At 58.2% G+C, this 56,769-nt stretch carries 52 protein-coding genes and 3 tRNA genes; 19 read left to right on the top strand and 36 right to left on the bottom strand.

The genetic code is table 11. The annotated features are described in order from the left end of the window. Positions 1–109 precede the first annotated feature (109 nt). From F3J36_RS17185 to ppa, 3 genes are all read left to right on the top strand, one after another. Complete coding sequence (locus F3J36_RS17185; protein ID WP_166720099.1) at positions 110–523, top strand: lysozyme inhibitor LprI family protein; 414 nt, start codon at positions 110–112, stop codon at positions 521–523. Positions 524–590: 67 nt separating this feature from the next. Then, positions 591–1,040 (top strand): DUF441 domain-containing protein, encoded by a 450-nt coding sequence (locus tag F3J36_RS17180; protein WP_021509736.1) that lies wholly within the window; start codon positions 591–593, stop codon positions 1,038–1,040. Positions 1,041–1,140: 100 nt separating this feature from the next. Then, positions 1,141–1,671, top strand: coding sequence for an inorganic diphosphatase (ppa, locus tag F3J36_RS17175; RefSeq protein WP_021509737.1), 531 nt, complete (start codon positions 1,141–1,143; stop codon positions 1,669–1,671). 80 nt (positions 1,672–1,751) lie between these two features. Here the strand turns inward: ppa and F3J36_RS17170 are convergent, their stop codons facing one another. From F3J36_RS17170 to F3J36_RS17160, 3 genes are read right to left on the bottom strand one after another with little or no spacing between them, the layout of a single operon-like run. Beyond that, positions 1,752–2,105: a gamma-glutamylcyclotransferase gene (locus tag F3J36_RS17170; protein WP_031280151.1), complete on the bottom strand. Its 354-nt coding sequence runs from the start codon at positions 2,103–2,105 to the stop codon at positions 1,752–1,754. Positions 2,106–2,107: 2 nt separating this feature from the next. Then, a complete protein-coding gene (locus tag F3J36_RS17165; protein ID WP_166720098.1) occupies positions 2,108–5,878 on the bottom strand; it encodes a translocation/assembly module TamB domain-containing protein in 3,771 nt (1,256 codons plus the stop codon). After that, entirely contained in the window at positions 5,875–7,614 is a 1,740-nt protein-coding gene (locus F3J36_RS17160) for an autotransporter assembly complex family protein (RefSeq protein WP_031280152.1), read from the bottom strand. Before F3J36_RS17160 ends, F3J36_RS17165 begins: the two co-directional genes overlap by 4 nt. 454 nt (positions 7,615–8,068) lie before the next feature. Here F3J36_RS17160 and F3J36_RS17155 point away from each other — a divergent pair, with 454 nt between their 5' ends. After that, entirely contained in the window at positions 8,069–9,412 is a 1,344-nt protein-coding gene (locus F3J36_RS17155) for a hemolysin family protein (RefSeq protein WP_021509741.1), read from the top strand. A gap of 56 nt (positions 9,413–9,468) precedes the next feature. On the opposite strand, the gene F3J36_RS17150 is transcribed toward F3J36_RS17155, so the two are convergent. Beyond that, positions 9,469–9,675 (bottom strand): DUF1107 domain-containing protein, encoded by a 207-nt coding sequence (locus F3J36_RS17150; protein WP_031280153.1) that lies wholly within the window; start codon positions 9,673–9,675, stop codon positions 9,469–9,471. Between the two features lie 313 nt (positions 9,676–9,988). Here F3J36_RS17150 and F3J36_RS17145 point away from each other — a divergent pair, with 313 nt between their 5' ends. After that, a complete protein-coding gene (locus tag F3J36_RS17145) occupies positions 9,989–10,546 on the top strand; it encodes a YtfJ family protein (RefSeq protein ID WP_058759862.1) in 558 nt (185 codons plus the stop codon). A 31-nt stretch (positions 10,547–10,577) separates the two neighbouring features. Here F3J36_RS17145 and cysQ read toward each other — a convergent pair whose 3' ends face one another. After that, a complete protein-coding gene (gene cysQ / locus F3J36_RS17140; protein WP_166720097.1) occupies positions 10,578–11,324 on the bottom strand; it encodes a 3'(2'),5'-bisphosphate nucleotidase CysQ in 747 nt (248 codons plus the stop codon). A gap of 280 nt (positions 11,325–11,604) precedes the next feature. Between cysQ and F3J36_RS17135 the strand changes: the two genes are divergently transcribed. Beyond that, positions 11,605–13,563 (top strand): bifunctional 2',3'-cyclic-nucleotide 2'-phosphodiesterase/3'-nucleotidase, encoded by a 1,959-nt coding sequence (locus F3J36_RS17135; protein WP_166720096.1) that lies wholly within the window; start codon positions 11,605–11,607, stop codon positions 13,561–13,563. Positions 13,564–13,598: 35 nt separating this feature from the next. Here the strand turns inward: F3J36_RS17135 and fklB are convergent, their stop codons facing one another. Beyond that, positions 13,599–14,219, bottom strand: coding sequence for an FKBP-type peptidyl-prolyl cis-trans isomerase (gene fklB / locus F3J36_RS17130; protein ID WP_021509746.1), 621 nt, complete (start codon positions 14,217–14,219; stop codon positions 13,599–13,601). A 184-nt stretch (positions 14,220–14,403) separates the two neighbouring features. On the opposite strand from fklB, the gene F3J36_RS17125 reads away from it, so the two are divergent. Further along, entirely contained in the window at positions 14,404–15,063 is a 660-nt protein-coding gene (locus F3J36_RS17125) for an OapA family protein (RefSeq protein ID WP_166720095.1), read from the top strand. Positions 15,064–15,118: 55 nt separating this feature from the next. On the opposite strand, the gene rplI is transcribed toward F3J36_RS17125, so the two are convergent. Genes rplI through rpsF form a run of 4 tightly spaced genes read right to left on the bottom strand, consistent with a single transcriptional unit; the run spans position 15,119 to position 16,559 of the window. Then, positions 15,119–15,568 carry a 50S ribosomal protein L9 gene (gene rplI / locus F3J36_RS17120; RefSeq protein WP_059012334.1) on the bottom strand — a complete coding sequence of 150 codons (450 nt, stop codon included), beginning with the start codon at positions 15,566–15,568 and terminating at the stop codon, positions 15,119–15,121. 39 nt (positions 15,569–15,607) lie between these two features. Then, positions 15,608–15,835, bottom strand: coding sequence for a 30S ribosomal protein S18 (rpsR, locus tag F3J36_RS17115; protein WP_000135199.1), 228 nt, complete (start codon positions 15,833–15,835; stop codon positions 15,608–15,610). Positions 15,836–15,839: 4 nt separating this feature from the next. Further along, positions 15,840–16,157 carry a primosomal replication protein N gene (gene priB, locus F3J36_RS17110; protein ID WP_031280155.1) on the bottom strand — a complete coding sequence of 106 codons (318 nt, stop codon included), beginning with the start codon at positions 16,155–16,157 and terminating at the stop codon, positions 15,840–15,842. A 6-nt stretch (positions 16,158–16,163) separates the two neighbouring features. Further along, entirely contained in the window at positions 16,164–16,559 is a 396-nt protein-coding gene (gene rpsF / locus F3J36_RS17105; protein ID WP_021509750.1) for a 30S ribosomal protein S6, read from the bottom strand. A gap of 386 nt (positions 16,560–16,945) precedes the next feature. Here rpsF and F3J36_RS17100 point away from each other — a divergent pair, with 386 nt between their 5' ends. Continuing rightward, the gene (locus F3J36_RS17100) at positions 16,946–17,152 is read left to right on the top strand and encodes a hypothetical protein (protein WP_021509751.1); all 207 of its coding nucleotides are present in this window, start codon (positions 16,946–16,948) and stop codon (positions 17,150–17,152) included. Positions 17,153–17,203: 51 nt separating this feature from the next. Here F3J36_RS17100 and yjfP read toward each other — a convergent pair whose 3' ends face one another. Then, positions 17,204–17,953 carry an esterase gene (yjfP, locus tag F3J36_RS17095; protein WP_166720094.1) on the bottom strand — a complete coding sequence of 250 codons (750 nt, stop codon included), beginning with the start codon at positions 17,951–17,953 and terminating at the stop codon, positions 17,204–17,206. A 159-nt stretch (positions 17,954–18,112) separates the two neighbouring features. On the opposite strand from yjfP, the gene F3J36_RS17090 reads away from it, so the two are divergent. After that, positions 18,113–20,044, top strand: coding sequence for a methyl-accepting chemotaxis protein (locus F3J36_RS17090; RefSeq protein WP_166720093.1), 1,932 nt, complete (start codon positions 18,113–18,115; stop codon positions 20,042–20,044). A gap of 55 nt (positions 20,045–20,099) precedes the next feature. Continuing rightward, positions 20,100–20,426: a biofilm peroxide resistance protein BsmA gene (gene bsmA, locus F3J36_RS17085; RefSeq protein WP_166720092.1), complete on the top strand. Its 327-nt coding sequence runs from the start codon at positions 20,100–20,102 to the stop codon at positions 20,424–20,426. Here the strand turns inward: bsmA and F3J36_RS17080 are convergent. The 15 genes from F3J36_RS17080 to nnr all read right to left on the bottom strand — a co-directional run bounded on the left by F3J36_RS17080 (position 20,400) and on the right by nnr (position 38,420). After that, entirely contained in the window at positions 20,400–22,028 is a 1,629-nt protein-coding gene (locus F3J36_RS17080) for an isovaleryl-CoA dehydrogenase (protein ID WP_166720091.1), read from the bottom strand. The genes bsmA and F3J36_RS17080 overlap by 27 nt on opposite strands. A gap of 95 nt (positions 22,029–22,123) precedes the next feature. Next, positions 22,124–22,858: a 23S rRNA (guanosine(2251)-2'-O)-methyltransferase RlmB gene (gene rlmB, locus F3J36_RS17075; protein ID WP_021509756.1), complete on the bottom strand. Its 735-nt coding sequence runs from the start codon at positions 22,856–22,858 to the stop codon at positions 22,124–22,126. 138 nt (positions 22,859–22,996) lie between these two features. Continuing rightward, positions 22,997–25,435, bottom strand: a complete 2,439-nt coding sequence (gene rnr / locus F3J36_RS17070; RefSeq protein ID WP_058771339.1) for a ribonuclease R — start codon at positions 25,433–25,435, stop codon at positions 22,997–22,999. A 16-nt stretch (positions 25,436–25,451) separates the two neighbouring features. After that, positions 25,452–25,895 (bottom strand): nitric oxide-sensing transcriptional repressor NsrR, encoded by a 444-nt coding sequence (gene nsrR / locus F3J36_RS17065; protein ID WP_021509758.1) that lies wholly within the window; start codon positions 25,893–25,895, stop codon positions 25,452–25,454. A 195-nt stretch (positions 25,896–26,090) separates the two neighbouring features. Further along, positions 26,091–27,389, bottom strand: a complete 1,299-nt coding sequence (locus F3J36_RS17060; RefSeq protein ID WP_058759868.1) for an adenylosuccinate synthase — start codon at positions 27,387–27,389, stop codon at positions 26,091–26,093. A 175-nt stretch (positions 27,390–27,564) separates the two neighbouring features. Further along, positions 27,565–27,765 carry a DUF2065 family protein gene (locus tag F3J36_RS17055; RefSeq protein ID WP_031280157.1) on the bottom strand — a complete coding sequence of 67 codons (201 nt, stop codon included), beginning with the start codon at positions 27,763–27,765 and terminating at the stop codon, positions 27,565–27,567. A gap of 57 nt (positions 27,766–27,822) precedes the next feature. After that, complete coding sequence (hflC, locus tag F3J36_RS17050; RefSeq protein WP_021509761.1) at positions 27,823–28,827, bottom strand: protease modulator HflC; 1,005 nt, start codon at positions 28,825–28,827, stop codon at positions 27,823–27,825. 3 nt (positions 28,828–28,830) lie between these two features. After that, the gene (hflK, locus tag F3J36_RS17045; RefSeq protein ID WP_021509762.1) at positions 28,831–30,066 is read right to left on the bottom strand and encodes an FtsH protease activity modulator HflK; all 1,236 of its coding nucleotides are present in this window, start codon (positions 30,064–30,066) and stop codon (positions 28,831–28,833) included. Between the two features lie 79 nt (positions 30,067–30,145). After that, positions 30,146–31,426 (bottom strand): ribosome rescue GTPase HflX, encoded by a 1,281-nt coding sequence (gene hflX, locus F3J36_RS17040; protein WP_021509763.1) that lies wholly within the window; start codon positions 31,424–31,426, stop codon positions 30,146–30,148. Between the two features lie 80 nt (positions 31,427–31,506). After that, positions 31,507–31,821, bottom strand: coding sequence for an RNA chaperone Hfq (hfq, locus tag F3J36_RS17035; protein ID WP_010618006.1), 315 nt, complete (start codon positions 31,819–31,821; stop codon positions 31,507–31,509). A 110-nt stretch (positions 31,822–31,931) separates the two neighbouring features. After that, the gene (gene miaA, locus F3J36_RS17030; RefSeq protein WP_031280158.1) at positions 31,932–32,873 is read right to left on the bottom strand and encodes a tRNA (adenosine(37)-N6)-dimethylallyltransferase MiaA; all 942 of its coding nucleotides are present in this window, start codon (positions 32,871–32,873) and stop codon (positions 31,932–31,934) included. Beyond that, a complete protein-coding gene (gene mutL, locus F3J36_RS17025; RefSeq protein ID WP_166720090.1) occupies positions 32,866–34,725 on the bottom strand; it encodes a DNA mismatch repair endonuclease MutL in 1,860 nt (619 codons plus the stop codon). The genes miaA and mutL overlap by 8 nt, the downstream gene beginning before the upstream one ends. A gap of 42 nt (positions 34,726–34,767) precedes the next feature. Further along, complete coding sequence (gene amiB / locus F3J36_RS17020) at positions 34,768–36,426, bottom strand: N-acetylmuramoyl-L-alanine amidase AmiB (RefSeq protein WP_166720089.1); 1,659 nt, start codon at positions 36,424–36,426, stop codon at positions 34,768–34,770. Beyond that, the gene (gene tsaE / locus F3J36_RS17015) at positions 36,423–36,899 is read right to left on the bottom strand and encodes a tRNA (adenosine(37)-N6)-threonylcarbamoyltransferase complex ATPase subunit type 1 TsaE (RefSeq protein WP_058775731.1); all 477 of its coding nucleotides are present in this window, start codon (positions 36,897–36,899) and stop codon (positions 36,423–36,425) included. The genes amiB and tsaE overlap by 4 nt, the downstream gene beginning before the upstream one ends. A gap of 3 nt (positions 36,900–36,902) precedes the next feature. Beyond that, the gene (gene nnr, locus F3J36_RS17010) at positions 36,903–38,420 is read right to left on the bottom strand and encodes a bifunctional ADP-dependent NAD(P)H-hydrate dehydratase/NAD(P)H-hydrate epimerase (protein WP_166720088.1); all 1,518 of its coding nucleotides are present in this window, start codon (positions 38,418–38,420) and stop codon (positions 36,903–36,905) included. Here nnr and queG point away from each other — a divergent pair. Continuing rightward, positions 38,419–39,558, top strand: coding sequence for a tRNA epoxyqueuosine(34) reductase QueG (gene queG, locus F3J36_RS17005; RefSeq protein ID WP_166720087.1), 1,140 nt, complete (start codon positions 38,419–38,421; stop codon positions 39,556–39,558). The two genes, nnr and queG, sit on opposite strands and share 2 nt — an antisense overlap. Before the next feature lie 431 nt (positions 39,559–39,989). Here queG and F3J36_RS17000 read toward each other — a convergent pair. The 4 genes from F3J36_RS17000 to orn form a co-directional block, all read right to left on the bottom strand. Then, positions 39,990–40,065, bottom strand: a tRNA-Gly gene (locus F3J36_RS17000). Between the two features lie 199 nt (positions 40,066–40,264). Beyond that, a tRNA-Gly gene (locus tag F3J36_RS16995) sits at positions 40,265–40,340 on the bottom strand. 91 nt (positions 40,341–40,431) lie between these two features. Continuing rightward, positions 40,432–40,507: transfer RNA gene (locus tag F3J36_RS16990), tRNA-Gly, on the bottom strand. A gap of 236 nt (positions 40,508–40,743) precedes the next feature. Further along, entirely contained in the window at positions 40,744–41,292 is a 549-nt protein-coding gene (gene orn / locus F3J36_RS16985) for an oligoribonuclease (protein ID WP_021508132.1), read from the bottom strand. A 102-nt stretch (positions 41,293–41,394) separates the two neighbouring features. Here orn and rsgA point away from each other — a divergent pair, with 102 nt between their 5' ends. The 3 genes from rsgA (at position 41,395) to mscM (ending at position 46,787) form a co-directional block, all read left to right on the top strand. After that, positions 41,395–42,444: a small ribosomal subunit biogenesis GTPase RsgA gene (gene rsgA / locus F3J36_RS16980; protein ID WP_031279822.1), complete on the top strand. Its 1,050-nt coding sequence runs from the start codon at positions 41,395–41,397 to the stop codon at positions 42,442–42,444. A gap of 93 nt (positions 42,445–42,537) precedes the next feature. Further along, on the top strand, positions 42,538–43,434 hold the full coding sequence (gene asd, locus F3J36_RS16975; protein ID WP_021508134.1) for an archaetidylserine decarboxylase: 897 nt from the start codon (positions 42,538–42,540) through the stop codon (positions 43,432–43,434). 17 nt (positions 43,435–43,451) lie between these two features. Continuing rightward, a complete protein-coding gene (gene mscM / locus F3J36_RS16970) occupies positions 43,452–46,787 on the top strand; it encodes a miniconductance mechanosensitive channel MscM (RefSeq protein ID WP_166720086.1) in 3,336 nt (1,111 codons plus the stop codon). Between the two features lie 46 nt (positions 46,788–46,833). Here mscM and mdh read toward each other — a convergent pair whose 3' ends face one another. Further along, the gene (mdh, locus tag F3J36_RS16965) at positions 46,834–47,769 is read right to left on the bottom strand and encodes a malate dehydrogenase (RefSeq protein ID WP_021508136.1); all 936 of its coding nucleotides are present in this window, start codon (positions 47,767–47,769) and stop codon (positions 46,834–46,836) included. Positions 47,770–48,189: 420 nt separating this feature from the next. On the opposite strand from mdh, the gene argR reads away from it, so the two are divergent. From argR to yhcN (F3J36_RS16945), 4 genes are all read left to right on the top strand, one after another. Then, a complete protein-coding gene (gene argR / locus F3J36_RS16960; protein ID WP_021508137.1) occupies positions 48,190–48,660 on the top strand; it encodes a transcriptional regulator ArgR in 471 nt (156 codons plus the stop codon). 492 nt (positions 48,661–49,152) lie between these two features. Further along, on the top strand, positions 49,153–49,416 hold the full coding sequence (gene yhcN, locus F3J36_RS16955; protein WP_021508138.1) for a peroxide/acid stress response protein YhcN: 264 nt from the start codon (positions 49,153–49,155) through the stop codon (positions 49,414–49,416). A 90-nt stretch (positions 49,417–49,506) separates the two neighbouring features. Beyond that, positions 49,507–49,773 carry a YdgH/BhsA/McbA-like domain containing protein gene (locus tag F3J36_RS16950; protein ID WP_021508139.1) on the top strand — a complete coding sequence of 89 codons (267 nt, stop codon included), beginning with the start codon at positions 49,507–49,509 and terminating at the stop codon, positions 49,771–49,773. 103 nt (positions 49,774–49,876) lie between these two features. After that, the gene (yhcN, locus tag F3J36_RS16945) at positions 49,877–50,143 is read left to right on the top strand and encodes a peroxide/acid stress response protein YhcN (RefSeq protein ID WP_021508140.1); all 267 of its coding nucleotides are present in this window, start codon (positions 49,877–49,879) and stop codon (positions 50,141–50,143) included. Between the two features lie 59 nt (positions 50,144–50,202). Here yhcN (F3J36_RS16945) and F3J36_RS16940 read toward each other — a convergent pair whose 3' ends face one another. The 5 genes from F3J36_RS16940 to aaeX all read right to left on the bottom strand — a co-directional run bounded on the left by F3J36_RS16940 (position 50,203) and on the right by aaeX (position 55,159). Next, positions 50,203–50,472 carry a hypothetical protein gene (locus tag F3J36_RS16940; protein WP_166720085.1) on the bottom strand — a complete coding sequence of 90 codons (270 nt, stop codon included), beginning with the start codon at positions 50,470–50,472 and terminating at the stop codon, positions 50,203–50,205. A gap of 15 nt (positions 50,473–50,487) precedes the next feature. Continuing rightward, positions 50,488–51,942, bottom strand: a complete 1,455-nt coding sequence (locus F3J36_RS16935; protein WP_166720084.1) for an NAD-dependent succinate-semialdehyde dehydrogenase — start codon at positions 51,940–51,942, stop codon at positions 50,488–50,490. A 111-nt stretch (positions 51,943–52,053) separates the two neighbouring features. After that, positions 52,054–54,006 (bottom strand): p-hydroxybenzoic acid efflux pump subunit AaeB, encoded by a 1,953-nt coding sequence (gene aaeB / locus F3J36_RS16930; RefSeq protein ID WP_088516102.1) that lies wholly within the window; start codon positions 54,004–54,006, stop codon positions 52,054–52,056. 11 nt (positions 54,007–54,017) lie between these two features. Continuing rightward, positions 54,018–54,947, bottom strand: coding sequence for a p-hydroxybenzoic acid efflux pump subunit AaeA (gene aaeA / locus F3J36_RS16925; protein ID WP_058759877.1), 930 nt, complete (start codon positions 54,945–54,947; stop codon positions 54,018–54,020). An 8-nt stretch (positions 54,948–54,955) separates the two neighbouring features. Beyond that, on the bottom strand, positions 54,956–55,159 hold the full coding sequence (gene aaeX / locus F3J36_RS16920) for a p-hydroxybenzoic acid efflux pump operon protein AaeX (RefSeq protein ID WP_021508145.1): 204 nt from the start codon (positions 55,157–55,159) through the stop codon (positions 54,956–54,958). A gap of 258 nt (positions 55,160–55,417) precedes the next feature. Between aaeX and aaeR the strand changes: the two genes are divergently transcribed. Further along, a complete protein-coding gene (gene aaeR, locus F3J36_RS16915; protein WP_058771467.1) occupies positions 55,418–56,335 on the top strand; it encodes an HTH-type transcriptional activator AaeR in 918 nt (305 codons plus the stop codon). Positions 56,336–56,769: the final 434 nt, after the last annotated feature.

The following is a 56,769-nucleotide window of genomic DNA, read 5'->3' as shown; positions in this document are numbered from 1 at the left end:
CGGCAGTGACCGGGGGAAACTTTATCCTTCATTGATGGTCAACCTGATTACGATCATCTACGCTTCAGATTTCCTGAAGTTCGTAGCGCTAAAAGCAAGGAATGTAACGATGAAAAAATGGCTTCCGCTCGCCTGTCTGTTCGCGTCCAGCGTGGCAATGGCACAGCAAAACCCTATCGATCAGCAGCTCAATCAATGCCTGAATAAAGAGTCCAGCACCGCCGGCATGTCGCAGTGCTACAGCACGGCCAATAAGGCGTGGGACAAAGAGATGAATGCGCAATATAGCCAGCTGATGAAGAAATTAAACGGTGAGCCCAAAGACAAACTGCGCAATGCGCAGCGCGCCTGGCTGGCCTACCGTGATAGCTGGACCGATGCCAGCCGCAGCTATTTCCTCAGCAGTCAGGGCTCCATGGCGGCGCTGTCAGTGGGCGCGCAGGGCGTCAGTCTGGTGCGCAACCAGGCACTGATGCTGCAATCAATCAATAAAGGCAGTTGCGCCAATCCCGATGATTGTTGATAAATGGGGGCGTTAAACACGCTTAGCGCTGGCCACGGTCAGCGCGCCCATTATTCACGGAGAAACCATGGCTGCCTACGCCTCGACCCTCATTCTTATCTGCCTCGCCATCCTGAGCTACTTCGTCCACAACAGCGCCGTCACCATTTCGATTCTCATCCTGCTGGTGATTAAGCTCACGCCGCTGGCACAGTTCTTTCCCTACGTCGAAAAGCAGGGCATCCAGATTGGTATCATCATTCTCACCGTGGCCGTCATGGCACCGCTGGCAAGCGGCACGCTGCCGGCCTCGTCGCTGCTGAAATCCTTTGCTAACTGGCAATCAATCGTGGCGATTATCGTTGGCGTATTTGTTGCCTGGCTCGGCGGTCGCGGCGTCAGTTTAATGAGCGTGCAGCCGTCGGTGATTGGCGGGTTGCTGATTGGCACGGTGATTGGTGTGGCGTTCTTTCGCGGCGTGCCGGTCGGGCCGCTAATCGCGGCAGGGATTGTGTCGCTGTTTGTCACCACGAAGTAGCCTGCTGGACCATTCCGAAACGCCAAAAAGGGGGCATACTTTCAGAGTCAGTTGGCTATAATAGCCGTCACTCAACTTACGACTAATGAAGGAAAGCCAGATGAGTTTGAACCAGGTGCCTGCAGGTAAAGATCTGCCAGAAGATATCTATGTCGTCATCGAGATCCCGGCCAACGCCGATCCGATCAAATATGAAGTGGACAAAGAGTCTGGCGCCCTGTTTGTAGACCGTTTCATGTCTACCGCCATGTTCTATCCGTGCAACTACGGTTACATCAACCACACGCTGTCTCTGGATGGTGACCCGGTTGACGTACTGGTGCCAACCCCGTATCCGCTGCAGCCAGGTTCAGTGATCCGCTGCCGTCCGGTGGGCGTGCTGAAGATGACCGACGAATCAGGTGAAGATGCCAAACTGGTAGCGGTTCCGCACACCAAGCTGAGCAAAGAGTACGATCATATTAAAGATGTGAACGACCTGCCAGAACTGCTGAAAGCGCAGATCACCCACTTCTTCGAGCACTACAAAGATCTGGAAAAAGGCAAATGGGTGAAGGTTGACGGCTGGGACAACGCGGAAGCGGCTAAAGCTGAAATCATCTCCTCTTTCGAGCGCGCACAGAAGAAGTAAGTTTTCTGTCAGCGCTGTCGCATCGCTATGTATGGCGATCGGCAGATAAAAAAACACCGCCCACTGGGCGGTGTTTTTATTTACGCTTCTGCGGCGTCATCGCGCCGTAACCAGTCGCCACTCGCGATGCGGGTGCGACCGGCAATCGAACGCTGATACACGTACAGCCAGGCGCTGCCGTAGGGCGTCTGGATCAGCTGGCGCTTATACTCGCCGTTCTTGCTGCGCAAGGCATCCAGCTCGCCGAGGGTGCTGGCGTCGATGCGATACACTTCGCAGTACACCGTGCCATCCCCCTCAACCACGCCCGGATAGTGACCGAGATTGTAGAGCGCAAACCCTTCAATCTGATGGTCGCCGAGCCATTGCGCATTGGTCATCCAATGACTATTTCCCTGTTTGCGCCGTAAACTGCCGTAGACAATTATTCGCATTGCTAAAACTCAAACTGATAGAGCAAATCCAGTGCCTGATCGAGACCCGACACGGCTTCCAAATAGAGTTTGGGCATCAGGCGATAACGCAAAGTGAGCGTCGCCAGTGAATCAAATATGCCAACACCGTATTTTACCTGCAGACCCGGCAGCACATAACCACTCACCTGCACCTGCTGGCTGTCGCCGACACCGGTGGTATCAAGCGCAAGGTTACTGACGCCGAAGGTCTCGCCGATTTTACCCATAACCTGACCACTTTGTGCAACCCCCAGTCCAACCAGCGCCGAGGTTAAGGCGTTGCTGTCGCCATCGCTGCTGAGTCCCTGACCGCGTAACAGGTAAGACAGCGCCTCCTGCTGCGACATTGCCGGGTCGGAGAAGACCTCCACCTTCGGCTCGTCGGCCAGCCCGGTGACGCGCAGACCGGCTGTCACATCATCCTCGGTGGCTTCCGGGTTACGAATTGCCTCCAGGTTGACGTACGGCTGATCCGGCGGACCGGCGAACTGCAGCTCGCCTTTACGCACAATCAGATCCTGACCATACGCGTGGAAACGGCCGGAAGGAATATTGATTTGTCCGTTTAAGCCCAGGCCGGTTTTATCCTGCACCAGTTTGAGATCGCCGTTGAGGCGCGCTTTCAGGCCAAAGGCCGAGAGGCGCACATCGTTGCCGACGTGGATCACCAGATTGCTGTTGATCGGGATCGCGGCGGTTTTAGGCTGAATCGGCTTGAGGTTCTCATCCAGCATCACCTCATCCGACGACACGCCGGTAGCGCTCTCCGGCACTTCCTGCACCGTGATGCGCGCCCACGGAATATCAACCTTGCCGTCAAGGTTGAACGCCGCCGGTGTGGCTTCAAACGCCAGGTCCGGCGAAACGTCCATTCGTACCATCGGCGGAACGGTAACACGAATACGGCTGCCCTGCGCAGTAACGCGCGCGCGCCAGTTATCCAGCTGGCTCCAGTCCGCGTTGCCGCCCAGATTGAGATTACCCTGCTGCGTCTGGATCAGGCCGTTGAGCGTGGAACTCATGCCGTTAAACACCAGGTTGAGATTGGCCGAGGTGAGATCAACCGGCATAAAGCTGCCGTCCACATCAACATCGCTCAGCCCCAGCTGACCAAAGATCTGCGGCTGCTGCAGCGTGCCGCCGAGACGCAGATTGCTGTTGAGGTTGCCTTTGATCTTCTCGCCCTGCATCAGCGCCGGGTTGAGCATCGCCAGTGAAATGTTGCTGATGCCGATGTTGCCTGACAGCTGGCGGCGATTCTCCGGATCGGCGATTTGCACGTTGCCGCTCAGCTGACCGTTATTCACGATGTGAATCAGCCAGTCGAGCTGCGCGCGTCCATTACGCAGCGCCGCATTCAGGTTGAGCGTGTCGAAGGCGATCGGCAGGTTATTCCCCTGCACATCCTGCACCACTTTTACGCCGTTTCCTTTAAGCGACACCGTGCCGGTCGGCAGCGCGCCGTCGGCGGTCCAGTTAACGCGCGCATCACCGCTGAACACGCCGTTCAGCTGGGTGGCACCGGTGAGGAACGGCTTGATCATCGCCAGATCAAAGCGGTTCAGCACCACGTGCGCATGGCCGCTGGCTCCGGCCTCGATCGGCTCCGGCACGCACAGCTGCGCGTTGGGGTTTTGCCAGCAGTGCGGCCCGATGGTGGCGCTCTGTTTGCTGTTCAGGTAGTCAATCGTCATCGCGCGCGTCAGGCGCCATTCGCCCACCGGCGTGTCAAAACGCGTATTGTTGAGATTGCCCTGCCAGCGCTGCGTCTGGCGGTCAAAGCTGCCGTTGAGCGCCAGCTGGCCGGAGACCGGCTCGCCCTGCACGTTGAGTTTCAGCTGGTGCTGCTTCTCGTTACCGTCGGCGTTGAGCGTCAGCAGGCTGATCTTAAGCGCGTCCTGCTGTAGCTGCTCCACGCGCAGCTGCAGTTTACCGGCGACCTGATCGCTGGATTTCACATCGCTCTGCAGCGTGACGCGGCGGATCTGCAGCTGCTGCCAGCGCAGGCCGCTGGCGGTAAGATCGGCCAGCAGCTGGGGCGCCTGCAGCGTACCGCGCGCCTTGATGGTGCCTTTAGCTACGCCGCCGAGGCCCGGCAGCGCGTTATCCAGATGCGGCGCATCGACACTGGCATCGAGATTTAGCGCGTCGCCCAGTTCGCCCTTCACGTCGAGATGGTTGCGCCCCAGCGCGATGTCAATGCCGGGGATTTTCCACTGATTGTAACTGTTGCCGGTCAGCGAGCCTTCGGCGCTCACCGCGTTCTGTTTCACATTGCCCTTCAGCGCCAGCTGCGGCACGCTAAGCTGCCAGCTACCGCCGTACAGGCTACCTCGCGTGGTGATTTTACCGTCGAGCTTTGCCGGCCAGTCAGGATACTGTTTAGCGGTATTGATGCCCGCCAGCGTCAGCTCGCTGCGCCAGCTGATGGCTTTGCTCCAGTCCACCAGCGCGCTAAGGTCAATGTTGCCCTGCAGCGCCGCCACGCGCAGTTTATCCAGGCTGAACTGCTGCACGTTGCCTTTACCGTCCAGCGTAATGGTGGCCGGCGGCACCGCTTCGCCCTTCACTGCGGTGCGCAGCGACATCACGTAGTCGGTGGCTTTGCCGCTGAACTGGTAGTCGAGATTATCCGCCTGATACTGCACCGGACCGGTCAGCGGCCAGCGCAGCTGCGGGCTGGTGAGTTTGAGCGACAGCGGCAGACCGGCGACCGCCGGCTGCGCGGCGGCGTCCAGCTGGGCACGCACCGGCCCCGAGAGGTTCAGGCCCAGCTTCAGCTCGTCACGCATCGCCCCGGCGAGGTTCAGTTTGATCTTCTCGCCTTTAATCGGATCGAGATTCAGCGAGCCGTTGAGCACAAAATTGACCGGCCAGTTATCCGCCAGCCGGGCATCGCCGCTGGCGTTGATCTGCCCCTGCGGCGAGTCGACGTCAAAGGTCTCCAGCTGCACATGCCGGTCGGTAGTTTTGGCCTTCAGCAGCAGACGCGTAATCGCCACGTCCGTATCGCCAGTGATGCGCAACTGCTCACCTAACAGCTGCTGCACGTCGATGTCGAGCGGCAGCTGGAAATCCGGCAGTGCCGGCAGCAGCGGCTCGGCAAACATCGCCTGTAGCGTTTCGCCCAGCGGTTTCTCATCCGGCTGCGGCTGCTGCACTTTAGGCTGCACCACCTGTTCGTCCGCCACTTTCGCCGCCTTCGGCAGCGCGATCAGCAGGCTCTGGATATGGGTGGGATTGAGCGTCAGCGCGCGATCCTGCCACTGCAGGCCACTGGTGAAGTCGAGCAGCGAAATGGCGGTGTCATCGACTTTGACGTTGATGTTATGCAGGCTGACCCGGCTCAGGGTAATCGGGTATGGCGTGCTGAGATTGCTGCTGCCGCTCTCCTCTTCCGGCGGCGGCGCACTGGCGGGCGTCATTTTTTTGCTGTCGACCACCACGCTGACGTCCTGCAGCGCGATATCGTTCACGCACACCGAGGAGTGCAGCAGGCAGTTGAGGTTGAGCGCCAGATGGAAGCGCCCGGCATCCACGCTGACGCCCGGCATCTGGTACTTCACGCCGCTCAGCGTCAGATCGCGCCAGCCGCCTTCCACCTTGTTAATCGACAGGCCCGGCACCCAGCGATCGGCACCTTTAAACAACAGATGCAATCCGGGCGTGGTGCCCACCAGAAACGCCACGCTGGCCAACAGCACCAGCAGGAAAATACCGATACCGATCAGGACCTTTTTCCACAGCTTCATAGTTCAGGCCCCAGTCCTACATAAAATTGCAATCCATGCTCCTTGTCGTCACCAATCGGGCGCGCGATATCAAACTTGATCGGCCCTACCGGAGAAGACCAGCGCACGCCGAAGCCTGCACCGGTTTTAACGTTACTCTGCTTGATGTCGTTGACCGCTTCGCCGGAGTCGACGAATACCGCGCCCCACCATTTGCCGGAGACGTTGTACTGATACTCGAGCGAGCCGGTGGCCAGCTTTGAGGCACCGGTGAGTTTGCCTTCGTCATCGCGCGGCGAGATATCTTTGTATTTGTAGCCGCGAATGCTGCGGTCACCGCCGGCGAAGAAGCGCAGATCGGGCGGCACTTTTTCAAAGTCGTTGGTTTCAATCCAGCCAAGGTTACCGCGCGCCACAAAGCGATGCTTCTCGCCCAGCGTGCGAATCCATACGTTCTGCGCCTGCAGGATCAGGAAGTCGACGTCCGAGCCCCAGGTGGTGTCCGACACGTCTACCGAGTAGCGCTGTGAATCGCCCCAGGTCGGCATCAGGCCGCCGCGCGAACGGGTGCGGTTCAGGCTGACGCCCGGATAGAGCAGCATGGTGGTATTGGTGACGCTGCCCTGAGTAAAGTGGTCGAGGCTCCAGCGCAGGTTAACCGCGCGCTGCCAGCCGGAGCTGCTGTCCCAGTTACGCGACATCGCCAGCGTGGTGGTGTCCGATTTGGTGTCGTTGAGATCGGTGCGTTTCAGGCCGCCGGAGAAGGTGTAGTACTGCTCCAGCGGACTTTTCAGCAGCGGCACTTTATAGCTGAGATCAAGCTGCTGCTCCGGCGCGGAGATATAGGCGCTGGAGGTCAGGCTGTGGCCGCTGTCGTTGATCCACGGCTTTTTCCACGTGCCTTTCAGCCGCGGTCCGACGTCCGTCGAGTAACCGACACCGGCTTCGATGGTGTTCTCCACGCGCGGCGACACGGCGGCGCTGAGCGGCAGCACTTTGGTCTGGCGCCCTTTATCGAACTCGGGTGCCACGACGACAGAATTAAACCAGCCGGTGGCGGAGAGGCGACGATTGAGTTCGGCCAAATCGCGTGAGCTATAGGGATCGCCCTTTTTGAACGGCACCAGATTGCGCAGATAGGCTTCATTGATTTGCGAGCCCTCAAAGCTGACATCGCCGAAGCGATAGCGCGGGCCGCTGTCGTAGTCGATATCCCAGAACGCTAAGCGCCGTTCTACCGAGACACCAAGCTGGCTCTGCTTAAAGTCACCGTCGAAGTAACCATTACGCAGCGCCAGGCTGGAGAAGCCGTTTTTGAATTTATCGTAGTCGCCGTGATTGAGCTGGCTGCCGACTTTCGGCCGGCCCTGCTTCACCCACGCCTGATAATCAGGATCGTCTTTTGCGGCACCTTCCACCACAATGGTGCTGCCGCCAATCTTCACCGGCTCACCGGCGGTGACGCGGGCAATCAGCACTGGACGGCCACCCTGCGGCGGTGCCGGGCGTGATTCAAAGTCGATCTGCGGCTCGTAATAGCCGAGCGCGCGCAGGCCTTCTTTGATCGCGGCAGCCACGCGCGCCTGGAAACGGCCGTCGTTCGACACCTCGTCACTGCCGATAGTGGACAAGCGCGCCCTGACGTTTTTCTGTAACTCCCCGGTCAGGCCTTCCAGCTGCAGTCGCACTTTGGCTGCCTCAACAGCAGGTGCGGCAAGCAGCAGGCTGGCCAAGCAATAAGCATGAAATCGCGGCACGCGTACTCCTGTTAATAATGCCTGCCCCTATTCCGCAGGGGCGTTAACTCTGGTGGAAAGGGTATCACCACACCTTGCATACCCATCAGCATAGCCGCTCTTTTTTGCGAGCGGCTGCGTAAAAACGGCCGCTAAGCCAAATCGACTGCTATTGTCGGTAAATGTGCGTACCGATACAACAACGAAGCCGCGCTTCTGCGCACCGCCAGCCGCCACTCGGATTAATCCGAGTCGGCCAATCACGCCGCTGGCGGCAGCAATAGCGCTGCTGCTATAATCAGCGACCAGCAGGCCTCGCCTGCACGCATTTCTGCCCCGACGTTAACGTGACTTTGTCGAACTGGCGCAGACATTTTTGGCACGGATAGCCCTGTTTGACGGGTAAGTACCGGATGTACGCCTCTTCGCGCTGCCCAGGCCAAAAATGACAAGTGATTAACCCAACGGATCTTTTATGCTTGATAGCCTGCTTGTCATTCTTTTACTGATCGTAATCAGTTCATTTTTTTCTCTGTCGGAGATCTCGCTGGCGGCTGCCCGCAAGATCAAACTGAAACTGCTGGCCGATGAAGGCAACATCAACGCGCAGCGCGTGCTGAAGATGCAGGAACAGCCTGGCATGTTCTTCACCGTGGTACAGATTGGCCTCAACGCCGTCGCGATTCTCGGCGGTATCGTCGGCGATGCGGCGTTTTCGCCCGCCTTCAGCAGCCTGTTCAACCGCTTTATGGAGCCGGAACTGGCGGATCAGCTCAGCTTTATCTGCTCCTTCACCATCGTCACCAGCCTGTTCATTCTGTTTGCCGACCTGACGCCAAAACGCGTCGGCATGATCGCGCCGGAAGCCATCGCGCTGCGCATCATCAATCCGATGCGCTTCTGCCTGCTGGTTTTCCGCCCGCTGGTATGGCTGTTCAATGGCCTGGCCAACGTGTTCTTTCGCATCTTTAAGCTGCCGATGGTGCGTAAAGATGACATCACCTCGGATGACATTTACGCGGTGGTAGAAGCGGGCGCGCTGGCCGGCGTGCTGCGCAAGCAGGAGCACGAGCTGATCGAGAACGTGTTTGAACTGGAATCACGCACCGTGCCTTCGTCCATGACCTCGCGTGAAAATATCGTGTGGTTCGATCTGCACGAAGACGAAACCAGCCTGAAAACCAAAATCGCGCAACACCCGCATTCGAAGTTTCTGGTGTGCGACGGCGATATCGACCATATCGTTGGTTACGTTGATTCCAAAGAGCTGCTGCTGCGCGTGCTGGGCAACCAGAGCATGACGCTCAACAGCGGCGTGCAGATTCGTTCGGCGCTGATTGTGCCGGATACGCTGACGCTGTCAGAGGCGCTGGAGAGCTTTAAAACCGCCGGCGAAGACTTCGCGGTGATCATGAACGAATATGCGCTGGTGGTCGGGATTATCACGCTTAACGACGTGATGACCACGCTGATGGGCGATCTGGTCGGTCAGGGGCTGGAAGAGCAGATTGTGGCGCGCGACGAGAATTCCTGGCTGGTGGAAGGCGGTACGCCGATTGATGACGTCATGCGCGTGCTGGATATCGACGAGTTCCCGCAGTCCGGCAACTACGAGACCATCGGCGGCTTCATGATGTATATGCTGCGTAAGATCCCCAAACGCACCGATTTCGTCAAATTCTCCGGCTACAAATTTGAGGTGGTGGATATCGACAGCTACCGCATCGACCAGCTGCTGGTGACGCGCATTGACGATCGCCCGCCGGTGCTGAATGTGTCGAAGAGTACGCTGGATGAGTCTGAAGGGCCTGCCGCGTAGCAGTGATTGTGCGGTTACAGAAAGATTCAGGGCGCCAGCGGCGCCCTTTCTTTTGCTTAGTTGTACTCGGCTTGCAGCCGCAGCACCTGGCGGTTGATTTCTGACATCACGCTAAGGTGCTGTTTATCCTTGACGCGCGGCAACATGACTTTGCCTTTGTCGAACTCAAACGCGCCAACATCCTTGATGTACAACCTTCCTTTAAATAGCGTCTTTACATATTTCGCAATTTGCAGCGGATTATAGCGCTGGAAGATCTTCATGCTGTTTAACTCCTGAACAGATGTAATACGCTTCGCCGTTGCCAAATTCGGTACGAGCCCTTGAAGCGCAAATGAGGCATAACTATAGAACATGATTCCTTGCCGATGTTCCGAAAAAATGGATTTTTTACTGAATTGACACATCATTACAGAGAACTCTGTCATGACGATCACAAAATCCAGTATAAACCTTCATTGGTTAAGGAATTGTGGCATGGGTTACAAAGCTGCTATCTCATCGCGACAGGCGCATCATCCACGCCTAATATTGCAAAAACATGAATAACTGGTCGGATCACTAAGGAGCATTACCATGCGTTTGGCACATTCCGTGATAGCCCTGGCGCTGCTGCTGCCCAGCCTTGCCTCAGCCCACGCGTTTAAGGTTGGCGAGCGCGTACCGGCAGTCGGCGTTAACGACAAAGGAGAACTGCTGTATCAGCAGGAGAAGTTTCGCTACCAGCCATGGAACAGCGCCCAGCTGAGTGGCAAAGTGCGGGTCATCCTGCATATTGCCGGACGCTCGTCAGCCAAAGAACAGAACGCCGCGCTGATTGAAGCCATCAAAGCCGCCCAGCTGCCGCACGACCGCTATCAGACCACCACGGTGGTGAATACCGATGATGCCATTCCCGGCACCGGGATGTTTGTGCGCAGCAGCATTGAGAGCAATAAACAGCAGTATCCGTGGTCGCAGTTCATTGTCGACAGCAACGGCAACGCGCGCAAGGCGTGGCAGCTGGAGAAAGGCGGTTCGGCGATTGTGATTCTGGACAAGACCGGCCATGTGCGTTACGCCAAAGACGGTCCGCTGACGCAGGATGAAGTGCAGCAGGCGATGAAACTGATCCATCAGCTGCTGCAGGCGTGATCGCGCCACAGCGGGTGGCGCGCATAGCGTATCAGAACAGCGAGACGCGGAAGCCCGGATTCAGGAATGACTCGCGCGGGGCGTAGTCGAGGGTTTTGCCCTGCCAGTCATGCACGTGCGCGCCAGCGGCAATGGCTACCGCATGGCCGGCACCGGTATCCCAGATATTGGTCGGCCCGAAGCGCGGATAGAGCTGCGCCTTGCCCTCTGCCACCAGGCAGAACTTGAGCGAGGAGCCGATAGCGGTGGTCTGATGCTCGCCCAGCTGGGTCAGATACTCTTTCAGCTCTTCGTCTTTATCGGCGTGCGAACGGCTCACCACCACCAGCAGCGGTCGCGCTTCACGCACGTGAATCTGCGTGGTGTGGCCGCCCTCTTCTTTCCACGCCTTGCCTTCGGCCGCAGAATACATCACCCTCAGCGCCGGCGCGTACACCACGCCCAGCACCGGTTTGCCGTGCTCAATCAGCGCGATATTGACCGTGAACTCGCCGTTACGCTTGATGAACTCTTTGGTGCCGTCGAGCGGATCGACCAGCCAGTATTGCTGCCAGTGCTGACGCACATCCCAGCCGGGTGGATCCTCTTCCGACAGCACCGGCACGTCAGGCGTCAGCGCCGCTAAGCCCTGCACGATAACCTGATGTGCCGCCAGATCGGCCGCCGTGACCGGTGAATCATCCGATTTACGCGTCACGTCCAGCGGTTGTGCGCCATCGTAGATCTGCATAATGGCATCGCCCGCGCTGCGCGCCAGCTGGCAAATTTTATCTAACATTGTTCACCTCATTTCGGCTGATGCTGCCGCTGAACCCCGGCAGCCCGTCTCCAGATATTTTAGCAGGTGCGCTGTCACAGCCGCAGCTAAGCTTATTCGCTTTGATTATCAATATCATAGTTCGGTCGTGGCGGCTATGGCGCAATGCTGAATGGCAGGCACTTCGACAGCTTGCGCAGAAAAGAGGCAAAATCCCGAGCCCCATCACAAATTGAAATGATAATTCGTCATGGTTTTACATTATTTTGAGAGGCCCATTAAAGCGAACAAGGAGCAAGCCATGTTCAAAGCGAGCATGTCGTTACTGGCACTGTGCGTTGCAGCCGCCACGGTACAGGCTGCCACGGTGGATTTACGCATTCTGGAAACCACCGATCTGCACAGCAACATGATGGATTTCGATTACTACAAAGACACGCCGACCGAAAAGTTTGGTCTGGTGCGCACCGCCACGCTCATCCAGCAGGCGCGCGGTGAAGTAGCAAACAGCGTGCTGGTGGATAACGGCGACATTATTCAGGGCAGCCCGCTGGGCGATTACATGGCGGCCAAAGGCCTGCAGCCGGGTGAAATCCATCCGGTGTATAAAGCCCTTAATACGCTGGATTACGCGGTAGGCAATCTGGGTAACCACGAATTTAACTACGGCCTGCCCTATCTGCAGCAGGCGATTGCCGGGGCACGTTTTCCCTACATCAATGCCAACGTTATCGATGAAACCAGTGGTAAGCCGCTGTTTACTCCCTATTTAATTAAAGAAACCACGGTAAAAGACCGCGACGGCAAGCCGCATACGCTGAAAATCGGCTATATCGGCTTCGTACCACCGCAGATTATGGTGTGGGATCGCAACAATCTGCAGGGTAAAGTGCGCGTTGATGACATCACCGAGACAGCGAAGCGCTATGTGCCGGAAATGCGCGCAAAAGGTGCTGAAATAATCATCGCTATTCCGCACTCCGGTCTGAGCAGTGAGCCGTACCATGCCATGGCGGAAAACTCGGTGTATTACCTCAGTCAGGTGCCAGGTATCAATGCCATCATGTTCGGCCATGCGCACGCGGTGTTTCCCGGCAAAGAGTTTGCGGCGATTAAAGGCGCGGATATCGCTCAGGGCACGCTTAACGGCGTACCGGCGGTGATGCCCGGCATGTGGGGCGATCATCTCGGCGTGGTTGACCTGGTGCTGAAAAATGACGGCGGCAACTGGCAGGTGACCCAGGGTAAAGCCGAAGCACGGCCAGTTTACGATGCGGTGGCGAAAAAATCGCTGGCGGCGGAAGATGCCGATCTGGTGAAAGTACTGGCCGACGATCATCGCGCTACGCGTGAATTTGTGGCAAAACCGATCGGCAAGTCGGCGGATGTGATGTACAGCTACCTGTCGCTGGTGCAGGACAATCCCACCGTGCAGATCGTCAATAATGCGCAGCGTGCTTACGTCGAACGCTTTATTCAGGGCGATCCCGATCTGGGCCGCTTACCGGTGCTCTCGGCAGCGGCACCGTTTAAAGCCGGCGGCCGTAAGAACGATCCGGCCAGCTACGTTGAAGTGGAAAAAGGCGATCTCACCTTCCGTAATGCCGCCGATCTCTATCTCTACCCGAATACGCTGGTGGTGATGAAAATCAGCGGCGCACAGGTGAAAGAGTGGCTGGAGTGCTCGGCAGCGCAGTTTAATCAGATCGACGTGCATCGTCGTCAGCCGCAGTCGCTGATCAACTGGGATTTCCGCACCTACAATTTTGATGTGATCGACGGCGTGCAGTATCAGATCGATGTGACGCAACCGGCGCGCTACGACGCCGAGTGCCAGCTGATTAACCCGGCGGCATCACGCATCCAGGATCTGCGCTGGCAGGGCAAACCGATCGACCCCAAAGCGACCTTCCTCGTTGCCACCAATAATTACCGTGCCTGGGGCGGCAAATTTGCCGGTACCGGTGAGCAGTATGTCGCGTTTGCCTCGCCGGATGAGAATCGCTCAGTGGTGGCCGCCTACATCAGCAGCGAAACCCGCACCCACGGCGCGGTGCAGCCACAGGCCGATCACAACTGGCGGCTGGCACCGATCGCCAGCGCAACGCCGCTGGATATTCGCTTTGAGACCGCGCCGGGCGCAAAAGCCACGCAGTTTATTGAGAAGTATGCTGATTATCCGATGAAAGCCGTCGGCAGTGATGAAACGGGCTTTGCAATCTGGCAGGTAGATCTACAGAAGCAGGCAGAGAAGAAGTAGTGACCGCGGGCGCCAGATATGGCGCCCGCTGTTTATTACAGGATTTCCAGCAGCTCGACTTCGAAAATCAGGGTGCTGAATGGCGGGATAGAGGCACCCGCGCCGCGCTCGCCGTAAGCGAGATTGTGCGGAATGGCCAGCTCCCACTTCGAGCCTACCGGCATCAGGGTCAGCGCTTCAATCCAGCCGGCAATCACGCCGCTGACCGGGAATTCAGCCGGTTCGCCACGGGCAACAGAGCTATCAAACACGGTGCCGTCAATCAGCTTACCGGTGTAGTGCACGCGTACGCGATCCTGACGTGATGGGATCGGACCATCGCCCTGGGTGATGACGCTGAACTGCAGGCCGGATTCGGTGCTGCTCACGCCTTCACGCTGTGCATTCTGCTCGAGGAACTGCTGACCTTCGGCCGCCATGGCTTCGACGCGCTCACGACGTACGCCTTCGGCACGCTCGTGGACTTCACGCAGCGCACGGTGTACCACGTCAACCGGAACTGCCGGTGAGTTCCCTTCCAGCGCGTCGCGCAGGCCCGCAAGCAGCGCTTCTGGCTGCAGACCCTGCAGTCCAGACTCTTGTAGCTGCTGACCAACCTGTAAACCGATACCGTAACTTGCTTGTGATTCGACGCTGTCAAATGAAGGGGTCGTCATCTTGTTTCCTTAATCCCGGAGAAAATAGAACCGGCAGCATAACAGCGCAGGCGGCTGGCGTAAAATCTCGCGCGCCGCGGATGACATTTCCCGGGGAAAGAGAAACAATATGCAGGTCAAATTTTTCAATGCTGGCAGGCACTTCGCGCCCGCTTTGCCCATACTATAGAACAAGAGAGCATCCATGGGCCAAATCGCCCCACGACGTCGCAGGACGCGCGCACCGCGTACCTTATTTTCCCGGTTGCAACGCTGGCTGCCTGACAGGCGCGTCACGACCGCCAGCGAGGAGGAGGAAAGAATGGCTTCTGAAACCCCGTCGCGTATACCCGCTGTGCTGCAGCGCATCTGGCATCTGCTGGATAACGTACACTGGATGGATCCGCTGCCGCCGCTGCACCGACGCGGTATCGTTATTGCCCTGCTGGTGATGCTGCTGGCGTTTCTCTGGCCTGCCAGTACGCCGCAGTATCCGGTGGAACGTCCGGCAGAGAGCAGCGGCAAAGAGGTGCCGATGCAGGCGGAAATCTACGATAACAATACGCAGCCGCCGCAGAATACGACGCCGAAAAGTGATGCCCAGGGCGAATGGCACAGCTATACCGTGGCCTCGGGCCAGACGCTGGCACAGCTGTTCCGTGACAACAATCTGCCGGTCAATGATGTGTTTGCCATGGCGCGGGTGGAAGGCGATGGGCAGCCGCTGAGCGCGCTGCAGAGTGGTCAGCAGGTGAAGATTCGTCAGAACGCGCAGGGCGTGGTGACCGGCTTAACGGTCGAGAGCAGTAACGGACCGGTGCTGTTTATCCGCCAGCCGGACGGCAGTTTTATCCGCGCACAGTAAGCGACAGAAACAAAAACGCCGGCACAAGGCCGGCGCTTTCAAACTAAGTAAAAAATTACTCAGCTACTACATTCACAACCAGTTTCGCGAATACTTCGCTGTGAACCTGGAAGTCAACTTCGTGCTCACCGGTGGTGCGCAGAACGCCGTTTGGCAGGCGAACTTCGCTCTTCGCCACTTCAACGCCAGCTGCAGTAACTGCATCAGCGATGTCGCGGGTACCGATGGAACCGAACAGTTTACCTTCGTCGCCTGCTTTAGACGCGAGAGTAACGGTGCCCAGTGCATTGATTTTCTCTGCACGTGCGTTAGCAGCAGCCAGAACGTCAGCCAGTTTGGCTTCCAGTTCAGCGCGACGCGCTTCGAAGAACTCAACGTTTTTCCTGGTAGCAGGAACAGCTTTACCCTGTGGAACCAGGAAGTTACGAGCGTAGCCCGCTTTAACGTTAACCTGATCACCCAGGCTGCCCAGGTTTGCTACTTTATCAAGCAGAATAACTTGCATTACCTTATCCTCTTAAAGTCGTTAATGGACAGTTGCCGATTACTGATGACGATCAGTGTACGGCAGCAGAGACAGGTAACGCGCGCGCTTGATAGCACGAGCCAGCTGACGCTGGTATTTTGCACGAGTACCGGTGATACGGCTTGGAACAATCTTGCCGCTTTCAGTGATGTAGTTTTTCAGCGTTGCGATATCTTTATAATCGATCTCTTGAACGCCTTCCGCGGTGAAACGGCAGAACTTGCGACGACGGAAATAACGTGCCATTTGGCTAGTCTCCAGAATCTATCAATTCAATCTGCTCGGCATGTAACACAAGTTTGCTCTGGCCATTGCGTGCCTGATGGCAGCTAATAAAACCTTCGAGTGTGAGTTGCGTGCCGACCGTTATATGTTGAGTAATCGCCTGATGGGCGCTGCCGCTGATAATCACCGGCATCTGACACCAGGCTTGCCGGTGAAACCCGGCTTCCTCCTGCACAGAACGATGCTCAAGCACGAACTGGCAGTGAGGAATCCCTGACGGACTGACTTTTCGAACTGGCGTCTTGCACACGGTGCCAGACAGGCGCAGCCGATTGGCCGTCATCGTGGATTACTCTTCAGAATCCCCAGCATCTGAGTCTTCTGCCGATTCGTTAGCGAAGTCTTCGCGGCGCTCACGACGCTCGTCTTTCGCTTTAACCATCGGAGAAGCTTCAGTTACCGCGTGCTTAACGCGCATAACCATGCTGCGGATAACGGCGTCGTTGAAGCGGAAGTTAGTTTCCAGCTCGTCGATCACTTCCTGCGGTGCTTCTACGTTCAGCAGAACGTAGTGTGCTTTGTGCAGTTTGTTGATCGGGTAAGCCAGCTGACGGCGACCCCAGTCTTCCAGACGGTGGATCGTGCCCTGTGCACCAGTGATAGCACCAGTGTAACGCTCGATCATGCCCGGAACCTGCTCGCTCTGGTCAGGATGGACCATAAATACGATTTCGTAATGACGCATCGATAGCTCCTTACGGATTATTCAGCCTCCTGTCAGGGTCAGCTGCGGCCCACGGAAGCAAGGAACGTTATAGGTTGCGAATCACCCAAAAGATGAAACACACCTCTGAATGCAGCTGAAAAATTGACGCGTAATCATACTGACCTCGCTAGGGAAACTCAAGCGCACAATTCATCAAATTGTCGCTGTCGTGCCAGGCGGGGACACCTTTTGTGCTAAGGATTGAGATTCAGCAGGTTAGTCAGAGATTGTTCAAAATCCCTGAACGAGGCGTTCAGCACGACGATCTGGCGTCGTACTGGTGAAGAACTAAACTCTTTACAGGCGCAACGGTTTGGCTTAATCAGCGCGCCTGAGAGTGAAATCCCTGGAGTGAGGAGTCGATTATGAAAGCTGTCATTATCGCTACTTTACTGGGTCTCTTCCTGTCTACCCCCGCTCTTGCCAGCTCCGCTGACCAGGCGCTGCAGATGAGAAGTAACAGCAGCAAAGCGGCTTCAGGCTATGTCTACGTTAACCGGCTGGATGCGCCAGGCGGTAACCCGGTCAGCGCGAACACCAGCGCCGCCGACCGCTTGTCGTCACAACTGTAGTCCGGCCTGTTATCCCGGGCTGGCGTACTCCGCACCGCCAGCCCGTTCCGTTTACAAATGATGTTTAAAGAAACTGACCAGCGCGGTGAGCGCTGGCGGCGTGATTTTGTGCCCGATCTGCTTTTCCGCCAGAAAGGTGAGCCGGCTGTCGAGCTGCGCCTCGCGCAACGCCTTCTCCAGCCGTACCGTTTCGGCAAACGGTACGACTTCATCCGCTTCACCGTGCCATAACAGCAGCGGACGGTTAGCCAGCTGCGCCAGCTGCTGACAGGGATCGTAGGCCGCCAGCGGGGCCAGCAGCGCCTGTAACGCCGCTTTTTGCTCTGGCGTGTGCGCCACCAGTGGCGGGAACAGCGTCTGACTGAGCTGCATGAAGTAGCCGGAGCCCATCAGACAGGCAACGCTGTGCAGGTGTGGATAGCGCGCCATCGCGCCCAGCGCGGTCATCCCACCCATTGAGGCGCCGGCAATGGCGAAACGCTCATCCGCCACCCAATCGTTGTCGCGCAGCGCCGCTTCCAGCAGCGGCACTTCATCGATGTTCTGGCGCAAAATCTCCCAGAAGTGCGTCATGCGCGCGTCGGTATCACCGTTGTAGCGCGCGCCGTGCATCTCTGCATCCGGCATCACCACGCGGAAACCGGCCTGCGCCAGCGCCACGGCAAAGTAGCTGTACACCTCTTTCGACGAGGTAAATCCGTGATAAAACAGGATGGTGGGTAAGCGCGCCAGCCGCTGTCCGGCCGGTGCCGCGTGAATACACTCAATGCCCGCCAGGTTCTCCGTTGCCAACTCAATCATACCGTCTCCGTTGAGAATGATTATCACTGGTCTCAGTGTACGTGCTGCCGGCCAAAACGCGAGCCACATCACATTTATTTCGATTAATTTCTGCCCTAAACATTTGCCGCATTTTGCCGTTGATCCTGTACCCCTCCAGTTATTTATTAAAGGTACTTTATGAAGCGTCTCTCTCTCAGCGCCATGAGTCTCGGAATTAAGCTGTCTGTATTGACGTCTTTCAGTGTGGCAATCGTGCTGTTTGCCCTGACGTTAACGCTCAGCCATAACGCCGCGCGCCAGCTGGAGCAGCTGGCTGTCGACGATATGCAAAACCAGGTGCTCGGCATTAATGAAATGGCCACGATGTTTAACGCGACCTTATCGGAAGAAGTGGCGAACTATACCCGGCTGTTTCAGAGCTTTTTACCTAAGCGATTCAGCCGTGACGACAGTTCACGCATTCAGGTGGGATCGTTCAGCACGCCGACGCTGCGTGCCGGGCTGAAAACCCTCAACCTCGATCAGATCGCCGTGGACGATTTTCTCGATCGTACCGGTGCAGTCTCCACCATTTTTGTGCGCGACGGCGAGGATTACATTCGCATCGCGACGTCACTGAAGAAAGAGGATGGCAGCCGCGCGGTGGGCACCCAGCTTGATCGCAGCAGCGCGGCGTGGCGCAGCGTGAATAAGGGCGAAGTGTATCGCGGCCTGGCGACGCTGTTCGGCCATCGCTACATCACCCAATACCAGCCGGTGCAGGACGACAGCGGCGCAGTCATCGCCATTCTGTTTGTTGGCGTACAGATTGATAAACAGTACGCGCTGATGCGGGAGAAAGTGCTGGCGCGACGTCTCGGCGACAGCGGTAGCTTCTTCGTGCTGAACGGCACGCCAGGCAGCACACAGGGCCAGTATCTGTTTGCCCGTCAGTCAGAAGGCAAGCTGCCGGACTGGGATCGCAGCGTACAGCAGCAGATCCTGACGCAGCCGCACGGCCTGCTGGAGATCGCGCATCAGGGCGAAACCCGCCTGCTGGCATGGCAGCAACTGCCGGGCTGGAACTGGATTATCGCCGGTGAAGTCAGCCGCGCCAGCCTGCTGGCACCGATCACCCACAGCCGCAATCTGTTCATGCTGATTGGCCTGGCGCTGGTGCTCGCCTTTGCCATTGGCTTTGTGCTGTATAGCCGGCGCGCCATTACCCGGCCGCTGCAGCAGGTGATCCATCTCGCCGAGCAGTACGCGGCGGGTAATCTGCAGGCGCACCTCGACTCAGCGCGCCGCGACGAGATCGGCCAGCTGGTGAGCGCGATTAACGGCATTGGCGACGGCCTGGAGAAAGTGGTAGGCCAGGTACGCGCCGCCGCGCGTGAGATCAGCGACGGCACCGACACCATTGCGGCCAGCAGTTCCAGCATCAGCGAGCAGATTGGCCGCCAGGCGAGCAGCGTCGAAGAGACCTCCGCCAGCATGGAGCAGTTTGGCGCAACCGTGGCGCAAACCGCCGCTAACGTGCGTCAGGCGATGGCGCTGGTCGGTGAAGCCGCCAGCACCGTCAGCCAGGGCGGCAGCACCGTGGCGCGCTCGGTAGAGACCATGGCGGAGATTCGCATTGCCTCTCAGAGCATCGCCGACATTACCCACGTGATCGAGTCGATTGCCTTCCAGACCAATATTCTGGCGCTCAACGCTGCGGTTGAGGCGGCGCGCGCCGGTGAGCACGGCAAAGGCTTCGCGGTCGTCGCTGCGGAAGTACGTGCACTGGCGCAGCGCAGCGCCAATGCGGCGAAGGAGATTGATGGGCTGATTGCCAGTTCGATCGACAAAGTGGCCGCCGGCCATGCGCTCTCGGAACAAACGCGTGACGCCATGAGCCATATTGTCAGCCATATCGAACAGGTGAAAACCCTGATGGGGGAAATCAATATCGCTGCCCAGGAGCAGGCTGCGGGCATTGGTCAGGTCAATCTGGCGATGAACCACATCAGCCATGCGACCCATCAGAGCAGCGACATGATTAACCAGTCCGAGCACACGGCGCAGCACCTGAGTCAGAAAGGCCATCATCTGACCCAGCTGGTGAGTATTTTCCGCCTCAACGACTGATGAGCCGGGGCAGATGGCTTACACTTGAGTCATCTGCCTGTTTTCCGGAGCCACCATGCGTACGCTTATTCTGCTGCTGGGCCTGCTGCTGAGCGGCTGTGCCGCACTGCACACCACGCCACAACCCCCGCCAGCGCCCACCGCTCAGGCGCAGGAGATCACTCGCGCGCAAAGCTATGGCCTGCCGAAGCTTGGCACCGTCAGCGCTCATTCACGCGGCTCGCCGGATGATGTGCAGCGCGCGATCGCTGCACGCGCCAATCAGAGCGGTGCGGTTTACTATCAGATCCTGATGGTCGATGAGACCACCATGCCTGGCTTCTGGTATGCCACCGCCATTCTGTACGGCGCGCCCTCAGGCGGCAGTAGCACGCTGCAGTAAGCGTGCGCTCAGATCATCACTCAGCGCCGGTGCCGGGCGCGATGAGAGATAACGCGCGCACCAGCTGTCCGCCAGCGGCGGTTCTGCCGCTTTCAGCAGCACCGCGGCACTCGCCAGCCGAATCAGCATGTCGCTGACCTGCCGTCCCTGCTCTTCGCGCAGGTTGCCGAGCTGTAGCCGCAGCTGACGCCAGCAGCGATCAAAGTGACGATTGCTGCCCTTCACCGCATCAAACTCATCCTGCAACATGCTAAGCACCTCTGCATGCCGCCCCAGTACACGCAGCACATCCAGGCACATCACGTTACCCGAGCCCTCCCAGATGCTGTTCACCGGCATCTCGCGATACAGGCGCGGCAGTTCACTCTCTTCGCAGTAGCCAATGCCGCCCAGCACCTCCATGGCTTCAGCCACAAACGGCATACCGGTTTTGCAGATCACGAACTTGGCCGCCGGGGTGAACAGGCGTGCATACAGCCGTTCATGCGCGCTGGCCGGCGTTGACCAGGCGCGCGCCAGACGCAGCAGCAGCGCGGTTTGCCCTTCCAGCTGCAGTGCCTGCTGCGCCAGCACCATGCGCATCAGCGGCTGATCGCTAAGGCTTTTGCCCATCACCTGACGCTGACCGGCGTGATGCAGCGCAATCGCCAGCGCGCGTCGCATCTGGCCATGGCTGCCGAGCGCGCAGTCAAAGCGCGTCATACCGCCCATTTTCAGGATCAGCCGCACGCCATCGCCCTCCTCACCCAGCAACCAGCCGAAGGCATCCTGAAACTCCACTTCGGCACTGGCATTGGCGCGGTTGCCCAGCTTGTCTTTCAGACGTTCAAGACGAATGGCGTTGCGCGTGCCGTCCGGCAGCAGGCGCGGCAGAAAGAAGCAGCTCAGCCCGGCGGCGGTCTGCGCCAGAATCAGGTGCGCGTCGCTTTGCGGCACCGAGAAGAACCATTTGTGGCCGGTGATGCGCCAGGGTTCGCCCGGCGCACGCGTGCCAGGCGGTTCGGCGCGTGTGGTGTTGCTCAGCACATCGGTGCCGCCCTGCTTCTCCGTCATGCCCATGCCAATCAGCAGGCCGCGCTTCTGGCTGCCGGGCAGATGATGCGCATCATACCGATCGCTCAGCAGCCGATCGGGCCAGTCGGCGTAGGGAGCGGGCAGATGGGTTTGCAGCAGGGGGATCGCGGCGTGAGTCATGGTTACCGGGCAGAGCGAACCGGCTTCCACCTGCGCATGCAGAATGAAACGCGCCGCGCGCGCCACCATGGCGCTGCCCTGCACGTCAGGCTGCCAGCTCAGGTTATGCAACCGGCTGGCGCACACGCCCTGCATCAGCAGATGCCAGGCAGGATGAAAGCGCACCTCGTCGAGTCGCTCACCGCGCGCGTCGTAACGCAGCAGCTCCGGCGGCTGTGCATTGGCCAGGCGACCTAATTCCAGTGACTCCGCGCTGCCGAGCTGCAGGCCGACGGACGCCAGCCATTCGCAGTCCCAGCCGGCCCCTTCACGCACCACCGCCTCGCACAGCGCGCTATCGCCGGTGAAGAGATTGCTGTTGCTGAGCGGAGATGGTTGATTGAATACGCTGTGAGTGGTCCAGGCCATGGCACTCTCCTCTCCTGTTGCCCGTACTGATGTGGCTATAAGTATGGAGAGGATGTGCAGTTATGCCTGGTACAGCTGAGGTTTTGCGGCGGCGATCACGCCTGGCGCTGACGCACCGCTTCGAACAGACAAACGCCGGTGGCCACCGAAACGTTGAGGGAAGAGACGCTGCCGGCCATCGGGATGCTGATCAGCTCATCGCAGTGTTCGCGCGTCAGGCGGCGCATGCCTTCTCCTTCCGCACCCATCACCAGCGCCATCGCGCCGGTCATTTTGCTCTGATACAGCGTGTGGTCTGCTTCACCGGCCGTGCCGACGATCCAGACGTTGTACTCCTGCAGCAGACGCATGGTGCGCGCCAGATTGGTGACGCGAATCAGCGGCACGTTTTCCGCCGCCCCGCTGGCGACTTTTTTCGCCGTGGCGTTAAGCGGTGCCGAACGGTCTTTCGGCACGATCACCGCATGCACACCCGCCGCATCGGCGCTGCGCAGGCAGGCACCCAGGTTATGCGGATCGGTGACGCCATCCAGAATCAGCAGGAACGGCTGATCCAGTGAAGCCAGCAGATCCGGCAGATCGCCTTCCTGATAGTTTTTACCCGGCTTAACGCGCGCCACGATGCCCTGGTGCACGCCGCCTTCGACTTGGCCGTCGAGCCACTGGCGGTTGGCCAGCTGAATCACAATTCCCTGAGCTTCCAGTGCGGCGATCAGCGGCTGCAGGCGGCGGTCATCGCGGCCTTTAAGGATAAAGACTTCCTGAAAACGCTGGGGATCACGCTCCAGCAGCGCCTGCACGGCGTGAATGCCAAAAATTATTTCACTCATTACTTTGCTCAAGGTTGGATGTATATCGTTGAATACAGAACATTAATCAGGCTGCGCGTTGGGGCGCAGCCTGCGAAACAGGGTTGAGCAAGGTGCGTCAGCGCTGACGCACCTGGCCGCTGGCGGGTGAAGAGGCCATCAGGCTTCGCTGGCCTTCTTCTTCACTGCGCGCTTCGCCTTGGTTGCGGCGGCGATTTTACGGGTTTTTTCGGAGACTTTTTTGCTTTTTTTCTCGCTCTTATTCGCCGCAGGCGGCTGCTTCTCACCGCGGAAAGCGGCGTCCGGCTCAAAGTTGCCCTTGCGACCCGCGTCGCGACGCCGCTTCGCCGGTGGCTTGCCGCCACGCTTCTCACGCTCGCGCGCGGTTTTCCCTTCACCGCGCGGTACGCGTTTGCTGGAGATCAGCGCGAAATCGATCTTGCGCTCATCCATGTGCACCGCGTCAACGCGCACTTCCACCGCATCACCCAGACGGTAAGTGCGACCGCCGGATTCGCCAATCAGACGCTGGCCCACCGGATCGAAGCGGTAGTAATCATTGTCCAGCGTGGAGACGTGCACCAGACCATCAATGAACAGATCGTTGAGACGAACAAAGAAGCCAAAGCCGGTCACGCTGGAGATCACGCCGTTGAATACGTTACCCACCTGATCCTGCATAAAGTCGCACTTCAGCCAGTCGGCCACATCGCGCGTCGCTTCGTCGGCACGGCGTTCGGTCATCGAACAGTGCTGACCCAGCTGCAGCATCTGCTGCATATCGTAGTGATAACCACCGGTTGGCGTGGTGTTGCCTTTTACCGTGCCCTGCTCTTTGGCCAGCAGATACTTAATGGCACGGTGCAGCAGCAGATCCGGATAGCGACGGATCGGCGAGGTAAAGTGCGCATACGACGCCAGCGCCAGGCCAAAGTGACCGCGGTTTTCCGGATCGTACACCGCCTGCTTCATCGAACGCAGCAGCATGGTTTGCAGCATTTCAGCATCCGGACGGTCGGCAATCTGCGTCAGCAGATCGGCATAATCGATCGGCTGCGGTTTCGACCCACCCGGCAGGCTGAGACCCAGCTCGCCCAGCACGGTACGGAAGCTGGTGATGCTGTCTTCGCTCGGGCGATCGTGATCGCGGAACAGCGCCGGCTCCTGATGTTTCTCAACGAAACGCGCGGAGGCGATGTTGGCCAGAATCATGCACTCTTCAATCAGCTTGTGCGCATCGTTACGTACGGTGCGCTCCACGCGCTCAATGCGACGCTCAGCGTTGAAGATGAATTTGGCTTCGTCGGTTTCAAACGAGATGCCACCGCGCTGTTCACGGGCGGTTTCCAGCACCTCATACATGCGGTGCAGCTCTTCGAGGTGCTTCACCTGCGCCGCATACTGTTCACGCAGCTCCGGGTTGCCCTGCAGAATGCTCCACACTTTGTTGTAGGTCAGACGCGCATGTGAGTTCATCACCGCTTCGTAATGTTTGAAGCCGGTGAGTTTACCGCTGGCCGAGATGGTCATCTCGCACACCATGCACAGGCGATCCACCTGCGGATTGAGCGAGCACAGGCCGTTCGAGAGGATCTCCGGCAGCATCGGTATCACCTGCGACGGGAAGTAGACCGAGGTGCCACGCTGCTGCGCTTCGTTATCCAGCGCGGTGCCGGGACGCACGTAATAGCTGACGTCGGCAATTGCCACCCACAGGCGCCAGCCGCCGCCGCGTTTTTTCTCGCAGTAAACGGCGTCATCGAAGTCACGCGCGTCTTCACCGTCGATGGTCACCAGCGGCAGTTCACGCAGGTCGACGCGGCCTTTTTTCGCCGATTCCGGTACCTGCTCTTTCAGTCTGGAAATCTCTTTCTCAACTTCTTCCGGCCATGAGTGGGGAATTTCATGGGTGCGCAGCGCCATATCCACGGCCAGACCGGTGCCCATGTTGTCGCCGAGAATTTCTGTAATTTTGCCGATAGCTTTGCTGCGGCGCGTCGCGCGCTGCACGATTTCCACCACAACCACCGATCCCATGCGCGCATTCAGCGTCTCTTCCGCCGGGATCAGAATGTCAAAGCTCAGACGGCTGTCGTCCGGTACCACAAAGCCGGTGCCGGCATCGGTGAAGTAGCGGCCAACAATCTGGCTGTTGCGCGGTTCCAGCACGCGGACCACGCGCGCTTCACGCCGCCCTTTGCGGTCGGAGCCGCCCGGCTGGGCGAGGATGACATCACCGTGCAGGCAGAACTTCATCTGCTCCGCCGAGAGGTAGAAGTCATCTTTCTGACCATCAACGCGCAGGAAGCCGTAGCCATCGCGATGGCCAATCACTTTGCCGCGCAGTAAATCCAGACGCTCCGGCAGGGCGTAGCACTGGCGACGGGTGAACACCAGCTGGCCGTCACGCTCCATGGCGCGCAGGCGGCGACGCAGCGCTTCAAGCTGATCTTCGCTGGTGATGTTTAACTCTTCGGCGATCTCTTCGCGGCTCGCCGGCTTTTCACGCTTTTCTAATAGCGCGAGGATAAATTCCCGACTGGGAATAGGATTTTCGTACTTTTCAGCTTCTCTATCCTGAAAGGGATCTTTTGACATTACGGTTCCTCCGATGTCATTTATGTGGAATTGCCACCGGCGGTTCGGACAATAAGATGTGGTAAAGCGAATCGTTGTTTTGCACCAGGTCGGCGAGCGTATATTTATCCAGCTCCTGCAGGAACAGCTGGACCGCATTATTCAGCGCGCTACGCAGGCGACAGGCGGGATTTATCGCACACTCTTTACAGTTTACCAGCTGCAAAGGCTCCATTTTTCTCACGACATCGCCAATGACGATTTTTTCCGGGTCCATGCCTAAACGAATTCCGCCGTTTTTACCGCGTGTCGCGGCAACAAAGCCGGCCCGGCTCAGTTGATTGATGATTTTAACCATATGGTTACGCGATACCCCGTAGGTATCGGTGACTTCGGTAATGTTGGTCTGCTGACCTTGCGGCAATGTCGCCATGTAAATCAGGGCGCGCAGACCGAAATCGGTAAAACTTGTTAGCTGCACATGTACCTCAGTGAATCATCGATATTGTTGTTATAACGCCCGTGAGCGCTTCGATTAACATTGATGATAAACCAGTGTGGAAAACCCGGAGCGCTTTTTTCCTGCAACTCCCGAAACCAGCAGGAAAAAATGAAGTGAGCGGAGTCAAAGAGCAGATAAACGAAGGCCGGACAGTGTCCGGCCTGCAAAACGTGATTAAGCGTCGAACGGATCGCGCAGAATCATGGTCTCACTACGGTCGGGACCGGTTGAAATAATATCAATCGGCACGCCAGTCACTTCTTCAACACGTTTGATGTAATCACGTGCTGCCTGCGGCAGGCCTTCCAGTGTTTTAACACCAAAGGTGTTTTCACTCCAGCCCGGCAGAGTTTCATAAATCGGCTCGATGCCTTCCCAGCCTTCTGCCGCCAGCGGCGTGGTGGTCATCTCGCGGCCATCCGGCATACGGTAACCAACGCAGATTTTCACCTCTTTCAGGCCATCCAGCACGTCCAGTTTGGTCATGCAGAAGCCGGACAGGGAGTTGATCTGCACCGCGCGGCGCACTGCAACCGCATCCAGCCAGCCGGTACGACGACGACGGCCGGTGGTGGCACCGAACTCATTACCTTTCTCACACAGGAACTCGCCGGTTTCATCAAACAGTTCGGTCGGGAATGGACCGGCACCGACGCGGGTGGAGTAAGCTTTGACGATGCCCAGCACGTAATCCACGTAACGTGGACCGATACCTGAACCGGTCGCCACGCCACCAGCAGTGGTGTTGGACGAAGTCACGTACGGATACGTACCGTGGTCGATATCCAGCAGCGTACCCTGTGCGCCTTCAAACATGATCAGGTCGCCACGCTTACGCGCGCCGTCCAGCAGTTCAGACACGTCAACGACCATGCCGGTCAGGATGTCGGCCACCGCCAGCACATCGCTCAGCACTTTATCGTAGTCTACTGCATCTTCTTTGTAGTAATTCACCAGCTGGAAGTTGTAGAAATCAACGATCTCTTTCAGCTTCACGGCAAAGGTTTCTTTGTTGAACAGGTCGCTGACGCGCAGGCCGCGACGGGCAACTTTATCTTCGTAGGCTGGGCCGATACCACGACCGGTGGTACCGATAGCTTTGGCACCGCGCGCTTTTTCACGCGCCAGGTCCATCGCCACATGGTATTGCAGAATCAGCGGACAAGCTTCAGAGATCAGCAGACGTTCACGTACCGGCACACCGCGCGCTTCCAGACCGTTCATCTCTTTCATCAGGGCTTCAGGTGACAACACAACACCATTACCAATGATGCTGGTGACGTTTTCACGCAGGATGCCAGAGGGAATTAAGTGGAGGACGGTTTTCTCACCGTTGATGACAAGTGTATGGCCTGCATTGTGGCCACCCTGGTAACGCACAACATATTTCGCGCGTTCAGTCAGAAGGTCTACGATCTTACCTTTACCTTCATCACCCCATTGGGTGCCCAGTACGACGACGTTCTTACCCATTTTCTAAAATCACCGATTGCTTAAAAATGGATTCTACCATCGGATTTTCACTCTTTCAGCACTTTTAGCATACGATTGCGCTGTTTTTTGCCTGAGTTTTGATCACTACAACATGTTGGGGGCAATGCTCTGCAGCAGACACAATTTAGCCGTGCGGCAGCGCGCAGATTTTTGCTCAGCCATTCGCGTGCGTGCTCAGCATGGCGTAAATCACCACGCCCGCCACCACCAGCCCGCCGCCAAAACGGTGCAGTATACGGTCCGGTAACTGCGTCATCGCCAGAATCATGCGACGCCACAAGCGCGGCAGCAGCATCGGTCCTAATCCCTCCAGCACCAGCACCAAAGCCAGCGCCATCCAGACGGTTGTGTTCATTCTGTTTTCCCAAAAAAAAGGCCGACATCAGTGTCGGCCTCAAGGTTATAACAGTTATTAACGCGAGACGTTAGTTGGCGCCTTCATATAGCGGAAGAAATCGCTATCCGGGCTCAGCACCATCACGTCCTGATTGTCCGCGAAGCTGTTCTCATAGGCACGCAGGCTGCGGATAAAGGCGTAGAAATCAGGATCCTGGCTGAAGGCGTCAGCGAACAGCTTGGCCGCTTCACCATCCCCTTCACCACGGCTGATCAACGCCTGACGCTGCGCTTCTGCCAGCGTACGGGTTACCTGATAATCGGCCTGAGCGCGCAGTTTTTCCGCCTCTTCCTGACCCTGTGAACGCTGGCTACGTGCTACTGCTTCACGCTCGGCGCGCATACGGTTGTAGATCGCGTCCGAAACTTCGGTCGGCAGGTTGATCTGCTTGATGCGCACGTCGACCACCTGAATACCCAGCGCCGCCATACTGTTCGGGTTTGGCGCCGGCTCATTGCTGTTGGTCTCGCGCTCAACGCGGGCAGCCGCGCTGGCAATCGCATCGTCAGCGGCTGGCGTCTGCACTTCGTCGTCATTGCCGGCACTGCCGGTGTTCAGCGCATCGCGTACGTCGGTAGTCAGACGGCCACGCGAGTCGGTGACGATATCTTTCACATCAAGACGGCCCATTTCTGAACGCAGACGGTCGCTGAACTTACGTTTCAGCAGTACTTCCGCCTGAGATACATCGCCACCGCCGGTCGCGAGGTAGTAACGGCTGAAATCGCTGATGCGCCACTTGATGTAAGAGTCCACAATCAGGTCTTTCTTCTCTTTGGTGACGAAACGATCGGCCTGGTTATCCATGGTCTGGATGCGCGCATCCAGCGACTTCACGGTTTCGATAAACGGAATCTTGAAGTGCAGACCCGGTGCGTACACCTGCGGCTTGTTCTCATCATCACGCAGTACTTTACCAAAGCGCAGCACGATACCGCGCTGGCCTTCCTGCACCACGAACAGTGAGGCGTACAGCACCACCAGAACAACAATAATTACGGCGATGATTGGCTTACGCATCGATTACTCCCTCCCTTCGCGCTGGGTATCGTTACGCAGCGCATTGGCGCGACGCTGATCCATGATGCTGTCCGGACTATAGGATGAAGTGTCGCCGCGGCCGGCATTGCTGCCCGGTGACGACGGTAACTTCATCAGATTGGCATTGTTCTGACCGCTCTGGCCGCCTGCCTGGCCGCCACGCATCAGCTGATCCAGCGGCAGCACCATCAGGCTGTTGCCACGGTCGTTAACCAGCACTTTGCGGGTATGGCTGAGCACGCGCTCCATGCTTTCAATGTAGAGACGTTCTTTGGTGATCTGCGGTGCGGCTTTGTACTCCGGCAGCAGACGCGCGAACCGCGCCACTTCACCCTGCGCTTCCAGCACAGTACGCTCTTTATAGGCGCGCGCCTCTTCAAGAATACGCTGCGCCTGGCCGTTAGCACGCGGCTGCACTTCGTTGGCGTACGCTTCAGCTTCACGCACGTACTGCTCGCGGTTTTCGCGGGCGGCAATCGCATCGTCAAACGCGGCTTTGACCTCTTCCGGTGGACGCGCCGCCTGGAAGTTGACGTCAAGCAGCGTAATACCCATGTTGTAAGGACGAATGGTTTCGTCGATTTCACGCTGGGTATCGCTACGCACGACGGTACGGCCTTCGGTGAGGATACGGTCCATGGTCGAGCGGCCAATCACGCCGCGCAGCGCGCTGTCAGTAGCCTGACGCAGGCTGTCATCGGCACTGGTCACCGCATACAGGTAGCGCTCCGGATCAGTCACGCGGTACTGCACGTTCATCTCCACGCGCACCACGTTCTCGTCCGAAGTCAGCATCACGCCAGATGCCGCCAGCTCACGCACCGCTTCGACGTTGACGGCCCGCACCTGATCGATAAAGGTCGGTTTCCAGTTGAGGCCAGGCTCAACCAGATGGCTGAATTTGCCGAAACGCGTCACTACCCCGCGTTCCGCTTCTTTAATGGTGTAGAAACCACTGGCTGCCCAGATGACCACTGCCGCCACGGCGACAATGCCAACCAGTTTGCCACCGCTGCCGCCGCTGCGCTGGCCGTTATCGCTCTGTTTGCCACCGCCCAGTCCGCCGAGTTTTTTACTCAGCTTACGGAAGATATCATCCAGATCAGGAGGTCCCTGATCGCGACCTCCTTTATTTCCCCCAGAGTTGCCGCCTTGGTTATTGCTGCTTCCCCACGGGTCGCGGTCCTGTCCGTTATTTCCGGGCTGATTCCACGCCATGTCTCTACTCCATTTATTGTATATAAGTTTACCCTGCCACGTGCCGGGCACGTCTTGGGGTAAATGAGTTGGGCAACGGTCAAACAATATAACTGGCGAGCTGCGGTTCCTGCTTGCACAAGCGGCGCCAGTCAACAATCGGCATTCGCACCTGCAAACCTACGCAGCCATCTTCTTCATTCCACTCTTTTTCAATCGCCTGCAGCTGATAGAAGCGGCTGCGCAGGCGGCCCGCTTCCGGCGGCAGACGTAAATCATACTGCGCCACTTCACCGGCTAAGCGCTCGGACAGCGCCTGCCACAGCAGCGGCAAACCGGCACCGCTCTGCGCCGACAGCCACACGCGCGTCGGCCGGTTCTCTTCGTCACGATCGATACGCGGCTCAAAGCCATCCAGCATATCGATCTTGTTCATCACCAGCAGCACCGGAATCTCATCGGCTTCAATCTCTGCCAGCACTTCGTTTACGGCGTCGATGTTGTCATTGACGCGCAAATCCGCGGCGTCAATCACGTGCAGCAGCAGCGACGCCTGACGGGTTTCCTGCAGGGTGGCTTTAAATGCCGCCACTAAGTCATGCGGCAGGTGACGGATAAAGCCTACCGTATCCGCCAGCACCACTTCGCCGACATCGGCCACATTCAGGCGGCGTAGCGTCGGGTCCAGCGTGGCGAACAGCTGGTCGGCAGCATACACGTTGGCTGAAGTGATGGCGTTGAACAGGGTGGATTTACCGGCGTTGGTGTAGCCCACCAGGGAGACGGTCGGCACATCGGCTTTCGCACGCGCCTGACGTCCCTGCTCACGCTGTTTTTCCACGCGTTCAAGGCGGGACAGAATCTGGCTGATACGGCCGCGCAGTAAGCGACGGTCGGTTTCCAGCTGGGTTTCACCCGGTCCACGCAGGCCGATACCGCCTTTCTGCCGCTCAAGGTGAGTCCATCCGCGCACCAGACGGGTGGCAAGATGGCGTAACTGTGCCAGCTCGACCTGCAATTTCCCTTCATGGGTGCGGGCGCGCTGGGCAAAAATATCGAGAATTAAGCCGGTGCGATCGATTACGCGACATTCGCACAGCCGCTCAAGATTACGTTCCTGAGCAGGGGATAAGGCATGATCGAATAAAACGACCGATGCTCCACTCGCTTTCACCGCATCGGCAATTTCAACTGCCTTTCCTTCACCGACAAAATATTTGGGATGTGGCGCTTTACGGCTGCCGGTAATCACTTGCAGCGCATCGACGCCCGCAGAAGAGACAAGAGTTTCAAACTCCTGCAAATCTTCCAGCTCTTTGTCTTGGGAGAACCAGATGTGTACCAGTACGGCCTGCTCACCGGCATCATAACGGTCAAACAAGCTATAACCTCGCTAAAATAAAATAACCAGGACGGGAAAACGCACTCGCTCCCCAGCCCTGGCTTTACGGCCGTGCAGAATTACTCTGCGTTATCGCCGTCTTGTTGTGGCTGCGACTGAGCGCCCTGGTTGCTTCCGCCATGGTGGTAGTTACTGCCACCGCTGCCGCCCGCGTTGTTGCTATGGTGCGAAACCGGACGAGAAGGAACCACTGTAGAGATGGCGTGCTTATACACCATCTGGCTTACCGTGTTTTTCAACAGAATGACGAACTGATCAAAGGATTCAATTTGTCCCTGCAGCTTAATACCATTCACCAAATAGATCGAAACCGGTACACGTTCACGACGCAATGCGTTCAAAAACGGGTCTTGTAATGATTGCCCCTTAGCCATTCTATCTTTTCCTTATATGCTTGTTGTTTGTTACTTTGTGAACCGTGGTTCAGAAAAACTGCGTAAAAATTTGCGCACGATAACGGACCAATTGTACACAATCATCCCTGCTACGCACTAACAACCTGAAGTACCGCATTACGCGCTAATTCTGGCGCGTCACTGTCTAACCAGTGGACGTCGGGCCAGCCACGTAACCAGGTCATCTGGCGTTTAGCGAGCTGCCGGGTAGCGCAAATTCCCCGATAAACCATTTCGTCGTAATCGATTTCGCCAGACAGATAAGACCACATCTGACGGTAACCAACACAGCGAATGGAAGGCATGTCCGTATGCAAATCACCTCGTGCAAACAGTGCCCGAGCCTCCGCTTCAAAACCTGACGCTAACATCTGGTCGTAACGCAACGCGATGCGCTGGTGTAACAGTTCACGGCTCGCCGGAGCGATAGCAAACTGGTACACATCGTAGGGTAACGCTTCACCGGCCGTTTTTGTCAGTTCCGTTAAAGTTTTACCCGAAATAAAAAAAACTTCCAGTGCTCGCGAAAGTCTCTGCGGATCATTCGGATGAATACGACTACCGGCGACCGGATCGATTTCACACAGCTGGCGGTGCAGGGCTTCCCAGCCTTTTTCCGCCGCCATTTGCTCTATTCGCTGACGCACTTCCGGATCGGCCGAGGGCAGCGGCGACAATCCTTCCAGCAACGCTTTGAAGTAAAGCATGGTTCCACCAACAAGCAGCGGAATCTTACCTTTTTGGGTAATCTCCGCCATTTCTGCCAGCGCATCGCGACGAAACTCAGCAGCGGAATAGCTCTCCGCCGGGTCGCGAATGTCCAGCAAGCGATGGGGTGCCTGCGCCAACTCCTGTGCCGACGGTTTCGCCGTGCCAATATCCATCCCGCGATAGATTAAGGCAGAGTCAACGCTAATAAGTTCCACCGGAAGTTGCTGACGCAGCGCAATGGCTAATGCCGTCTTACCGGAGGCGGTCGGCCCCATCAAAAAAATTGCCTTTGGCCGGCTAGCCTGGTTCAGTTCACTCATGCTTCAACGCGTTTAGCGCGCTCTCAATCTCAAGGGTCTGTAACAGACCTGAAGGCGGCGATTTCAGCAGATGCGGGCAGAGCCGTTCGAGCTCTGCCAGCAGCGTGATCGCCTGCGAGTGATTCCAGTGAGGTTCTGCCGCATCGTCGCGTCGCGCCAGCCACTGGGCCAGTGCGGAAGCAGAAACTTCTTGCTGCCGGGCGAGATAGCCTAACAGGTCTGGAATCAAGATTTGTAAATTTTGTGTTCGTAACGGTAAAGTGACAGCGCGCAGCGTCACATGCTGTCCTTCCCGTTGTAAATCAATGCCCATCTGGCTTAACAGCGCCGCCTGGGCATCAATCACGCTTAACTCTTCATGAGCGATTTTCAGCCGTACCGGGATCAGCAGCGGCTGCGGTTTGAGCCCCTCATCGCCGGGTTGCAGCTGGGCCTGTTTGAGCCAGCGCGCCGCCACGCTTAATGACAGCAGCTGCAACGTCTCCCCGCGCTCCAGCAGCGCATAGCGCTCGCGCACCACGCTGAGCACCCGGCCAAAACTTTGCGTGTGGGCGGCCAGCGGCGCTTCACGCGCGGGTGCCGGGCGTGGCGCGGGCGCGGGTTCAGCGGCCGGTGCGCGTGGCGTCTCCGCCGCCGGTGTTTTTATCAGCTGCTGATAAACCGCCCCTTCACGCGCGCGATAGCCCGGCTCTTTCGGCTGCCACTGGCCGCCCGTGCCGCCGGATGCCGCGCTGCCACCGCTGCGCGCACCGGTTGCCGGCTGGGCAAAGTGATTCGCCCCGGCGGCCTGGCGGTTCTCTGGCTGCCACTGCGGCGGCGGCTCTTCGGCATGGGCCAGCGGCAATTCGGCGCTGCGACTGGCCTGCAGCACGCTCATCACGCCCTGCCAGATAAAGTCATGCACCAGACGCGACTGATGAAAACGCACCTCATGCTTCGCGGGATGCACGTTGACATCCACCTGGTGCGGGTCAATCTCCAGATACAGCACATAGGCTGGCTGCTGATCTTCACCGAGCTGGGTTTGATAGGCCTGACGGATGGCGTGATTAATCAGCTTGTCGCGCATCATGCGACCGTTAACGTAGCAGTACTGCAGGTCGGAAACCTGACGCGACCCCGCCGGATCGGCCACCCAGCCGCGCAGCGCCAGATCGTCGTGCTGCCAGTCAATGCGCAGCGCGTGCTGCATGAAAGGCGTCCCGCAGATGGCACCCAGACGCCGCTCGCGCTGCGCCTCCTGCGTCACGCCGCGATACTGACGCACCAGCTTGCCGTTGTGCGTCAGCGAAATGGCAACGTCGAAACGCGCCAGCGCAATGCGGCGAATCACCTCATCAATATGGGTGAACTCGGTCTTTTCTGTGCGCATGAATTTACGGCGGGCAGGCGTGTTGTAGAACAAATCGAGCACTTCCAGCGAGGTTCCCACCGGGTGGGCGGCGGGTTTGACCGTCACCGCCATATCGCGCCCTTCGGCATAGGCCTGCCAGGCTTCCTGCTGATCGGCGGTGCGCGACGTTAGCGTCAGGCGCGACACCGAGCTGATACTCGCCAGCGCTTCGCCGCGAAAGCCGAGGCTGACAATCGCCTCCAGATCATCCAGCGAGGCGATTTTGCTGGTGGCGTGGCGGGCCAGCGCCATCGCCAGTTCATCTCTGGCGATGCCGCAGCCGTTGTCGCGGATGCGGATCAGCTTTGCACCGCCTTTCTCAATATCGACCTCAATGCGCGTCGCTCCGGCATCAAGGCTGTTTTCCACCAGCTCTTTTACGACCGAGGCCGGGCGCTCAACCACTTCGCCAGCGGCAATCTGGTTCGCCAGCTGAGGCGGTAAAATCTGTATTGGCATGGTGGTGATCCTTATCAGGTATGGGCTGCGCGCAGCCCCTCATCAGGATTGTGGAATCTTTAAATTTTGCCCCAGCATCACGTTGCTCGACTTCATGTTATTCGCCTGCATGATGGCTTTCGGGCTGACGCCGTACTTCGCGGCAATCGCCGTCAGCGAATCACCGCGCACCACTTTGTGCCGCGCCGGACGGCTGGCCGCGGTGCTGACGCCGGAACCGGCCGGCACTTTCAGCCGCTGGCCGGCCCACACCACATCGCGCTTCAGGTTATTCAGCTCGCGCAGCGTCGCCATGCTGACCCCGTATCGCGCGGCAATGCCGGACAGCGTCTCGCCGCGCGTAACGGTATGGCGCTGGGTAGCACCGGTGTACTGCACGGTGCCGGTCGCCGGGTTGCTGGCGACGCTAACCGCTGGTGCGCGATCCAGCGGCCGGTTTTCCTCCTTTGGGACCGATTGCAGCGGATGCGCGAGGAAATAGTTACGCAGTCCTTTGTAAATCGACTGGGCAATCTTTTCCTGATACGCGCTGCTGCCTAGCAGCCGCTCCTCCCCGGCGTTACTGATAAAGCCGGTTTCAACCAGTAAAGAAGGGATGTCCGGCGAACGCAGCACGCCGAGGCTGGCATGTTCCGGCAGACGCTTGTGCAACGGCGTCACGCCGCGCAGCTGCTGCAGCACTTTAACCGCCACGTCATAGCCGACGCGCTGTGAATGGCCAAACTGCAGATCCAGCACCGCCTGGCTCAGGTAGGGATCGGCCTGGCTGTTCGCCAGCAGATCGCCCGCACCGCCCAGCAGCTCAGACTGTTTCTCTTTCTGCTCCAGCCAGTTAGCCATTTCGCTGTTGGCGCGACGGTTGGACAGCACCCAAACCGAAGCCCCGGTGGCAGAGTGATTCGGTGCGGCGTCGGCGTGAATCGATACCAGCAGGTTAGCGTTCTCTTTACGCGCCACCTCGGAACGGCCCATCACCGAAATAAAGTAGTCGCCGTTACGCGTCAGCACCGGTTTAAACATCGGGTCCTGATCCATCAGCGCCTTGAGCTTCCGCGCGATGGCGATGGTGACATTCTTTTCATGTAAGCCGTGCTGGCCCGACGCGCCAGGATCCTGACCGCCGTGTCCGGCATCAATCGCCACGATCACCGCATCATTACGGCTGACAGCACCGCCCGGACGCACCGTGGTGTTGCTGCTGGTCACCGCCGTCACCGGATTGGCGTTGAACGGATTGCCCTGGCTGGTTGTGGCGCTGTCGCTCTGGCGCGCACGCGTCACCGGTGCCGCCGCGGTGCTGCGTCTGGCCGGCTGGGTGCCGCTGATGGTGAAGACCACGCGGTACTGATTGCCGTCGCGCTGCGTACTGGCGCGCGTTTTTGCCGCCTGGGTCAGCTCAAACACCAGCCGGATGCTTTGCTTATCCTTCGGCTGGCTATTACGAATCCGTTTAACGATGTTTTCGCCGCTAAAGTTGAGCGGCAGCCCCTGAATATTGCCGCTCTGGCGAATATCCAGCACCACCCGGTTCGGGTTGTGCAGCGGAAAGAAGCCATACACCGGCTGGCCGTTGAAGCTCAGGGTCACCGTCGCCTGGCTGTCGCCGTTATCGACTTTGATATCCGATAGTGTCGCGGCCAGCGCCGACGAGGAGAACAGACACAGCAGGGCGAGCATCATCCCGGTAACGCGTGACATCATGCCGGTTCCCTGCCCTGCTGAAACTGCTGCAGCAGCGTGTCGCCCAGCGGCGAATGCGCGCGGATTTCCGCTGCGCGCGCGCTGGCGACGTAGCTTAGCGTCAGAGCCAGATCCGGCTCTGGCAGCACACCTGCGCCCTGCTGCGGCCACTCAACCAGGCACAGCGCGTCGCCGCTGAAGTAGTCACGGATGCCCATAAACTCCAGCTCTTCCGGGTCGGCGAGGCGATAGAGATCGAAATGGTACAGGCTGCGGTCGCCCAGCTGATAGGGCTCAACCAGCGTATAGGTTGGACTTTTGACGTTGCCCTGATGGCCAAGCGCCTGCAAAAAGCCGCGGCTGAAGGTGGTTTTACCGGCACCCAGATCGCCATACAGATAGATCACCACCGCGCTGCTGCAAACGCGGGCCAGTTGCGCACCCAGATTCAGGGTTGCCGCCTCATCGGGCAAAGGAATAACACAGGTCTTCATGCTTTATTGTTGGATCATCTCTGGATTAACAAACTGCCACAGCAGTGCGAACAAATCAGTGGCTAACATGCCGCGCGTCCCGCGCAGTCGCGCTACCGCATCCGCCGCGGCACCGTGCGCGACACAGCCCGCACAGGCGGCGTCAAACAGCGTGGCCTGCTGGCCCAGCAGGGCGGCGATCATACCGCTCAGCACATCGCCCATACCGCCGGACGCCATGCCTGCATTGCCGACATCCGCAATCGCCATATCGCCCGCCGCGCTGGCAATTACCGTACCGGCACCTTTCAGCACCACCACACCGCCGTAGCGGTTTGCCAGGGTCTGTGCGGCGTGTAAGCGGTCACTCTCAATCTCTGCGGTTTTCACCCCGAGCAGGCGTGCTGCCTCGCCGGGATGCGGCGTAATGATGCGATTCTGACGGTTATCTGCATTGATTGCCAGCAGGTTAAGCGCATCAGCATCCCAAAGCATCGGCTTTTCACTCAGTGCCACCTTTTTCAGTGCCTTCTGAGCCCATTCACGCTGGCCAAGACCGGGGCCGATGGCGATGACATCCGCCCACGCCAGCGCGTCGTCCAGCCGCGCGTCGCTCAGGGCATCCACCATCAGCTCCGGTCGTGCGCTGAGAATCGGACCAATATTATCTTCATGCGTTAACACCCGCACAAGCCCGGCACCGCTGCGCAGCGCCGCTTCGCCGGTCATGCGGATCGCGCCGGCAGTGCCGCTGTCGCCGCCGACCACCAGCAAACGGCCGTGATCGCCCTTATGCGAGGTGGCTTTGCGCGGCTTCAGCCAGCGCGGTAAATCCGCTGCAGCGTAGCGATGAATCGGCGCCGGCTCGCCAGCGAGAAACGCGTCCAGGCCAAGCGTCGCGCAATGCAGCACGCCGATGTGGTCACGCGCTTTGCCGGTGAGCTGACCGGGCTTCAGCGCAATCATACTGAGCGTGCAGTCCGCCACGACCGCCGCCCCTGGCGTGGTGCCGGTCGCGGCCACCAGCCCGGAAGGGATATCGACGGCAAACACCGGCGCGGCGTGCGCATTGATCTGTTCGATCAGCGACTGATAAGGTGCGGCAGGCGCGCGATTCAGCCCGGTGCCCAGCAGCGCATCAACAATCACGTCGATGTGTTCCGGCCAGGCAGCGTCGGCGGCATGAATCACGCCGCCCGCCGCCAGCCAGCCGTCGCGCGCCTGCTGTGCTTCTTCCGGCAGCGGACGTTCGCTGTCACAGGCCAGCAGCGTCACGCTCAGCCCGGCGGCCTGCGCCAGCCGCGCCACCACGTAGCCATCGCCGCCGTTATTACCGTGGCCGCATAAAATCAGCCAGTGCTGCGCCTGCGGCCACTGCTGGCGAATCCGTTCATAGCTGGCCTGCCCGGCGCGCTGCATCAGTTCATACAGCGTCAGTCCCAGGCTATCGGCGGCGTCGCACTCCAGTTGCGGCATGGCCTGCGCAGGCCAGACAGAGTGTGGTAAACTGCGTGCGTTTGCTTCAATTGCCTGGTCTCTCATGTCATACCCTCTCGATCTTCAACAGCTCGCTCAACAGATTAAACAGTGGGGGCGCGAACTCGGCTTTCAGCAGGTGGGTATTTGCGATACCGACCTGAGCGCCGAAGAGCCGAAACTGCAGCAGTGGCTGGAGAAACAGTATCACGGCGAGATGGACTGGATGGCGCGTCACGGCATGATGCGCGCCCGCCCGCATGAACTGCTGCCCGGCACGCTGCGCGTGATCAGCGTGCGCATGAACTATCTTCCGGCCAAAGCCGCGTTTGCCAGCACGCTAAAAAACCCGCAGCTGGGTTATGTCAGCCGCTACGCGCTGGGCCGCGATTACCACAAAGTATTGCGCAATCGACTGAAAAAGCTCGGAGAAAAAATCCAGGCCCACTGCGGCGAACTCAATTTTCGTCCGTTTGTCGACTCCGCGCCCATTCTGGAGCGGCCGATTGCCGTCAAAGCCGGACTCGGCTGGACCGGCAAACATTCGCTGGTGCTGAATCGCGAAGCCGGCTCGTGGTTTTTCCTCGGCGAACTGCTGATTGATCTACCGCTGCCGGTGGATGAGCCGCAGCAAGAGCAGTGCGGCCGCTGCGTCGCCTGCATGACCATCTGCCCGACCGGCGCCATCGTCGAACCTTATGTCGTCGATGCGCGCCGCTGCATCTCCTATCTCACCATTGAACTGGAAGGCGCCATTCCCGAAGCGCTGCGCCCGCTGATCGGCAACCGCATTTACGGCTGTGACGACTGCCAGCTGATCTGTCCGTGGAACCGCTATGGTCAGCTGACCGATGAAGAGGATTTTTCGCCGCGCGCGGTGCTGCACGCGCCGCAGCTGGTCGAACTGTTCGGCTGGGATGAAGCCCGTTTTCTGCGCGTCACGGAAGGCTCTGCCATTCGCCGCATCGGCCATCTGCGCTGGCTGCGTAATGTAGCGGTGGCGCTGGGTAATGCGCCCTGGGCACCCGAAAATCTCACGGCATTAGAACAGCGGCGCGGTGAACATCCGCTGCTGGATGAGCACATTGACTGGGCGATAGCGCAGCAGCGGCAAAAGCGCGCGGCGCAGGAGGTAGAGGTGCAATCAGCACAGCAGCAGCGGCTGGTGCGCGCCGTCGAGAAAGGGTTACCGCGTGATGCATGATTGAGCAATCGCGCAGGATATTATGCTTTTCCACATGCTGTGAATAAAATTATTTCCCCGAATAGTGACGTGGATCGTTATTTCGTCTAAAAGGGGCATTCACAGTCTGAAATATCATTTACCCAATAAAAAACATAGAGTTAGATAATTACTGTAAACATTTACGTCGGGTTTTGTGCGCAGGGGCTTGTCCAGAGCTTGTGGATAACTCTGTTCAAAACGGTTTTGCAGATAGGGTAAAACGCCGTCAGCACGTTGCGGGCGCATTGTGGATAACCTGTAAGATTACTGCAACAGACGCAGACATCCAGGGCACTCACGCGGCGTGCAAAATTTCCAGATAACAAACGGAACCGCACAGGTAAAACGACTGCAGCAGTTGTATGTCTGATTGTGCCCGGGGGCAAATAACTTTAGTGAATATGAAAATCTGGAGCGGGAAACGAGACTCGAACTCGCGACCCCGACCTTGGCAAGGTCGTGCTCTACCAACTGAGCTATTCCCGCATAATCTTCGTATTTTAGTCTGCCACGGCGTTGGCTGCCTTCGCTCACCCAGGTCACTTACTCGTGTAAGCTCCCAGGGATTCGCTCAGTTGCCGCCTTGTTGCAAACTCAAATACTCGATTATGTACCGGCATTCTTAAGTCACAACAACCGCAAAAAGACTAAATCCGTGATTTGGATGGCGTACTGCAACAGAGACTGGAGCGGGAAACGAGACTCGAACTCGCGACCCCGACCTTGGCAAGGTCGTGCTCTACCAACTGAGCTATTCCCGCATAATCGTCGTCTTTCATTGCGCTGCGGCGTTAACGGCCTGGACGCGGCTGAAATCCTTGATTCTGATGCATTACTTTTTACTGCACGTTCTGGAGCGGGAAACGAGACTCGAACTCGCGACCCCGACCTTGGCAAGGTCGTGCTCTACCAACTGAGCTATTCCCGCATCATTGTCTTTCAATCTGCTGCGGCGTTGACCGCCTTAGCGCAACTGAACTACCTGATTCAGAACATTTGTTACTTTTACTGCTCCGTACCTGTTGTAAATTCTTCACCGGTACGGGGTGCGCATTATACGAGAAATCCTTCCCGCCGCAAGCGTTGCAAAGCAAAATTTTGCGCTTTGCGCGCGTTTGCTGTTTTAATCGGCAAACTGCTGCTTTCCTGCGCACCCGCGTTGATTTACAGCTGCAGGAAGTGCTCGCGGTAGTAGGCCAGCTCGGCAATGGACTCGCGAATGTCGTCCAGCGCCTGATGCGTACCGGCCTTTTTAAAGCCTGGCAGAATCTCTGGCTTCCAGCGGCGCGCCAGCTCTTTCAGCGTGCTGACATCCAGATAGCGGTAGTGGAAATAGGCTTCCAGCTCCGGCATGTACTTAAACAGGAAGCGGCGATCCTGGCCAATGCTGTTGCCGCAAATCGGTGAGGTGTTGGCCGGAACCCACTGCTGCAGAAACGCAATCGTCGCCTGCTCCGCTGCACGATCGTCATGCTGGCTGGCCTTCACGCGCGCAACCAGCCCGCTATTGGTGTGGGTGCGTACATTCCAGTCATCCATCAGCGCCAGCTGCGCATCGGACTGATGCACCGCCAGTACCGGACCTTCGGCCAGAATGTTGAGGTTGGCGTCCGTTACAATGGTGGCGATCTCAATAATGCGATCGCGCTCCGGATCCAGTCCGGTCATTTCCAGGTCGATCCAAATCAGATTGTTTTCATTTCCCGCTGTCATGCATTTCCCGCCTGTTGCCAAAGTCGTCATTAGCCTGAATTAAGGTGTATCATAGACGTTTTGCCCAGCGGGGCGAAGCCTGGCGAAAGCGTGAGAGGATGCGTGAGCAAAAATAAATTGTCGAAGGGTCAACAACGTCGCGTCAGCGCCAACCATCAGCGTCGTCTGCAGCAACGGAACGAAAAGCCGGAACCGGACGACAGCCTGTTTGGTGAAGCCTCTGAGGGCGTAGTGATCAGCCGCTTTGGCATGCACGCGGATGTGGAAGACAGCGCCGGCGAGGTGCATCGCTGTAATATCCGCCGCACCATTCGCTCGCTGGTCACCGGTGACCGCGTGGTGTGGCGCGCCGCCGGCGAAAACGGTGGCAAAGGAATTGTTGAAGCCGTGCACCCGCGCCAGACGGTGCTGACGCGCCCGGACTTCTATGACGGCGTGAAACCGATCGCCGCTAACATTGATCAGATCATTATTGTGTCGGCGATCCTGCCAGAGCTGTCGCTGAACATTATCGATCGCTATCTGGTGGCCAGCGAAACGCTCGGCGTGGAGCCGCTGCTGGTACTGAATAAAACCGATCTGCTGGATGACGACGCGCGGGCGTTTGTCGATGAGCAGATGGATATCTATCGCCACATTGGCTATCGCGTACTGATGGTGTCGAGCCGCGCCAAAGATGGACTGAAGGATCTGGAAGCGGCGCTCACCGGCCGGGTCAGCATTTTTGCCGGCCAGTCTGGCGTGGGTAAATCCAGCCTGCTGAACAACCTGCTCGGCCTCGACCTGGCAGGCGATGAGATCCTGACCAATGATGTGTCGGACGTGTCCGGCCTCGGCCAGCACACCACCACCGCCTCACGGCTGTATCACTTCCCGCACGGCGGCGATGTCATCGATTCGCCTGGCGTGCGCGAGTTCGGTTTGTGGCATCTGGAGCCGGAACAAATTACCCAGGGATTTGTCGAATTTCGTGAATTTCTCGGCGGTTGCAAGTTCCGTGACTGCAAGCACGACAACGACCCTGGCTGCGCCATCCGCGAAGCGGTGGAGAACGGGATCATCGACATTTCACGCTTCGATAACTACCACCGTATTCTGGAGAGCATGGCGCAGGTAAAAACGCGTAAAAACTTTTCCGCCAGCGAAGATTAACGGGTACAACGGCACATTCGCCAACTGACCGGGGCGCTGCTACAATCCGCCCCCTTTTGTGTAAACCAAACGTTATTAAGCCAGGAGGCAACGGTGTTTGATCGTTTTAAACTCGGCCTGAATCACATTCTGCCTAAAAAAGCGCTGACCGAACTCGCCGGTTGGGGCGCCAGCCGCCGCGCTGGCTGGCTGACCAAAGCGGTCATCGACATTTTTGTCTGGTTCTACAAAGTGGACATGGCGGAAGCCAGCAAGCCGCACACCGGCAGCTACCGCACCTTTAATGACTTCTTTGTACGCCCGTTAAAAGAGGGTGCGCGCCCTATCGATCCGGACGCTTCGTTGCTGGCCTTGCCAGCGGATGGCGCCATCAGCCAGCTGGGCCGTATTGCTGGCGATCAGATCTTCCAGGCCAAAGGCCACACCTACTCGCTGCAGGCGCTGCTGGCCGGCAATGACGATCTGGCGGAAAAATTTGTCGACGGTGAGTTTGTTACCACTTACCTCGCGCCGCGCGACTACCACCGCGTGCACATGCCGTGTAACGGCATCCTGCGCGAAATGATCTACGTGCCGGGCGATCTCTACTCGGTTAACCCGCTGACCGCGCGCAACATCCCGAACCTGTTTGCCCGTAACGAACGCGTGATCTGCGTATTCGATACCGATCACGGCCCGATGGTGCAGATCCTCGTGGGCGCCACCATCGTCGGCAGCATCGAAACCGTCTGGGCCGGCACCGTGACGCCGCCGCGCGAAGGGGTGATCAAACGCTGGCGCTACCCATCGGCCGATCATGATGGCGCGGTCGTGCTGCTGAAAGGTCAGGAGATGGGCCGCTTTAAGCTGGGCTCGACGGTGATCAACCTGTTTGCGCCGAACCGCGTTAAGCTGGCTGAAAGCCTTGAAGCCGAAAGCAAAACCCGCCTGGGTCAGCCGCTGGCTATCGCCCTGCCGCAGCCCGGCGACAGCGCTCCGCTCATCGACTAATTCCGGGAAACACCGCCGTGCGCGCCTCTCTTTTTCTGCTGCTGAGCCTGGTGCTCAGCAGCACCGTCTTTGCCGCCACCGTTCCACCCGCCAGCCAGCTGAAACAGGATCTGGAAACGGCGAAATCCGCGAAAAGCTCGCCCAGCCAGACCGAACAGGTGCAGGCGCTGGAAGCAGCAATTAACTTCCTGTCCGAACGCGACGACTCGCTGGAACGGGCGAAACAGTATCAGCAGGTAATCGATGATTTCCCGCGGCTGGCGCGCGAGCTGCGTCAGCAAATCGCCACGCTGACTGACAGCAGCAAGCCAGTGCGCAGCAACATGAGCAATGCCGAGCTGGATCAGGAGATCCTGCAGGTTAGCAGCCAGCTGCTGGAGGAGAGCCGCCAGGCGCAGCAGGAGCAGGATCGCGCCCGCGAAATCAGCGATTCTCTGTCGCAGCTGCCGCAGCAGCAGACCGATGCGCGGCGCGCCATGACCGAAAGCGAACGGCGCGCACAGGGCGTGGCGGCTGCCGCTACCCCGCTGGCACAGGCGCAGATTTATGCGCGTCAGACCGAGAGCGCTGCCAGTAAAGCGCGGGTAGATGAGCTGGAGCTGGCGCAGCTGTCCGCCAATAACCGTCAGGAGCTGGCGCGCATGCGCGCGGAAGTGCATCAGCGCAAAGCCACCCAGCTGGATAACTATCTGCAGGCGCTGCGCAATCAGCTTAACAACCAGCGCCAGCGCGAAGCCGAACTGGCGCTGGAGCGCACCGAACAGCTGGCGGAAAACAGCGGCGACCTGCCGGCCTCCATCAGCGATCAGTTCCGCGTTAACCGCGAGCTCTCCGCCGATCTGAATCAGCAGGCGCAGCGTATGGATCTGGTGGCCTCGCAGCAGCGTCTCGCCACTAATCAGACATTGCAGGTGCGCCAGGCGCTGAGCACGCTGCGCGAGCAGTCACAGTGGCTGGGCGTGTCGAATCTGCTGGGTGAAGCGCTGCGCGCGCAGGTGGCGCGCCTGCCGGAGATGCCCAAATCCCAGCAGATCGACAGTGAAATGGGCCAGCTGCGCGTGCAGCGGCTGCATTATGAAGACCTGCTGGAGCGCCAGCAGGCGCTGCGCAAAGAGAAACAGGCGGACGGCACGCCGTTCACCAGTGAACAGACGCGCATTCTGGATGCCCAGCTGAAAACCCAGCGCGAACTGCTGAACTCGCTGATTTCCGGCTGCGACACGCTGATTCTGGAAATCACCAAGCTGAAGGTTTCCAATACGCAGCTGCAGGACGCGCTGAGTGAAGTTAAAGAGGCGACGCACCGCTATCTGTTCTGGACAGCCGACGTCAGCCCGGTTGGCCTGAAATATCCGCTGGACGTGGCCACCGACCTGACGCGCCTGCTGTCGCTGGACACGCTGGGCCAGCTGGGCAAAGCGCTGGCGATGATGTTCACTAACCGCGAAACGGTGCTGCCGATTATTGGCGCCATTCTGCTGGTGGGCTTTAGCATCAGCACGCGTCGTCACTACAACGCCTTTATGGCGCGCGCGGCCAGCCGCGTGGGGAAAGTGACCCAGGACCGCTTCAGCCTGACGCTACGCACCGTCTTCTGGTCGATTCTGGTCGCGGTGCCGCTGCCGGTGCTGTGGGCCGCGCTCGGCTTTGGCCTGCAGCACGCCTGGCCTTACCCGTTTGCCGTGGCGATTGGCGATGGCATCACTGCCACCCTGCCGCTGCTGTGGGCATTCATGATCAGCGCGGCTTTTGCCCGTCCTGACGGCCTGTTTGTCGTGCACTTTCGCTGGCCGCAGGCGCGGGTCGCGCGCGCCATGCGTTATTACTCGCTGACGGTCGGCCTGATCGTACCGCTGATTATGCTGCTGATTGCTTTCGCCAACCTCGACGATCCGCAGTTCTCCGCCACGCTGGGGCGCCTGTGCTTTATTCTGATCTGCGGGGCGCTGAGCATTGTCACCGTCAGCCTGAAACGCGCCGGTATCCCACTCTATTTAGATAAAGAGGGCGACGGCGACAACTTCGTTAACCGGATTCTGTGGAACCTGATGATCGCCATTCCGCTGGTGGCGGCGCTGGCCTCCTGCATTGGCTATCTGGCCACCGCGCAGGCGCTGCTGGCGCGTCTGGAAACCTCGGTCGGCATCTGGTTCTTCCTGCTGGTGATTTACCACATCATTCGCCGCTGGATGCTGATTCAGCGCCGCCGCATCGCCTTTGACCGCGCGCGCCAGCGTCGTGCCGATATGCTGGCCAACCGCGCGCGCAGCGAAGAGGAAAAAGAGCAGCAGTCTGCCGTCAGCACCGATACCGTGGAAGTCGAAGAGCCGATTATCGATCTGGATGCGATCAGCGCGCAGTCGCTGCGGCTGGTCCGCTCGATTCTGACGCTGATTGCGCTGGTGTCGGTGATTGTGCTGTGGTCTGAGATCCACTCCGCGTTCAGTTTCCTCGACAACATTCCGCTGTGGGATGCCAGCACCACGGTGCAGGGCGTCGAGAGCGTACAGCCCATTACGCTGGGTGCCGTGCTGATCGCCATCCTGATCTTTATCATTACCACCCAGCTGGTACGCAATATGCCGGCGCTGCTGGAGCTGGCGCTGCTGCAACACCTCAGCCTGTCGCCCGGCACCGGTTACGCCATTACCACCCTGACCAAATACGCGCTGATGCTGGTCGGCGGTCTGATTGGCTTCTCGATTATTGGCGTGGAGTGGTCAAAACTGCAGTGGCTGGTAGCGGCGCTGGGTCTGGGGCTGGGCTTTGGGATGCAGGAGATCTTTGCCAACTTTATCTCCGGCCTGATCATCCTGTTTGAGAAACCGATTCGTATCGGCGATACCGTGACCATTCGCGATTTGACCGGCAGCATCACCCGCATCAATACGCGCGCCACCACCATTACCGACTGGGACCGCAAAGAGATTATTGTGCCGAACAAGGCCTTTATCACCGAGCAGTTCGTCAACTGGTCGCTGTCGGATTCGGTGACGCGCGTGGTGCTGACCATTCCGGCACCGGCCCACGTTAACAGCGAAGAGGTGACGACCATCCTGAAGCAGGCGGCCGATCGCTGTACCTACGTGCTGGATATGCCAGCGCCGGATGTGTTCCTTGTGGATCTGCAGCAGGGCATTCAGCTGTTTGAGCTGCGCGTGCACGCGGCGGAGATGGGTCATCGCATGCCGCTGCGCCATGAGCTGCATCAGCTGATTCTGCGCGGCTTTGAAGAGCATGGCATTGAGATGCCGTTCCCGCCGTTCCAGGTACGGATGGAAACGCTGGGGCGCAAAACGCCGGCCAGCAACGGTTCGACTGCCAGCCGGACCTTCAAATCCGGTGGCCTGTAAAACAAAACGCCCGGCATGCGCCGGGCGTTTTTTCTTTACGCGCGAGTTACTTCACAAACTCTTCGCCCTGCGCGATATCTTTTTTCAGCGTCTCCAGCATGCCGTTAAGCGCCTGCTGTTCGAAATCACTGAGCGGCCCGAGCGGACGGCGTTCGGCGATACCGTTTTTGCCCAGCAGCAGCGGCTGCGAGAAGAAGCGCGCGTACTCGCCGTCGCCTTCCACATAGGCGCACTCTACGACATTGGCTTCGCCCTGCAGTGCACGAATCAGCGACAGACCAAAGCGCGCCGCCGCCTGGCCCATCGACAGCGTCGCCGAGCCGCCACCGGCTTTGGCTTCCACCACTTCGGTACCGGCATTCTGAATACGTTTCGTCAGGTCGGCGATCTCCTGCTCGCTGAAGCTGACGCCTTTAACCTGCGACAGCAGCGGCAGAATGGTCACGCCTGAATGCCCGCCGACCACCGGCACTTCAATCTCCGTAGGCTGTTTGCCCTTCAGGGCTGCGACAAAGGTGTTGGCGCGAATCACATCCAGCGTTGAGACGCCAAACAGCCGGTTTTTATCGTACACGCCGGCTTTTTTCAGCACTTCGGCGGCAATCGCCACCGTGGTATTTACCGGGTTAGTGATGACGCCAATCAGCGCTTTTGGCGCGGTGGTCGCCACCTGTTCAATCAGGTTACGCACGATACCGGCGTTGACGTTAAACAGATCGGCGCGGTCCATGCCAGGTTTGCGTGCCACACCGGCCGAAATCAGCACCACATCAGCGCCATGCAGAGCCGGCGTGGCATCTTCGCCACTGAACCCTTCGACTTTCACAGCAGTAGGAATGTGGCTGAGATCAACCGCGACGCCTGGCGTCACCGGGGCAATGTCATACAGTGAGAGGGCTGAACCTGCGGGTAATTGGGTCTTGAGCAGCAGAGCGAGTGCCTGGCCAATACCACCAGCTGCACCGAGAACGGCAACTTTCATCCTGAACTCCTTATTAAGGTGGGGCAGAGATATGCCGGAAATCCATCAGGTTACGAGTTTAATCAACTTCTCAGGCGATAGCGACACACCTGTCGCGCAATAACATTACGCCGCAATCGGCTCCCGAGACATCTCCACTTCAGAAGTCGCCTGAATGATCCAGTCGCAGCCAGAAGACTATGGACGGCAATGATCATCGTTTTGTTGTTACCACTTCAATAATATAACAACTTTGCAACCTTCGCTTTGCGCGCCAGCGCGCGATTTTGGTGCAGGATAAAACTCTGTTATCATGCCCGCCCCACACGCGCATGCCGTGAATTCACGCATCCGCTTATTGCATAAAAATTCATCTAAATGCATAATAATTTATCTGAGACGGGCCTGTTGCCTGCTGCAACCCTCTTTTATTGGTAGCTTATGCGAAACCCATCTAAACAAGACGATCTGATAAAGGCGTTCAAAGCCTTACTGAAAGAAGAAAAGTTCAGCTCTCAGGGCGAAATTGTCCAGGCGCTGCAGGAAGACGGCTTCGGCAACATCAACCAGTCAAAAGTTTCTCGTATGCTGACCAAGTTTGGCGCGGTGCGCACGCGTAACGCCAAAATGGAGATGGTGTACTGCCTGCCTGCCGAACTGGGCGTGCCTACCACCACCAGCCCGCTGAAGAATCTGGTGCTGGATATCGACTATAACGATGCGCTGGTAGTGATTCATACCAGCCCGGGCGCGGCCCAGCTGATCGCCCGCCTGCTCGACTCCCTCGGCAAAGCCGAAGGCATTCTCGGCACCATCGCCGGTGACGACACTATCTTTATTACGCCAGCGCGCGCCTTTACGGTGAAGCAGCTGTATGACGCCGTGCTGGTGTTATTCGAACAGGAACTATAAAACCCTGTCTGTTACCGGCGGTTCACCTGCCGGTAACCTTGCCTGCCCGCCCGCGTTTCTCCCGCTGTTTTATCGCCAATACCTTACAAAATAACCGCTTAGCCATATTCCGCCGGGTTCTCAATGCGGGGAACTATTGGTACGACCTTTTCGCCTGCTTAACCCTTTGCGCTATTTTACGCTGCTTTACAATTAGTGCTTAGCGGTTATCTCTTGCTTTTAGCGCACAGCCAGCTTGATCAACCACATTGTTTCGCACAAAAAGATAATTTGATGCAGATCATTGTTTTTGCATGGAAATACACCCTCCTGGTTAAGATCCAGGCGGTTTTAATAACTTTGCGTTATAAAAATGTGCCATAAGGATAAAGAATTACAACCAATCATTATTAGCGGGATATTAATTTCATGGGTGATTAGATCTATACTTCTTTTCGTGATGCAAATCACACGAAATCAAAAAGAGAAAAACAGAAGACGAGGAAAAATACCATGAACGTTAAAACTACTATCGCCACCCTGAGTGTTCTATCTGCCCTGTCATTTGGTGCTTTCGCCGCAGATTCTATCAATGCCGAACAGGCAGCGAACCTGCAGCCGGTCGGCACCATTAGCGTCAGCGGCATTGGCGGCTCACCGATGGATATCCATCAGCAGCTGAACGCCAAAGCTGAAGCGCAAGGTGCTAAAGCCTATCGCGTTGTTGAGGCTTATAACGACAACAGCTACCACGCAACCGCGGAACTTTATAAATAAGTTTGCCGGAACAAGATGCAGTGTGAACGGCGACCCGTTTGAGAGGCGTTTGCCTCTCAGGTTGCCCACCCCATTTCAGGAGAGTGAATCATGAAAACCAAATTATCTATTGCTGTACTGAGTCTGGCTTCCGTTCTGTCTTTTGGCGCCAGTGCTGCTACCCTGGTAACCAACACCCAGGCAGAAAATCTGCAGCCGCTGAATCAGACCATTAGCGTGAGCGGCGTCGATGGCGACCAGACCAATATCCGTCAGGAACTGTCCCAGAAAGCCGATGCTCAGGGCGCCAGCCATTACCGCATCATTGAGAACAATCAGGACAACACCTTCCACGTGACGGCTGAACTGTACAAATAAACTTTAACTATCGATCCGGCGTTATGCAGTCGCCGGGAGAAGATCGACGACCCGCTTACCCTCTTCGTGCCGCAGGTTGTTGATTCTAATGAGGAGACGAATTATGAAAATCAAAACAACCATCGCAACCGCTACGCTGCTTTCTCTGTTCGCTTTTGGCGCTTCGGCTGCCCAACTGGTAACGGATGAATCCGCGCAGAATCTGCAATCTACCGGCCAGACTATTACCGTTAGCGGAACAGGCGGCTCACCTATGGATTACCGCGCTCAGCTTTCTCAGAAAGCCGATGAGCAGGGTGCCAGCGCGTATAAAGTGATTGAAGCGCGCACCGGTGACAGCTATCACCTGACTGCAGAGCTGTACAAATAATTCCTCGTCAATTCTGACGAACCCTTTGGCCCCGCCTGCCGGGGCCCTTTTTGGTTGTGCTACTGAACATTAAAGCGGAGCTGGCCTTCCAGCTCCTCTTCTGCCTCATCGAATAGCAATATCAGCGCACCATAGCGGCGTTTCTGCCCTTTCCCCAGATTGATAAACGCAATTTCCAGCGGCAACGGGATCTGCTCGCCGGTGATCATTTCCCACAGATCGTCCAGATCGTGAATGGTGCGATCCGCCAGCGCGAAACGTTCGCAAAACTGACGGTAGAAATGAGCCTGATCGACGATTTCATTGAAGTCGAAACGCTCGGTTCTCATGGTGACATCCTCTCGCTACGCCAGACCGCCGAGGTGCAGCGCTTTGACTTCCAGATACTCTTCCATGCCCAGCACCGATCCTTCGCGTCCCAGCCCGGACTCTTTCACGCCGCCAAACGGCGCCAGCTCGGTCGAGACCGCGCACTCGTTGATCCCAATCATGCCGGCTTCCAGCGCCGCCGAAACGCGGAACACGCGCTGCAGATTCTGCGTATAGAAGTAAGCCGCCAGACCGTATTCGGTGTTGTTGGCGCGCGCGATTACCTCAGCTTCATCGTCAAAGCGGAAGCAGGCAGCCACCGGACCGAAGGTCTCTTCCTGCGCCAGCTGCATCTCTTCATGCGCATCGGCAATCACCGTCGGCTGCCAGAAGTTGCCGCCCAGCGGATGGCGCTCGCCGCCCACCAGCAGTTTCCCGCCTTTGCTCAGCGCATCTTTGACATGCTCTTCCACTTTCTCCACCGCGGACGCCTCAATCAGCGGCCCGACCACCACGCCCGGCTCCACGCCGTTGCCCACTTTCAGTTTGCCCACCGCCTCAGCCAGCTGATGCACAAAGCGGTCGTATATTGCGTTGTGGATATAGAAGCGGTTAACGCTGACGCATACCTGTCCGGCGTTGCGGAATTTGTTGGCGATAGCCCCCTGCACCGCCGCGTCGATATCGGCATCGTCAAACACGATATAGGGCGCGTTGCCGCCCAGCTCCATCGAGACTTTCTTCATGGTTTCGGCCGCGTTCCGCATCAGCGTTTTCCCCACTGCGGTGGAACCGGTAAAGGAGATTTTACGCACCGCGCGGGAAGCCATAATGGCGTCGCTGATGGCGTGCGTGTCGCCAGCTACCGCGTTCAGCACGCCGTCCGGCACACCCGCTTTTTGTGCCAGCGCCACCAGCGCAAAGGCGCTGAGCGGGGTATTATTGGCCGGCTTGATGATGCCGGTGCAGCCGGCCGCCAGCGCCGGGCCGAGTTTGCGCGTCAGCATCGCCATCGGGAAATTCCACGGCGTGATGGCAGCGACCACGCCAATCGGCTCGCGCGTCGCCAGAATGCGTGAACCGGCTTTGGCCGGCGGGATAATTTCGCCGTTGGCGCGCTTCGCCTGCTCGGCAAACCATTGAATAAAGCTGGCGGCGTATTCTACTTCACCCTCGGCTTCCTGCAGCGGTTTGCCCTGCTCGGCGGTCATCAGCTGGCCCAGCCAGCTTTTGTGCTCAATGATCAGCTGGTACCAGCGATAAAGGATTTCGCTGCGCTGTTTGGCGGTTTTGTCGCGCCAAGCCGGAAAGGCACGCTGCGCGGCGGCAATCGCCTGTTCGGTTTCAGCCTTACCGGCTTTTGCCACCTGCGCCAGTACCTCGCCGGTGGCCGGATTGGTGACATCAAAGGTGCTGCTGGCGGTGTGCCACTGGCCGTCCGCGAAGTAGCCAGTGTTGAACAGTTCGTGTTGTTGCAGGGAAGTGGACATCGTTATTCTCCTGTCAGTAAGCATCCTGTCAGGAAAGTATAGATGGCAATAATCGGGCAATGAGGGTCAGCGTGGCATCAGGCCAGCCGCTGCGCCAGGCAGCGGCCAGTTTCAGATTTGGATGAGGGTGTTCTGGTACTTATCCAGCATCATCGACAGCCGTTTCACCGGTTCCGTCACGCTGGCCGGGGCGGCATAGTGCTGCAGCTTCTGCTGATAAACGTCCAGCTCCTGCAGCAGGCGCTCAAAGTAGTAGCGCCGTTTATCATCGCTGCTGGCCGCAATAATGCGGTCGGCGGTGGCGCGCAGCTGGCGGTGATACGCCGACAGGTCGGCATTGACCGGCACCTCCGCGTTGCGCAGGCGCTGATGACCAATAATCAGCGTGAGCGCAATCCGGTATTTGTCGATATCGCCCGGGAACAGATTAAGCAGCAGGAACAGCTGCTGATAAAGCGCCGGTAAATGGTTCTCACGCCGGCGCGCCTGGTTGGTGGTCAGCGCTGCCACCGCAGCATACATAAAGCGATTCAGCAGCTTGCGTCCGGTGCGGGCTTTGGATTTGTCACGAATCAGCAAAATCACCATCATCGCTACAAAGCTGCCAATCCACTGGCCGAGCGCGTTGTCGAGAAACACGTTGAACTCAAACTTCATCGGGTTATCCAGCACCAGCACGTTGATGGTGCCGATCAGCGCGCCCAGCGTACCAATCTGCCGCCGCTGTACAAAGATGCCGCCGATAAAGCCGAGTGCGCCAATCGCGATACACAACAGCAAGGCACTTTGCTGGGTGCCCGGCAATACCCAGATGAAGTAGAGCATGCCCAGCGGCACCGCAAAGGCCATGCCGTAGAAGAAGTCTTTCGCCATCATCAGCGGATTCGGCATACGCATCGCCAGCGCGGTAATCACCGCCAGCATCACCATGCAGCCGCTGCCGGAAGTCCAGCCGGTATATAGCCAGAACAGCGAACCGAGCGCGGTGGCGACAAAGGTGCGCACGCCATTGATCATCGCATGATGCGTCTCCGCTGAACGCGCCTGGATCACCACTTCACGCTGCAGAATGCTCTCCTCCAGCGTGGTGATACGGCTGTTACTTTTGACGCCATTGATCAGCAGCAGATATTCGGTTGCTGCGCCGACCCAGCTGGCCAGGGTAAACGGCACGCTTTTACTGCTGACGCCAATAACGCGGCGCATCAGCTTCATGCGCTTATGTACGTCACCGACGCTGGTTACCTCTTTTTCAATCAGCAGGCGATACTGCGGCGGGATGTAATCCGGGCGCGAATTCTGAATCAGGAAGGTCTCGGCTGCCTGAGTGATCAGCGTCAGCGATAGCGTGTTGAGCATTTGCAACCGGCGGCTGGTGTTGCTCCAGCGCGACGACTCCATCAGCAGCTGGCTGCGCATACCGTTGAGCGCGGTCGTGCGGCGCACCAGTGCGCTCCAGGCTTTGTCGACTTCCTCTTTATCCTCGTGCGCCACGCACAGCTGCAGCAGGCGGTAGTGCGCTACCAGCAGCGCATCCACTTCCGCATCAATCACTTTCTTGATCGAGCGCGGAGAGAACAGCATGTCGGCGAGAATGGCGCACAGAATACCGAGCACAATTTCGCTGCAGCGCTCCACGGCGAACTGCGGCGCCAGCGTCAGGCCGCCGCTGGCATCCGCGGTCACCACGATGATCAGCGCGGTGTAGCCGGCGAGGCCCAGCGCGTAGGAGTTTTCGACTTTAATCAGCGATGAGAGCCAGACGCACATGCCGGCCCACAGGCAGCACAGCAGCAGCATCACCACCGGCGCGCGCACCGTCGCAATCATGATGGTGAGTGCAGCGATACAGCCGATAAAGGTGCCGATAATACGCAGAACGCCACGGTAGCGCAGCGCGCCAGAGTAGGGATCGCCGCCCGCGGCAAAGGCGGTGCCGCCGGCCACGATGCCGGCGGTCATCACCGCCCAGCGCGGCGTTTCCAGATTGAAGTGAAAGCCAATCATCAGCGCCGCCACCAGCGCGAAGGTCAGCTTTACCGGGAAACGCAAAAACTCAATCATATCGCCCCCGCTTAACCAAACTCACGCAGGCGGTTGAACAGCTGCGCCATCGGCGACACTTTGGTCTGGCGGTCTTTGTCACCGGTGATCACCACGGTGGCGGTGGTCCCCGCCGGGAAGCGGTTGCCGGGCTGATCGTCGAGGCGAATACGCACCGGCACGCGCTGCGCCAGACGCACCCACTCGAGGTTGGAGTCCACGGTGGCCATGCCTTTACTGTCAACGCTGCTGCTGCTGTTGGTCACGCCAGCCGCGATGCTGTCAACCGTGCCGCGCAGCACCGTGTTGCTGCCCAGCGGAGTAATTTCCGCGCGGAAGCCGGGACGCACGCCATCCAGCTTGGTCTCTTCCATGTAGGCCAGCACGTAGAACGAGTGCTGCTGCACCAGCGCCACGGCCACCGAGCCGCGCGTGATGAATTCACCCTGATAGACGTTGAGGTTGGTGACCCAGCCGTCGGACGGCGCTTTGATGGTGGTGCGATCGAGGTCGATCACCGCCAGATCGCGCGTCGCCACCGCTTTGGCCAGCTGATGTTCGCTGGTCTGCAGGTCGCTGTTCGACTGCTCAATGGCTTCACGCGACATCGCGCTGGTACCGAGCTGGTTACGGCGCGCCGCTTCACGGCGTTTTTCGCTGACCAGCGCCTGGTAATATTCGACATCCGCCTGCGCCTCATCCAGCGCTTTCTGGTAGCGCGGACGGTCAACGATAAACAGCGTATCGCCTTTTTTCACCAGCTGGTTGTCGTGTACCGGGACGTCAGTGATCAGTCCGGTCACGTCCGGGGAGATCGCCACCACATCGGCGGAGAATTTGGCGTCACGCGTCCACGGCGACTCGGTATAGAACACCCAGGCGCGGAAGATGATAACAACAGCGATGATAACCAGCAGGAGCGTAATGGCGTAACGCGCGATTTTTCTTATTAGCGCTTTCACTTAAAACCTCAGACGAATAGACGGGATACAAGGTAAAACACACAGCAATACAGCGCTGTGTTAAAAAGTGCCGGGTGCCACACCAGATCGTAAATCCCGCTGGGCGTCAGCACGCGTTTCACCAGCCAGAACAGCGCCAGCGAAACCAGTAGTTCAATGAAGATGGGCGGAAAAGACAGCCCGAATACGACAAATACCGGAAGCACACTCATTTCGGTTCCTTAGTTCGACCTTGCCGGATTGCACCGATACCTGCCCTCATGCCCTCTGGCACGTCGGGTTGATGATAGTGGGATGACGGATAATCTGATGACAACATTCAGGCCGCGTTGAGCTAATCATAGCGTATCATCGGGTAAACACTGCCGTGTTCAGGTGCGGTGAAGAGCCCCAGCGTGCGTATAGTAACGCGCTTGACTATACGTTTTCTACATATTGTGAGCTAAATCACTTTTTAGCCAGAGTAAACAATGGAACGACTCAAAGGCATGTCCATTTTCGCCAAAGTGGTTGAATTGGGCTCATTTACCGCCGCCGCACGCCAGCTGCAGCTCAGCGTCTCGTCAATCAGCCAGATTGTTGCCAGACTGGAAGATGAGCTGCAGGTGAAACTGCTTAACCGCAGCACCCGCAGTCTGGGCCTGACCGAAGCCGGTAAGATTTATTATCAGGGCTGCCGCCGCATGCTGGCAGAGGCCTCGCAGGTGCACGAACAGCTGTACGCCTTCAACAACACGCCGATCGGGATTTTACGCATCGGCTGCTCTACCACCATGGCGCAAAATGTCCTCTCCGCCATGACCAGCGAGATGCTGCACGAATACCCGGGACTGAGCGTCAACCTGATGACCGGCATACCGGCGCCGGACCTGATTGCTAACGGACTGGATGTGGTGATACGCGTCGGTGAGCTGCAGGATTCCAACCTGTTCTCGCGCCGGCTGGGCGCCATGCCGATGGTGGTATGCGCGGCGAAGAGCTACCTGGCCCAGCACGGCACGCCGGAAAAGCCGGCTGAAATCGACAACTTTTCCTGGCTGGAGTACAGCGTGCGCCCGGATAACACCTTCGAGCTGGTGGCGCCGGAAGGCCTGGTGACGCGCCTGACGCCGCAGGGGCGTTTTGTCACCAATGATTCTCAGACGCTGATTCGCTGGCTGAAAGCGGGCTGCGGTATCGCCTATGTGCCGCTGATGTGGGTGATTGATGAGATCAACGCCGGTGAGATCGATATTTTGTTTCCGCAGTATCACTCGGAGCCGCGCCCGGTGTATGCCGTCTATACCGAGAAGGATAAGCTGCCGCTCAAGGTGCAGGTGTGTATCAATTATCTGACCGAGTATTTCAGGCAGGTGGCGAGGCAGTATCAGCAGCACCGCAAAAGTTAGCCGCCGTCTGGCGCTGGTGTGGTCGGCCTGAAGGGTGCATACGGGAAAATGCGGGGCAGTTATGCATGCCAGGTCACCCTGAAAGGTGACCTGGCAAAACAATTGCGTAATGCCGATCAGTTAAGTACCAAATTCAATTACCGCAGATTTCGTAGCGGCGCGATTAATCGCGCGTACTACTGGCAGCACCGTTCCCATCCATGCTTCGCGCAATAAATTGCGCCGCTACCAAAGTGTGCGTGCTGTTTACTCATAACTGACAAGCATTGTACAAACCCATTGCGCGGTTTTGACAGGGTGCGCACTGAGGTACGACCGGGCACATGGGTAACAGATCAGACCGGGCACACAGGTAACACTTTTTGTGGTCAGTCGATCCGGATAATACGCTTTTCTGCCCGGTCATAATACGCAAGGATGAGCCTGTCGAAGAG

Source organism: Pantoea sp. Cy-640 (assembly GCF_011752635.1).
Lineage (GTDB): Bacteria > Pseudomonadota > Gammaproteobacteria > Enterobacterales > Enterobacteriaceae > Pantoea > Pantoea dispersa.
This window is presented reverse-complemented; position numbering and strand designations above follow the sequence as displayed.

Excerpts from the sequence above, each read along its gene's own strand:
- hflC (WP_021509761.1), bottom strand. The coding sequence starts at position 28,827 with ATGCGTAAGCCAATCATCGCCGTAATTATTGTTGTTCTGGTGGTGCTG.
- F3J36_RS17185 (WP_166720099.1), top strand. The coding sequence starts at position 110 with ATGAAAAAATGGCTTCCGCTCGCCTGTCTGTTCGCGTCCAGCGTGGCA.
- F3J36_RS17135 (WP_166720096.1), top strand. The coding sequence starts at position 11,605 with ATGTTCAAAGCGAGCATGTCGTTACTGGCACTGTGCGTTGCAGCCGCC.
- F3J36_RS17150 (WP_031280153.1), bottom strand. The coding sequence starts at position 9,675 with ATGAAGATCTTCCAGCGCTATAATCCGCTGCAAATTGCGAAATATGTA.
- queG (WP_166720087.1), top strand. The coding sequence starts at position 38,419 with ATGTCATACCCTCTCGATCTTCAACAGCTCGCTCAACAGATTAAACAG.
- F3J36_RS17145 (WP_058759862.1), top strand. The coding sequence starts at position 9,989 with ATGCGTTTGGCACATTCCGTGATAGCCCTGGCGCTGCTGCTGCCCAGC.
- F3J36_RS17125 (WP_166720095.1), top strand. The coding sequence starts at position 14,404 with ATGGGCCAAATCGCCCCACGACGTCGCAGGACGCGCGCACCGCGTACC.
- hfq (WP_010618006.1), bottom strand. The coding sequence starts at position 31,821 with ATGGCTAAGGGGCAATCATTACAAGACCCGTTTTTGAACGCATTGCGT.
- aaeB (WP_088516102.1), bottom strand. The coding sequence starts at position 54,006 with ATGATTGAGTTTTTGCGTTTCCCGGTAAAGCTGACCTTCGCGCTGGTG.
- aaeX (WP_021508145.1), bottom strand. The coding sequence starts at position 55,159 with ATGAGTGTGCTTCCGGTATTTGTCGTATTCGGGCTGTCTTTTCCGCCC.
- rpsF (WP_021509750.1), bottom strand. The coding sequence starts at position 16,559 with ATGCGTCATTACGAAATCGTATTTATGGTCCATCCTGACCAGAGCGAG.
- F3J36_RS17155 (WP_021509741.1), top strand. The coding sequence starts at position 8,069 with ATGCTTGATAGCCTGCTTGTCATTCTTTTACTGATCGTAATCAGTTCA.
- aaeR (WP_058771467.1), top strand. The coding sequence starts at position 55,418 with ATGGAACGACTCAAAGGCATGTCCATTTTCGCCAAAGTGGTTGAATTG.
- rnr (WP_058771339.1), bottom strand. The coding sequence starts at position 25,435 with ATGTCAAAAGATCCCTTTCAGGATAGAGAAGCTGAAAAGTACGAAAAT.
- miaA (WP_031280158.1), bottom strand. The coding sequence starts at position 32,873 with ATGAGTGAACTGAACCAGGCTAGCCGGCCAAAGGCAATTTTTTTGATG.
- priB (WP_031280155.1), bottom strand. The coding sequence starts at position 16,157 with ATGACGGCCAATCGGCTGCGCCTGTCTGGCACCGTGTGCAAGACGCCA.
- hflK (WP_021509762.1), bottom strand. The coding sequence starts at position 30,066 with ATGGCGTGGAATCAGCCCGGAAATAACGGACAGGACCGCGACCCGTGG.
- F3J36_RS17080 (WP_166720091.1), bottom strand. The coding sequence starts at position 22,028 with ATGGCCTGGACCACTCACAGCGTATTCAATCAACCATCTCCGCTCAGC.
- F3J36_RS17100 (WP_021509751.1), top strand. The coding sequence starts at position 16,946 with ATGAAAGCTGTCATTATCGCTACTTTACTGGGTCTCTTCCTGTCTACC.
- cysQ (WP_166720097.1), bottom strand. The coding sequence starts at position 11,324 with ATGTTAGATAAAATTTGCCAGCTGGCGCGCAGCGCGGGCGATGCCATT.
- F3J36_RS16950 (WP_021508139.1), top strand. The coding sequence starts at position 49,507 with ATGAAAACCAAATTATCTATTGCTGTACTGAGTCTGGCTTCCGTTCTG.
- bsmA (WP_166720092.1), top strand. The coding sequence starts at position 20,100 with ATGCGTACGCTTATTCTGCTGCTGGGCCTGCTGCTGAGCGGCTGTGCC.
- F3J36_RS17060 (WP_058759868.1), bottom strand. The coding sequence starts at position 27,389 with ATGGGTAAGAACGTCGTCGTACTGGGCACCCAATGGGGTGATGAAGGT.
- F3J36_RS17165 (WP_166720098.1), bottom strand. The coding sequence starts at position 5,878 with ATGAAGCTGTGGAAAAAGGTCCTGATCGGTATCGGTATTTTCCTGCTG.
- F3J36_RS17170 (WP_031280151.1), bottom strand. The coding sequence starts at position 2,105 with ATGCGAATAATTGTCTACGGCAGTTTACGGCGCAAACAGGGAAATAGT.
- yhcN (WP_021508138.1), top strand. The coding sequence starts at position 49,153 with ATGAACGTTAAAACTACTATCGCCACCCTGAGTGTTCTATCTGCCCTG.
- mutL (WP_166720090.1), bottom strand. The coding sequence starts at position 34,725 with ATGCCAATACAGATTTTACCGCCTCAGCTGGCGAACCAGATTGCCGCT.
- F3J36_RS17180 (WP_021509736.1), top strand. The coding sequence starts at position 591 with ATGGCTGCCTACGCCTCGACCCTCATTCTTATCTGCCTCGCCATCCTG.
- yjfP (WP_166720094.1), bottom strand. The coding sequence starts at position 17,953 with ATGATTGAGTTGGCAACGGAGAACCTGGCGGGCATTGAGTGTATTCAC.
- ppa (WP_021509737.1), top strand. The coding sequence starts at position 1,141 with ATGAGTTTGAACCAGGTGCCTGCAGGTAAAGATCTGCCAGAAGATATC.
- F3J36_RS17055 (WP_031280157.1), bottom strand. The coding sequence starts at position 27,765 with ATGAACACAACCGTCTGGATGGCGCTGGCTTTGGTGCTGGTGCTGGAG.
- nnr (WP_166720088.1), bottom strand. The coding sequence starts at position 38,420 with ATGAGAGACCAGGCAATTGAAGCAAACGCACGCAGTTTACCACACTCT.
- fklB (WP_021509746.1), bottom strand. The coding sequence starts at position 14,219 with ATGACGACCCCTTCATTTGACAGCGTCGAATCACAAGCAAGTTACGGT.
- F3J36_RS17090 (WP_166720093.1), top strand. The coding sequence starts at position 18,113 with ATGAAGCGTCTCTCTCTCAGCGCCATGAGTCTCGGAATTAAGCTGTCT.
- F3J36_RS16935 (WP_166720084.1), bottom strand. The coding sequence starts at position 51,942 with ATGTCCACTTCCCTGCAACAACACGAACTGTTCAACACTGGCTACTTC.
- argR (WP_021508137.1), top strand. The coding sequence starts at position 48,190 with ATGCGAAACCCATCTAAACAAGACGATCTGATAAAGGCGTTCAAAGCC.
- rpsR (WP_000135199.1), bottom strand. The coding sequence starts at position 15,835 with ATGGCACGTTATTTCCGTCGTCGCAAGTTCTGCCGTTTCACCGCGGAA.
- rplI (WP_059012334.1), bottom strand. The coding sequence starts at position 15,568 with ATGCAAGTTATTCTGCTTGATAAAGTAGCAAACCTGGGCAGCCTGGGT.
- F3J36_RS16940 (WP_166720085.1), bottom strand. The coding sequence starts at position 50,472 with ATGAGAACCGAGCGTTTCGACTTCAATGAAATCGTCGATCAGGCTCAT.
- yhcN (WP_021508140.1), top strand. The coding sequence starts at position 49,877 with ATGAAAATCAAAACAACCATCGCAACCGCTACGCTGCTTTCTCTGTTC.
- tsaE (WP_058775731.1), bottom strand. The coding sequence starts at position 36,899 with ATGAAGACCTGTGTTATTCCTTTGCCCGATGAGGCGGCAACCCTGAAT.
- rlmB (WP_021509756.1), bottom strand. The coding sequence starts at position 22,858 with ATGAGTGAAATAATTTTTGGCATTCACGCCGTGCAGGCGCTGCTGGAG.
- orn (WP_021508132.1), bottom strand. The coding sequence starts at position 41,292 with ATGACAGCGGGAAATGAAAACAATCTGATTTGGATCGACCTGGAAATG.
- amiB (WP_166720089.1), bottom strand. The coding sequence starts at position 36,426 with ATGATGTCACGCGTTACCGGGATGATGCTCGCCCTGCTGTGTCTGTTC.
- mdh (WP_021508136.1), bottom strand. The coding sequence starts at position 47,769 with ATGAAAGTTGCCGTTCTCGGTGCAGCTGGTGGTATTGGCCAGGCACTC.